Here is a 47357-nt window from a genome sequence, read left to right as displayed (position 1 = left end):
CATCGAGATGGGCTTCGGCGATGGCGAGCAGGCCTTCGGGCGTGCGCTGGAAGCTGTGGCGGGCAAGCTCGGTGGTCTCGGCTAGGCGGGCCTCGGAGGTTTCGAGCTTCACCGTCCAGCCGGCGAGGGCTTCGCGGGCCTGCGCGGCGGCGGCAAAGGCGCGGCGGGCGGCGGCATCGGCTTCGCGGATGGCGGCCTCCTTGACGGCTAGGGCATCGGCAGCGGCCTTGCGTTCGGTTTCCAGCTGGTCGAGTTCGGCGGAGAGGCCGTCGATTTCCTCAGTCAGTGCCTGCGGGCGTTCGCGCGCGGTCATCGCGGCGGCGGCAAGGTCGCCCCGGCGCTCTTCAAGGGCGGCGAGGCGGGCGGCGGACTGGCCGGCGCGCGCGGTCCAGCTGGTGATGTCTTCAGCGAGGGACGCGCGGCGGGCGGCGAGCTGTTCCTGCTGGCGGGTGAGGTCCGACAGGCGCCCGCGCGATTCGGTTTCGGCGAAGCGGGCGGCGGCGACGGTTTCGCGGGCCGCGGCGAGGGCAGCGTCGAGGGCGGCTTCCTCCTCGGCGGCGACAGGTTCGGCGAAGCTGAGGGTTTCGGTGATCGCGGCGAGTTCGGCTTCGGCGCGGGCGAGGGCGCCGCTGCCCGCCTCGCGGCGCAGGGCCGCGCGTTCGGAGGCCTGGGTCTCCTCGGCAGCTTTGGCGCGGGCATCGCTGAGGGTGCGCTGGGCCGGGCCTGTCAGCTGGCGCACATGGCGGAGGGATTCTTCTGCCGTAAGGCGCGCATTGCGGGCAGCTTCGAGGGCGTCGGAGGTAGCGGCGAGTTCCTCCTGCCGGGCGGCAAGGTCGCGGCGGGCGGCGTCGAGGCGGGCCTGCTGCTCCAGGCGGGCAGCGGCGCTGACAGGGGCTTCTGGCGTGCGGGTGAACCCGTCCCAGCGCCAGAGATGGCCGTCGCGCGAGACAAGCCGCTGACCGGGCTGGAGCGAGGCCATCAGGCGCGGGCCATCCTCAGGGCTGACGAGGCCGCAGAGGGCAAGGCGGGCGGCAAGTTCGCCGGGCGCTTCGGCATAGGCGGATAGGGGCTCGGTGCCTTCGGGCAGCGGGATGGGGGCGACATCGGCCCCGCCCCAGTAGAGCGCGGCCTGACGGTCGGTGGAGGCGGTGATGTCGTCGCCAAGGGCGGCGGCGACGGCTTTTTCATAGCCCTCGCTTGTGCGGATACGCTCGACGACCGGCGGGGCTGTGGTGGCGGTGTCGCTGCGGCGCAGGAGCCTTTCGAGGCCGGCGATTTCGGCTTCAAGGGCTTTGACGGCATGGCTGGCGGCGTCGAAGGGGATCTGGGCTTCGGCTTCGGCGGCACGCAGGCGGAGGATGTCGGCTTCGGCGAGTTCGACCGCGCGTTCGGCTTCCTGCAGGGCGGCTTCCGCTTCGGCCTCGGCATTGCGGGCCTGGCGCACGCGCAGCAGCTGGATGGCCGTGTCCTCAAGGCCGGTCATTTCGGCGCGCAGGCGCTCGATCTCGGCGGTGAGCTGGGACTGGCGGCGCTGCTGGCGGCTGGCGGCTTCTTCAGCGGCGCGGCGGCGGGCGCGCAGGTCTGCGAGACGGGACTGGGCTTCGTCGGCAGCGGATTCGGCGGCGGTGAGGCGGGTGCGCGCTTCGGCGAGGGCGGTTTCGGCTTCTGTGGTGGCGGAGGCAAGCGAGGTGTCGCCGCTGGCGGGCAGCTCGGCGAGGGCCGATTCGGCGCGGGCGAGGGCAGCGGCGGCTTCGGCCTCAAGGGCGCGCTCGCGCGCGAGGTCTTCCTCGATGCGGGCGGCTTCGGCGGAAAGGCGGGCTTCCTGATCGGACGCGATACGGCGCTCGGTATCGAGTTTGGCGAGCGTGATCCGGGCCTGGCCGAGACGGGCGGCGGCGGCCATTTCCGTTTCCCGCAGGGGGGCAAGGCCCTCGCCGGCCTCGATGCGGGCGCGCTCGGCCATGGCATCCTCGAGGCTGAGGCGTTCGACATCCTCGCGGCAGCGGGCGAGTTCGGCGCGGGCGGTTTCAGCAAGCTGCCGCGCTTCGGCCCAGCGCAGATGGGCGAGGAGTGCTTCGAGGCCGTGGATTTCTTCCGAGAGGCGGCGATAGCGGCGGGCGCGGGTGACCTGGCGCTTCAGGCTGGCCAGCTGGCGCTCGACCTCGGCGGAGACTTCGGCGAGGCGCTGGAGGTTGGCTTCGGCGCCGTCGAGTTTCAGTTCGGCCTCGTGGCGGCGGGTGTTGAGCCCGGCGATGCCGGCGGCTTCCTCCAGGATGCGGCGGCGGTTCTGGGGCTTCGAGCCGATGAGTTCCGAAATCTGCCCCTGCCGGACGAGGGCGGGGGAGTTCGCGCCGGTGGAGGCATCGGCGAAGAGGAGCTGGATGTCCTTGCCGCGCACGGTACGGCCATTGATGCGGTAGCTGGAGCCGGCGCCGCGGCGCAGCTTGCGCTCGATCTCCAGCACGTCGGCGCCGTTGAATTCGGGCGGGGCGGTGCGTTTTGAATTGTCGAGGACGAGGGTGACTTCGGCGGTTTCCCGCGAGGGGCGGGTGGATGAGCCGGAGAAGATGAGGTCGTCCATCTCGCCGCCGCGCATGGCCCGGGCGGAGTTGGCGCCCATCGCCCAGCGCAGCGCTTCAAGCAGGTTCGACTTGCCGCAGCCATTCGGGCCGACGATGCCGGTCAGGCCAGGCTCGACCGGAACGGTCTGCGGATCGACAAAGGATTTGAAGCCGGCGATGCGGAGTTCAGTGATCTGCATGCCGGCGCCTCATCGGTCAGTTCCCTGCTTCGAGCGTGGCGAGCAGGCCATCAAGATGGCGAGAGAAGCCTTCCGGGTTGGTGAAATCGCCCGAGAAGTTACGCTTGACGCCGTTGATGATGAAGGTGGGCGTGCCATCGACGCTGTATTGCTCGCCGCTGGCATAGGTGTCGGCGATGGCCTGGCGGATGTCTGCATCATTCATGCAGGCATCGAAGGCTTCCTGGTCGGGAATGCCATGGCGCTGGGCGACGGCGAGAAGGGCCGTGGTCACGACGCCGCTGGCGGCGGCTTGACGGATGCCCTCCTGATTGGCGAACAGGTCATCCAGCACGTCGAAGAAGCGCCCTTCACCGGCGCAGCGGGCAATTGCATAGGCCGCCACGTCGATACTGTTCAGCGGATAGTCCTTGAAAATGAACTGCACCTTGCCGGTGCTGATGAACCGCTCCTGCAGGACCGGCTTGATCGCATCATGGAAGAATTTGCAGGCCGGGCAGGTGGGGGAGGCATATTCGATGATTGTGATGGGGGCATCGGCGGAGCCGAGCGTGTGCCCGAGCGCGCTGCTGCTGGCGCCCGCGCCGGGTGTGGCCGCGCCATTGGCTGCGCCGCAGGCGGCGAGCGCGAGGGCCGAGACTGCGAAAAGGGCGATACGCCGGGAGATACTGACCATGTCCAAAAGCCTCTGCCTGAAGGGATGCGCCGGGCCGGTTGCCAAAGGGTTAACGAAACCGGCCGGAATCTTTACTCTGTTGCCGATAGCACAGCCTCGCCGAGCGCAACAATTGCGGCCCGCAGGCGCAGATCGGCGACGGGGGCGGCCTTTTCGGCGATGTGCGCTGTCTCGGCGGCGGTGAGGCTGCGCGCGCGTCGCTGGAATTCGCCGGGGCCGGTGCGCCGGACGGTGCCTTGCACGATGCGGATACGGGTGATGTCGCCGCCGGCTGCTACCGAGATGCGCTGGCGGATGGTTTCGGACTGGTGCTGGATCAGCGGGGCAGCCTGCGGAAGGACGGTCAGCGTCAGGACGCGGCCATCCTTGGAGGCGGTGATCTTTTCCGGCTGGGACCAGCGCCAGATCTGCTCCCCGGCAATCTGGCGCCAGTGGATCTGCAGGTATTTCAGCGGGGCGAGCCGGACGGAGCCGGCCTTGCGGGTGACGCGCTCGGCGCTGAGGGAGAGGCTGCGCGCGGGCATACGCACGGGCTTTGCGCGGGAATAGCGCAGTTTCACGCGGGCCTGCGCCTCGGCGATGGGGTCCATGTTTGACATCTTCACCATGCGCGCAAATGTGCCGGGCTTTGGCGCGGAAGGGAAGTGACAGAGATGAGAGGTGCTGCGCCGTTGAGCCGCCTGCCGGAGGACCTGCTGGCCTGGTTCGATGCCCATGCGCGTGAGTTGCCCTGGCGCGGGGCGCGGGGCGAGGCGCGCGATCCTTACCGGGTGTGGCTGTCGGAGATCATGCTGCAGCAGACGACTGTTCCCCATGCGGCGCCCTATTTCGAGGCCTTCGTGCGGCGCTGGCCGACGGTCGAGGCGCTGGCGGCGGCGCCGGATGAGGCAGTGATGTCTGCCTGGGCGGGGCTGGGCTATTATGCGCGGGCGCGGAACCTTCTGAAATGCGCGCGCGAAGTGGCGGCGCGCGGGGCGTGGCCGGACACGGAAGATGGCCTGCGGGCGCTGCCGGGGATTGGCCCTTATACGGCGGGCGCAATTGCGGCGATTGCGTTCGGGCGGCAGGCGGCGGCGGTGGACGGGAATGTCGACCGGGTGTTCGCGCGGCTGCTGGCGCTGACGGGGGACTGGGCGGAGGCGAAGAAGGTGATTGCGCGCGAGGTGCGCGCGCTGGTGCCCGAAAGCCGGCCCGGCGACTTTGCCGAGGCGCTGATGGACCTCGGCGCGACGGTGTGCACGCCGGTGAGCCTTGCCTGCGGGCGGTGTCCGCTGGCGCGGTATTGCGCGGCCCGGAAGGAAGGCACGCCGGAGCGGTATCCGATCAAGCCGCCGAAGACGGTCAAGCCGGTGCGCCATGGGCAGGCCTTTGTGATGATGCGGAACGGCAAGGTCTGGCTGGTGAGGCGGCCGCCGCAGGGGCTGCTCGGCGGGATGCTGGCGCTGCCGGGGACGGAGTGGCGCGAGGCGGGGGCGGGGGAGTTTGCACCTCCGGTGGAGGCGGACTGGGCCTCGCCCGGCGAGGTGCGCCATGTGTTCACGCATTTCAGCCTGCGCCTGACGGTGTGGCGGGCGGAGGTGCGCGCCGCGCCGCCGGGTGAGGGGCGATGGGCCGGGGCGGACGAGGCGAAGGGGCTGCCGACCGTGTTTGCGAAGGCGCTCAAGAGCGCGGTCAGCGGCTGGTAAGGACCGTGATCTGCACGAAGGCGGCCATGTTTACCGCGACGCTCATCCAGAACAGGGTGCGGAACGAGATCTTCTTGGTTTTGTGGCGGAAGATTTCCTGCGCGAGGATGGCGCCCGGCCAGCCGCCGACGACGCCGACGAGCAGGAGGATGGTTTCGGACACCCGCCAGTTGCGATGCTCGGCGGCGCGTTTGTCTAGGGCGTAGCCAATAAAACAGGCAAGGCTGGCGACGCCGTAGACGATCCACCAGTTGGGCGAGATGGCAATGCTTGGATAAGTCGCCAGCGCGATCACGAGCACCGCAAAGGCAGGGATCACGAGGAGGCGTGCGCCGCGCTCTGCAAATTTCAGCCAGGGGTTTGGCGGGGTGACTTCCGGGCGGACGGGGCGGATGTCCGAGGCGCGCAGGCGGCCAGCCTCGTCGCGCGTTTCGAGATAGGTGTAGGCGTGGCCTTCCTCGATCAGCCGGTCATCGCGTGCGAAGGCATTCACATGCGCGAAGGCATCCGGGCCGCCATCCTCAGGCTTGAGGAAGCCGAAGCCGCGCGCGCCGTTCCAGCCCGATAGCCGGCCAATGCGGCGCAGCCCGGCATCGCCGGGGGCGGGCGGGGATGGTTTCGGGCTCACGCATCCGTATCCTGGTTCACAGACGCGGCCAGCGCAGCGGCGAGGAAGCGGTCGATATCCCCGTTGAGCACGCCGTCCGTGTCTGAGGTTTCAACTTCAGTGCGAAGGTCTTTTACCATCTGATAGGGCTGAAGGACATAGGACCTGATCTGATGGCCGAAGCCGATCGCGCTTTTGTCAGCATACTGCGCGTCTGCGACAGCTTTGCGTTTCTGAAGCTCCAGTTCGTAAAGTTTCGAGCGCAGCATCCGCCAGGCCTCGTCCCGGTTCTGGTGCTGGGAGCGTCCGCTCTGGCACTGAACCACCGTGTTGGTCGGGATGTGGGTGAGGCGCACGGCCGAGTCGGTCCGGTTGACGTGCTGGCCGCCGGCGCCGGAGGCGCGGTAGGTGTCGGTGCGCACGTCCGAGGGGTTGATCTCGATCTCGATCTTGTCGTCGATCACGGGTGAGACCGCGACCGAGGAGAAGGAGGTGTGGCGGCGGGCGGAGGAGTCGAAGGGCGAGATGCGCACGAGGCGGTGCACGCCGGTTTCCGATTTCAGCCAGCCATAGGCATTCTCGCCCTTGATCTGCAGGGTGGCGGATTTGATGCCCGCTTCCTCGCCCTCGCGCTCGTCAAGCTCTTCGACCGAATAGCCGCGCTTCTCGGCCCAGCGCACATACATGCGGCGCAGGATGGAGGCCCAGTCCTGGCTTTCGGTGCCGCCTTCGCCGGCATTGATCTGCAGGTAGCAGTCATTGCCATCAGCCTCGCCGGACAGGAGCGCGGCAAGCTCAGCCTCGGCTGCGCGCTCGGCGGCCTTGCGGAGGCTGGCCTGCAGGTCGGCGAGCATTCCGGCATCGCCTTCAGCGAGCTCCATCAGTTCGGGCGCATCGGCAATGTCGCGTTCGAGCGATTCGACCAGCGCGATTCCGTCCGCGAGCTTCTGGCGCTCGCGCATCATCGCCTGGGCTTCCTGGGCATCGTCCCAGAAGTCCGGGCGCTCGGAAAGCGCGGTCAGTTCATCGAGACGTTTTGTGGCTGTATCCCAGTCAAAGACGCCTCCGTAGCAGGGCGGCGGAGGTCTTGATCTGGTCGATCAGCGAGCGGAGTTCTGCGGACATGGGACGTGTCTCCTGAAAAGGGAAAAGCCGGGTTTGCCCGGCCTATATCCGGCAGGGCGCGGCGGGTCAAAGCTGTGGCTGCTGAGGTCAGAAGATGTCGTCGAGGCTGACTTCATTGGCGGGATCGCCCGCCGTCTCACCGGAATCGCTTGCCGGGTCGCAGGAGCCGGAGATCGACAGGCAGTCATCCGCGCCGGTGAAGGCTGTCAGGCCGGGCTCTGTGCCGGGCCGGAAGGCTTCCTCGATGACGACCGCCGTGCCGGGCCCGGCGAGTGTGCCGGTTGCGGCATCGACGCGCACGATCCGCACCGAGGGCGGACGGCGGAACGGCGTGGCAGGCTCATTGGCGAGGGCCTTCTCCATGAACTCGGTGAAGATCGGCACGGCAAGCGAGCCGCCCGCTTCGCCCGTGCCGAGCGAGCGGTTGTCGTCAAAGCCGATGCGGATGCCGACGACGAGGTTCGGCGAGAAGCCGACGAAGATGGCGTCGCGGTATTCGTCGGTCGTGCCGGTCTTGCCGGCGAGGGGCTTGCCGACGCGCAGGGCCCGGCGGGCGGTACCGCGCTCGACCACGCCTTCGAGCATCCGGGTCACCTGATAGGCAACGATGGGGTCGAGCACCTGTTCGCGGGTGTCGGTCAGCATCGGAGGCGGCTGGCCGTCCCAGTCGTCGGCGTCGCAGCCTTCGCAGGCGCGGGTGTCGTGCCGGAAGAGGGTGCGGCCATAGCGGTCCTGGACCCGGTCGAGCAGGGTGGGCGTGACAAGGCGGCCGCCATTGACGAAGGCGGCATAGCCGCGCGTCAGGTCGATCAGCGTCGTATCACCGGCGCCGAGCGACATCGCCGCATAGGGCGGAAGGCGCTGGTAGACGCCGAGACGTTCGGAGAGTTCGGAGACGGCCGGCATCCCGATATCGGTGGCGATCCGGGCGGTGACCATGTTGAGCGACTTTTCGAGGGCGACGCGCATGGTGACGAGGCCGAAGGACTGGCCGGCGGTGTAGTTCTTCGGTGCCCAGTAACGCTGGGTCGACACGTCATAGGAGACGAAGGCCGCATCCAGCATCCGGCTGGACGGGGTGTATCCCCGCTCCAGCGCGGCGGCGTAGACGAAGGGCTTGAAGGACGAGCCCGGCTGGCGGCGGGCCTGGGTGACGCGGTTGAAGGCTGATTTGAAGAAGGAATAGCCGCCCTGCATCGCGAGGATGCGGCCATTATGCGGATCAATGGCGACGAGGGCGCCATCTACTTCCGGTACCTGGCGCAGGGTCGCGTTGCCGACAACCACCGTTTCGGGCGCGGCGGGCGCGTCTTCCTCTGCCTCATCGCCATCATCTTCGACGGCGGCGGCAGGCTGCGCGGGCGCCGTGCTCGGGCGCGGATCGCGGCGGAGTTCGGCGAGGATCACATGGCCCGCCTGCAGGCCGGTCTGGCCTTCCTCGGACGTAAAGGTGCGGGCCCAGCGGACTTCCTCTGCGGGCAGCCGGATCTTCTGGCGGTCGTGCAGCAGCAGCTCGGCGCCATTGGCATTGACGGACAGGACGAGCGCGGCTTCCCAGCTGCCATGTCCGCCCGGCAGGCCGAGCTTTGAAAGTTCAGGCGCGGAGTCTTCGCTGGCCGGCAGGGTGGTCAGCGGACCGCGCCAGCCATGGCGGCGGTCATAGGCGATCAGGCCGTTGCGCAGCGCGTCCTGGGCGGCGAGCTGCAGGCGGGTATCGATGGTCGAGCGGATCGACAGGCCGCCCTGTTCCAGCATGTCCTCGCCATAGGTGCGGATCAGTTCGCGGCGCAGTTCCTGAACGAAATAGGTGGTTGCGGCGAATTCCGGCCCGCGCAGGCGGCGCGTGGTGGTCAGCGGGGTGGCTTTTGCCTCCTCCATCTGCTCCTGCGTGATGTAGCCATCCTCCAGCATCCGGTCGAGGACGTAGTTGCGGCGGGAGATCAGGCGTTCGGGATTGGTGTAGGGGTTCACCCGGCCCGGGAATTTCGGCAACGAAGCCAGGACGGCGGCTTCGGACAGGTCCAGCTCGGTCAGCGATTTGTTGAAATAGTTCAGGGCCGCCGAGGCGACACCATAGGAACGCCCGCCGAGGAAGATTTCGTTGAGATAGAGCTCAAGAATCTGTTCCTTGGTGAATTCCTGCTCCATCCGCTGGGCGACAATGGCTTCGCGGGCCTTGCGCTCGATATTCTGGTCGCGCGTGAGCAGCATGTTCTTGGCGACCTGCTGGGTGATGGTCGAGCCGCCCTGCATCCCGCCGGAGCCGGTGATCTTGTTGCGCGCAGTGTTGATCGCGCCGCGGGCAACGCCGGTATAGTCGATGCCGTCATGGGTGAAGAAATTCTTGTCCTCGGCGGCAACGAAGGCCTGGATGACGTGCAGCGGGATCGACTCATAGGGCACGAAGACCCGGTGCTGGTCTGCGAATTCGGCGATCAGCGTGCCGTCGCCGGCATGGACGCGCGAAGTGATCGGCGGCTCATAGGCCTTCAGCCGTTCGATTGACGGCACATCGCGGCCGAGGGCAGCGAAATAGGCCCAGAGCGCGATGAGGCCGATCAGGCCGAGCACGACCCCGGCGATCAGCAGCCGGACGATCCATTTCAGCCAATCGAAGCCCTTGCCGGGCTCCTTGTAGGGATCCGGATTGGTCCGGCGCGAGGGCTGGAAGGTCGGCGGTGCGTCGTCAGTCATCAGGCTACCTTGCAGCGATTCGGCAATCCCGGGGCCTCCCGGACCATCCGGCCGGACCCTTCGGAACTTCGGTTCGCATCGATTTCCGGCCATAGTAAGGCGGGCGGTCCCCCGGCAAAAGGGGGGTGAGGCACCTTTGCTGAGCGTCCATGCCCGGAGTGCAGCGTTCAGATGCCGCGCCGCTCCGGTTGCAGGTCCTCCATCCGGATCTCCGGGATCGGGCGCCGCTCCGGCGCAGGAGTCTCAAGGCCGCCGGCGAGCTTGGCTTCGATCAGGCGGCGTTCGGCATGGGGCGGGTGGTTGTCGAGGGCGTGTTGCCAGGCCCTGCGGGCCTCATCCTCATCGCCGCTGTGCCAGAAGATGTCGCCCAGATGGTCCTCCACTTCCCAGTTGCGCTGGGGCAGGAGTTCGGCGCGGACGCTTTCGATGATGCGCCGCGCGCGTTCGATATCGCCGAGCCGGTAGAGGGCCCAGCCGACAGAGTCGGCGATGTAGGGGTTTGTCTCTGCCAGCATCAGCGCGCGGGCGAGGATGCGGTAGCCTTCCTCATAGCGATCCGTCCGGGTAATGAGGAAATAGCCCAGTGAATTCAGCGTATAGGGATCATCCGGGCGGGCGAGGCGTTCGGTTCGCAAGAGGCCGAGACCTTCGGTGACGAGCCCGGCGCGGCCAAGATAATTCGCGAGCGCCATCCGCCGGTCATGCGTGTCGTCCAGCTGGCGGGCCTCTCGGGCGTGTTCAACGGCGCGCTCGGCTTCCCCGAAATGGTCAAGGATCGAGGCGGCGAGCCCGTTGGCGGCGGCGCGCTCCGCCGGGTTGCCGGCCCGGGAGAGAACCTCGGGCAGAAGGCTCATCGCCTTGTCGCGGTCGTTGAGGAGCGCGCTGAGACGCAGGGCGCCGTAGACGGTCTGCAGCCTGTCCTCATCGCTCGCATCGGCAAGCGCGGTGGAAATCGCGGCGCGCGCGCCGGCCTCATCGCCGGACATCAGCAGGGCCTGGGCGGCGGCGAGCTGCAGGGTGGCGGTCTGCGCGGGAGCGGCTTGCGCGACATGGGCGGCGGCCTTGTAGAGCGCCTGTTCATGCAGCGCGCCGACGAGGCCGGAGCGTACCTGGCGCGCTTCGGGGTCGATCACGAGGATCATCAGGTCGAAGGCCGCGCGCTGCGAATCGAAGCCGGTATTGCTGAGGCCGAGGAGGGCGCGCGAGAGATAGCGTTGCTGCTGGAGGGCGACCGACACATCCGACAGGGATTGCGAGAAGCCGGAGATGAAGGTCAGCGGCTTGTTGTCGAGGTTGCGGCCCGTAGCGAGGCTCTCGATGGCGGCGGCATAGCTGGTCGCCTGTTCGGGCTGGGCGTCGGCGAGCTGCTGGTAGACGGCCTGGGCTTCCTCGATCCGGCCAAGGCGCTGCAGCAGCAGGGCATGGCGGACGATGACGGTGCTGACCTGGGCGAACATCAGGCCCTTGACGTCGAACTCATGCTCCGGCGCCTCGATCCGGGACGGGGTCAGGGCTTCATAGACTGCGAGGGCCTCGTCCGGGCGGCCGGAGGCTTCCAGCAGCGCGGCGAGGGAGAGGTCGGCTGTCAGGCCGGGCATACTGATCGCGACTTCCCGGTGGCGGGTCAGGGCCTCGTCCGGCTCGCCTTCGAGGGCGAAGAACCAGGCGTCGAGCCAGATATAGAAGCCCGGCAGGCCGGTATCGGTCGACTCATCGCCGGTGATGCCGAGCGCCTCTCGCGCAGCGGTAAAGTCACTGTCAGCGGCGCGGTCGAGGGCGAGGAAAGCCTGGTTGAATCCTTCGGCATCGCGCTGGGCTGGGGCGAGCCGGTGGAGCGTGCGGACAAGGCCGGCGGCGTCACCTGCACGCACGGCGTCTTCGCCGGTGGGATAGCGTTGCAGTTCGCCGTCGGCATTGCGCCGCGCGAGCGCCATCGCCGCGCCGGAAACCGGGCGTTCGGGCGTCGCGGCGGGGGCTGCAGCTGGCAGGTAGGCAGGATCAACCGGACTGATCAGGCCCGCGCAGCTGGCCGGCACGAGCAACAGGCCCGCGAGGGCAGCGCCCGCCAGTCGGTTCGGCAGGCGGGTCGGCAGGCGGCGCATATGCAAAGATCCATCCTTGAAAACTGCAGGAAGGATCAATCAATCAGGGCGCCGCCGCAAGGGCAAGCCAGCAGGCAGGTCGGAAGGGTTAACGCCGCAGGCCCTGCCACACACTCAGCGGCAGGTGCCTGCGGGCCGCGCAGCTTACATGTTCGGATAGGCCGGGCCGCCGCCACCTTCGGGAACCGTCCAGTTGATGTTCTGGTTGGGATCCTTGATGTCGCAGGTTTTGCAATGGATGCAGTTCTGCGCGTTGATCTGGAAGCGCACGCCATTGGCTTCCTTCACCCACTCATAAACACCGGCCGGGCAGTAGCGCGCGGACGGGCCTGCGAACACATCATGTTCGGAGGATTTCTGCAGCGCCATGTCGGCCACTTTCAGGTGAACCGGCTGGTCTTCCTCATGATAGGTGTTGGTGAACGCCACATTGGTCAGCTTGTCGAAGCTGAGGACGCCATCGGGCTTCGGATACTCGATCGGCTTGAAATTGCTGGCGGGTTTCAGCGATTTGGCGTCGCTCTTGCCGTGCTTCAGCGTACCGAACAAGGAAAAGCCGCCGATCAGCGTGTTGGTCCACATGTCGAGCCCGCCCATCGGGATGCCGAGCGCGGTGCCGAGTTTCGACCAGAGCGGCTTGACGTTCCGGACGGTCTTCAGCTCGCGGTAGACCGAGGAGTCCTCATAGGCCTCTTCATAGGCGGTCAGCACGTCGCCGGAGCGCCCGGCCCTGATTGCATCGAAGGCGGCCTCGGCGCCCATCATGCCAGTGAGGATGGCGTTATGGCTGCCCTTGATGCGCGGCACGTTGACGAAGCCGGCGCCGCAGCCGATCAGCGCGCCGCCGGGGAAGGCGAGCTTCGGCACGGACTGGAAGCCGCCTTCGGTGATGGCGCGGGCGCCATAGGCGACGCGCTTGCCGCCCTTCAGGAAGGGGGCGACGGCCGGGTGGTGCTTGAAGCGCTGGAACTCGTCATAGGGCGAGATGTAGGGGTTGGCATAGTTCAGGTGGACCACGAAGCCGATGGTGATGAAGGGCTCGCCATTGTCGCGGAAATGGTAGAGGAAGCTGCCGCCGCCGGTCTTGTTGTCGAGCGGCCAGCCCATCGTGTGCTGGACATAGCCTTCCTGGAAATTCTCTTCGGGGACCGACCAGAGCTCCTTCAGGCCAATGCCGAATTTCTGCGGGTCGCGGCCTTCATCGAGGTTGAACTTCGCGATCAGCTGCTTGGTGAGCGAGCCGCGCGCGCCTTCGGCGAAGAGGACGTATTTGCCGGTCAGCTCCATGCCGGGCTGATAGTCGGGCTTGTGCGCGCCATCCGCGCCGATGCCCATGACGCCGGCGACGATGCCTTTGACCGCGCCGGTCTCGTCATAGACGAGTTCGGAGGCGGCAAAGCCGGGGAAGACTTCCACGCCGAGCTTTTCGGCCTCTGCGCCGAGCCAGCGGGTGACATTGGCGAGGGAGCCGGTGAAGTTGCCATGGTTCTTCATGAAGTCCGGCATCGGCAGCCAGGAGATGTCGGCTGCGCCGCCCGGGCCGAGGAAGATGAACTTGTCGGCAGTGACTTCGGTTTTCAGCGGGCGGTCATCGCGGGTGCGCCAGTCCGGGATCAGCGTGTCGAGGCCGACGGGGTCCATCACGACGCCGGAGAGGATATGGGCGCCGATCTCGCCGCCCTTCTCGATGACGACGACCGAAAGGTCTTCGCCCGCCTCGTTCGCAAGCTGCTTGAAACGGATGGCCGCGGACAGGCCAGATGGCCCGCCACCGACGATCACCAGGTCAAATTCCATCGACTCGCGCTCGGGCGTCTCTGCCATGGCCTGCTCCTTGTTTGCGCTTTGCGCCTCAACCTCGTATCCGGGTAAGCACTTACAGCCTGTTTCCTGAAGGTCCAGCCCGTCCGCAATGTCAGCCCCTGCGTCAAGAGAGCCGATTTCTGCACTCACCGACTGGTGGACGGCGATGGGCGTGGATGTCGATGAGGCCCTTGTTGAGGCGCTGCTGGCGGCCGCACCGGAGGAGGAGGCCCCTGCAAGGCAGGCTGTGAAGGCGGCGGCGCCTGCACCGAGGCGTCGGGGCGTGCGCTCGGCAGACGACTGGACGCGCGAGGCCGCGCGGCTGTCCGCTGAGGCGGCGACGCTGGAGGCGCTGGCCGCGGCGATCCGGGCCTTTGAAGGCAGTCCGCTGCGCGCCGGGTGCGAGCAGGCGGTGGTGTATGATGGCACGCCGGGGGCGGGCCTGATGGTGATTGGCGAAGGGCCGGGCGCCGAGGAGGACCGGCAGGGCAAGCCCTTCGTCGGCAAGGCAGGACAGCTGCTCGACCGGATGCTGGCGGCCATCCACCGCTCGCGGTCGGAAAATGCGTTCATCACCAACGTCAATTACTGGCGCCCGCCGGGCAACCGGAACCCGGAGGCCGAGGAGCTGGCGGTGTGCCGGCCCTTCGTGGACCGGATGATCGAGTTGACGCAGCCGAAGCTGATCGTGGCAGCGGGCGGCGTGCCTGCGGTGTCGCTGCTGGCCAGTAAGGACGGGATCATGAAGCTGCGCGGGAATGAATACAGCTATCGCACGGCGGGCGGGTTCACCGCGCCGCTGATCCCGATGCTGCACCCGGCCTACCTGCTGCGCCGCCCGCAGGACAAGAGCCGGGCCTGGCGCGACCTCTTGCTGATCGAGGCAAGGCTGGCGGATCTGGAGGGCTGAAATGCCTGCGCCTGTGTCGATTGTCATTCCGGCCCTGGATGCTGCGGGCGACCTGCCGCTCTGTCTTGAGAGCCTGATGCCGGGCTTGGAGGCGGGGCTGATCCGGGAGGTGATTCTTGTGGATGGCGGCTCGGGCGATGCGACGGTGCGCATCGCCGAAGCGGCGGGGGCAGAGGTGATCGCGTCGCTTCCAGGGCGGGCGGCGCAGTTGCGCGCCGGGGCGGCGGCGGCGCGGGGGGAGTGGCTGTTGTTCCTGCATGCGGACACGGCCCTGTCGCGCGACTGGCCGGAGCGGGCGGCGGCGCATATGGCGGCGCGGCCCGGCAAGGCGGCGGCGTTCACGCTGAAATTCCGCTCCGATGCGCGAGCGGCCCGCTGGCTGGAAGCGCGGGCGAACCGGCGGGCGCGGTGGATGGGCCTGCCATATGGGGATCAGGGGTTGCTGATTTCCCGCGCGCTCTATGAGGAGGTGGACGGGTATCCGGAGGCGCCGCTGATGGAGGATGTCATGATCGTGCGCGCGCTGGGCAAGGCGCGGATCGTGATCCTGGACGCGGAGGCGCGGACCTCTGCGGCGAAGTATGAGCGGGATGGCTGGCGGCGGCGGGCCTGGAGCAATGCGGTTTTGCTGATGCGCTTTCTGATGGGGGCGAAGCCGGAGGCGCTGGCAAAGCGGTATCGCTAGAGCGGCGTTCCGAAAAGTGGGAACCGGTTTTGGGAAAAACGCCGCGACAAATCAAAAAACTGGAGCACCGCGCTGATTCAGGGAAACAGCGCGGTGCTTCAGTTTGAGCCTTCCCACCAGTCCGGGTCAGCGAAATCGGCGCCGTGGCGTTCGATGAGATAGGCCGACAGGGTCTCGAGATCCGGCGTGGCGCAGATATACTGGTCGACCTGTTCGATACCGTACCTCGCGCGCATGTCCTCGCCGGCCTCGTAGCAGTCCGGTGTCATGATGCGGATGTTCAGGGTGCCGTCCGCCGCGAAACTCTCAGGGCGGGCGACGAGGATCATGAAGGCGCGCTCGTCACTGTCTTCTTCGCGGATTTCGGCCTCGCCGAGCCAGACCGGCTGGCCGCCGGCCTCGGTGAGGGGCACGAACCGCATGGGCGTGCCGCTATCGCCGGAGGCGGCAAGGTAGGTATCACCCTCCAGCGGCGCGGGCAGGCAGGGATCATCCGGGCCGAGACAGAAGGCGACCGGCCCGTCATGCAGGCGCACGCCCTGGCCGATCAAGGCATCTTCCGACACGAAACACGCGGTCAGCAGGCCGAGGCTGGCCGCAAGCGGCAGATAACGCAGGAAAGCGAGCATGGATCGGGGTGTCCTTTTCCCTTTTCAGCCAGCGCATTAGAAGCGCAGGGTTGAGGCAAATCAAAGGCGGCCATGCGTCCCGGACTTGTTCTTTTGTATGCCAAGCCGCCACGTATCGGCCTTGCCAAGACGCGTCTGGCGGCGGGGCTGGGGCGGGCAGAGGCGCGGCGGATTGCGGCCTTCACCCTCGCGCGCACGCTGCAGGCTGTGCGGGCGAGCGGGATTCCGGCGCGCATCTATACGGCGCCCGACCGGATGGCGGTGAGCCGCGCCGGGCGAGCGGCGTTCGGGACGGACGCGCTGTGGCGGCAGGGGCCGGGCGGGCTGACGGAACGTCTGGCGCGGGGACTGGCAGAGGCGCCGGCCGGGCCGGTGCTGTTCATCGGGGCGGACGCGCCGGACCTGACGGCGGCGCACCTGCGCGCGGCAATGCGGGCGCTGCAGCGGGCGGATGCCGTGTTCGGGCCGGCAGAGGATGGCGGGTTCTGGCTGTTCGGGATGCACAAGCGGCCGGGGGCGCGCGCGCACTTCGAGGGCGTGCGCTGGTCCGGCCCTCATGCGATGGCGGATGTGGCGGACCGGCTTCCTGCGGGGGCGAGGGTTGCGCGGCTTGAAACGCTGGCGGACATTGATGAGGCGGCGGACTGGAAGGGCTGGCGCGCGGCGCAAAACTCACAGAAAGCTCTCTATTAGTTCTTGATTTGTTCTATTTGGCATGGCTTTCTCCGCCCATGCGAACGGGCCAGAAACTGAAATCCACCGGGCGGGTGACCCTGATCGAGGCGCGCGAAGCGGCTGAGCGGTTCGAGCATCGCGGGCGCGGCGCGGTGTCGAACCAGACCGGGGGCTATGAGAAAGAAACGCGCGAAGCCTTCGACGATGGCTGGGACACGGTCGAGGCGGCGGCCGGCCGGCTGGACACGCTGCTGATGGACGAGACGGCGCGCACGATCATCACCTTCAACCAGTCGCCGGATATTTCGTTTGACCGGACGGTCAATCCCTATCGCGGCTGTGAGCATGGTTGCATCTATTGCTTTGCCCGCCCGACCCATGCCTGGTCGGGGCTGTCGGCTGGGCTCGATTTCGAAAGCCGGCTGTTCCGCAAGGTGAATGCGCCGGAGCTGCTGCGGCGGGAGCTGGCGCGGCCGGGCTATGTCGTGCGGCCCATCGCGCTGGGGATGAATACCGATGCCTACCAGCCGGTGGAGCGGGAACAGGGCCTGACGCGGGAACTGCTGTCGATCCTGGCGGCGCATGACCATCCCGTCAGCCTGCTGACGAAATCGGCGCTGATCCAGCGCGATATCGACATTATCGCGCCGATGGCCGCCAAGGGGCTCGCGCGGGTGGGCGTGTCGATCACGACGCTCGACCGGTCATTGGCGCGGATCATGGAGCCGCGCGCCGCCACGCCCCAGAGGCGGCTGGAGACGGTGCGGGCGCTGACGGAGGCGGGGATTCCCGTCTCGGTGATGACCGCGCCGATCATCCCGGGGCTGAACGATGCGGAGATCGAGGACCTTGTGGCGGCGGCGGCGGCGCATGGGGCGCGGGGCGTCGGCTATGTGCTGCTGCGGCTGCCATTCGAGCTGAAGGATTTGTTCCATGAATGGCTGGCGCAGCATTTTCCGGACCGGGCCGCGCGGATCATCAATACGCTGCGCGAGATCCGCGGCGGGGCGGATTATGATGCCAAGTGGTATGAGCGCGGTACCGGGCGCGGGCCGGTGGCGGACCTGATCCGGCAGCGGATCGTGCGGGCGGCGGCACGCCATGGGCTGAATGGCGGACGCGAGGCGCTGCGCACGGACCTGTTCCGGCCGGGGCCGGCGGCGAACGGCCAGCTCAGGCTGGATCTGTGATGCGGGCCGGGGCGGCATCCTCAGCGGTTTCTTCCGCGTCCTGCGGCGGGCCGGGATCGATCCGGTCCCGGGCAAGCGGTGCCCAGCGCGCGAGGCGGCGCTGCGCTTTCAGCGCGGCTTCAGACAGGCGGCGCAGGCGCCGCGCATGCAGGAGGGCCGCTTCCATCGGCTCCACGCCGATCTTCCCGGCGGCGGCGGCGGAAAGGAGGGCGCGCTTGATGGCTTCATAGGCATCGTCGGCCTCCTGCATCTCGGCCTCGAATTCCGTACGGAAGGCTTCGGCGCCGGTCGCTTCGCAATCGAGGGCGGCGAGGACGCCGGCGCGGAGGCGGTCCCAGGCGGGGCCGGTGGTGTGGGCGGCAGGAAGGGCAGTTTCGGACTGGATGGCGGCGCTTTCGGTGATCGCCTCCTCGATATGGTGGACCGAGCGGATGAGGTCCGGCAGGGCGTCAACCACTTCAGAAGGGAGTTGCTGGCGGTTGAGGGTAGAGATGAAATCCCGGATCGCCTGACCGAGGGCGAGGAGGCCGGCATCACCGGCGCCGTTCAGCGCGGCTGGCGTGCCGCGATCAAGGCGGCGGGCGGCGCGGGTGAAGCTCATGTCCATCATCCGGCGGATTTCAAGGACGAGGCCGCGCAGGGCGACGGAGGGGACGGCGGCCAGTGTCGGGTCGAGATGGGCCGGGCGGGCCAGGGTTTCCTCATCGCTGACATAAAGGCCCTGCAGCCAGCGCACGAGGCGGCTGGCGAACGGCCAGATGACCAGCACGCCGAGAAGGTTCAGGAGCGTGTTGAAGATCGCGAGGGTCAGCGGTTCGTCCTTGCTGTCGGCCAGCAGGGCGTCGGCGAGTTCATGGCTCGCCCAGACAAGCGGGACGAGGAGAAGGAAGGCAACGAGACCGGAATAGAGGTTGAAGACGATATGCGCGGTGGCGACGCGCCGGGCGGCCGGGGTGGCGCCGGCGGCGGCAAACAGCGCGGTGGAGGTGGTGCCGATATTGGCGCCGATGATGCCGGCGGCGGCGAGGGTCAGCGGCAGGCCGCCGGTGGCGGTGGCGGTCAGGATGAGGGCGACGGCGGCGCTGGAGGACTGGGCCGCAGCGGACAGGAGGATTCCGGCGAGGAGGAAGGCGAAGGGCGCGAAGATGCCGGCCGCGGCAAGGTCGATCGTCTCGACCCAGGGCAGGAGGGTCTCGAACCCGTCCTTCAGGATGCCGATGCCGAGGAAGAAAAGACCGAAGCCTGTGAGCGCCTGTCCGGCGCCGTGCAGGCGGGGGCGGCGGCTGGAAAAGATGTGGATCATGGCGCCCAGGCCGATGATCGGCAGGGCGAGCGCGCCAATGTCGAGCTTCAGGCCGATGAGCGCGACAAGCCAGGCGGTCATCGTGGTGCCGACATTCGAGCCGAAAATGACCCAGACGGCGTGCGAGAGGGTCAGGAGGCCCGCATTGACGAAGCCGATGGTGGCGACCGTCACGGCGCTGGAGGACTGGACGAGGCCGGTCAGCAGCGCGCCGGAAGCGAGGCCGCGCGCGGGCGTGCTGGTCCAGCCGCGCAGGATGGCGCGCAGGCCGTCGCCGGCCGAGAGCTTCAGCCCCTCGGTCAGCATCGCCATGCCGAGGAGGAAAAGGCCCACTCCGCCCAGCAAGGTCAGCGCCAGTATCATGGTCGGTCCCGGTCCTGCCGCCCGGTGCGGGCGCCTGTCATCAGATTGTCATGTTACCGCCTTGGCGGGCGCGCTGCCAAGGGCGGCGGGCAGGTGGCCGGGCAGGCGGGTGGTAACCTTTCGTCAGGATTTCCTTCACCGGACGGTAACCGGCGCGATTCAGGGTCGTCTGCAACAGACACAGTAGAGTTGCGGGGCCCCGGCATATGACAATCCAGCGTAACACCATCGTTCTCGGCGACTGTATCGAGATGCTCTCGCGCCTGCCGGACCGGTCGGTCGATCTCGTCTTTGCAGACCCGCCCTATAACCTACAGCTCGGCGGCGGGCTGACGCGGCCGGACCAGTCGGTGGTCGACGGGGTAGATGATGAATGGGACCGGTTTGGCAGCTTTGACGAATATGATCTGTTCACGCATCAGTGGCTGGAAGAATGCCGCCGTGTGCTGAAGGATGATGGCGCGATCTGGGTGATCGGATCGTATCACAATATCTTCCGGGTCGGGACGATCCTGCAGGATCAGGGCTTCTGGATCCAGAATGACGTGATCTGGCTGAAATCCAATCCGATGCCCAATTTCAAGGGCACGCGGTTCCAGAACGCGCATGAGACGCTGATCTGGGCTGGCAAGTCCAAGGACAGCCGTGTGACGTTCAATTATGATGCGCTGAAGACGTTCAATGAGGACAAGCAGATGCGGTCCGACTGGACAATCCCGCTGTGCACGGGCGGGGAACGGCTGAAGGATGAGGCGGGCCGCAAGGCGCATCCGACGCAGAAGCCGGAGGCACTACTGGCGCGCATTCTGCTCGCGACGACGCGGCCGGGCGACCTGGTGGTCGATCCGTTCTCGGGCACAGGGACGACGGCGGCCGTCGCGAAACGTCTGGGCAGGGACTATATCGGCTTCGAGCGGGATGAGACCTATCTGCGCCTGTCGCGCGCGCGGCTGAAAGCCGTGATGCCGGTCGAGGGTGAGATGCTGGAGACCGAGCGGAGCAAGAAATCGCTAGCGCGCGTGCCGTTCGGGGCGCTGATAGAAACCGGCTGGCTGAAGCCGGGCGACCGGCTTTATTCGCCGCAGCGGCGCCATCAGGCGCGCATCCGCGTCGACGGATCGCTGACAACGGGGTCTGTGACGGGCTCGATCCACCGGCTCGGCGCGCATGTGCAGCAGGCGCCGGCCTGCAATGGCTGGACCTACTGGCATTATGAAACGGACAAGCGCGACCTTGCGCCGATTGACCTCTTGCGGCGGCGTTACCGGGAAGAGATGGGCCTGGAGTAATACGTCCGCCTACGAATAGCTTGTCAGGATCGCGTCGATGGCGCGTTCGAGGTCGCGCAATGTGGCGACGTGGCTCATCTGCTTGCAGTAAGGCGCATAGCGCGGGATGACGCTGTCGCCGGTGCCCCAGAGGCTCGGGCCCTCCGGGTTCAGCCAGATCACCTGTTTGGCGCGCGCGGCAAAGCCGGTGAACAGGTCGAGGCGCGGGTCGCCATAATTCGAGCGTCCATCGCCAAGAATGAGGATTGTGGAGCGCCGGTCGATGACGGTTTCATGGTTCATCGCGAAATCTGACCAGGCCTGGCCATAGCTGGTCGAGCCGAGGCCATGCTCGCGCAGGATCCGCTTCATCGCGCCGTCGAACTCGTTCGTATCGAGAATATCGCTGACTTCGCCGAGCCGGTAGGAGAAGGCATAGGCCTTCAGGTCCGGGATCACCTCGCGCATGGAATAGAGCAGGAGCATCAGGAAGCGGACATAGGCGGCGACCGAGCCGGATACATCGCAGATGGCGATGATCTTGGGACGGTCCTTTTTCTTCTGCCGCCAGACGATGTTGAAGGGCACGCCATCATAGCCGGCATTCGCGCGCATCGTGCGGCGCACGTCGAGGATGCCGCGGCTGGTTTTCTTGCGGCGGCGGGAATGCTTGACGGCGAGGCGTTTGGCGATCTTGGCGATCAGCAGTTTCATCCGCGCCATGTCGTGGGCTTCCAGCGCGCTGAGGCGGCGGGTGGCGGCGACATCGTCGCGGAATTTTTCGGTTTCGCCGGCGCCGAAGACTTCAAAGGCGCGCTCGGCGCGGGCGCGGGCGGCCATTGTCAGGGTACGGCGGGCATCGATCAGGCGCTGGGCCTCGGCTTCGCGGTCATCGCCCCTAGCCTGAAGAGCCTCGAGCAGGCGTACCTGCAGTGCTTCGCCGCCCATCGCCTTGACCATCTGCTGGGCGTAATAGGCAACCTGGGTGGAGAAGCGGATATCGTTGAGGCCGGCAGCTTCGGCCGCACGCTCGACCGCGCTGGCGAGGGCTTCTTCCTGCCCCTCTTCGGTGAGGGAGACCATCTTGTCGACGGCGTCTTCGCTTGCTTCGTCGCCGGAGGATTGGTCCTTTTCCGGATTGCTTTCGGCGGATAATTTCGGGGCGGCGGCGAAGTAGAGGTCGAACAGGCGGTCGTGGACATGCTTTTCGGTTTCGGACTTGGCGAGGACGCAGCCGAGCGAATCTTTCAGGAGCGCGCGGTTGCCATAGCCGATCATCGCGACGGTGCGGGCCGCGTCCAGCGCCTCGCCGGTGGAGACCTTGACATCGGAAGACCTCAGCGCCCTGATGAAATTCGAAATCTGGCGCTCCATATTGGCGCCTCAGCCGAGATCCGGATAGCCGGACGCCATGCGCCCGCCGGAGTCGGCGCCCGCTGCCTCGCGCACGAGGCGGGGCACAAGTGGGGCGATGGCGGCGATGTCGGTCTCATGCTTCAGAAGCACGTTCAGCGTGTCGCGCACGAAAGCCTCGTCAAGCTCGCTGGCGTGCAGCAGGAGCAGCGTGCGCGCCCAGTCGACTGTCTCGGCAATCGAAGGGCGTTTCTTGATGTCCGCCTCGCGCACGGACTGGACGAAACGCACCAGCTGGCCGAGCAGCGTGTCGGAAATGCCGTCAACGCGGGCGCGGACGATCCTCTGTTCACGGACATGATCGGGGAAGCCGATATGCAGGTGCAGGCAGCGGCGCTTCAGCGCGTCGCCCAACTCGCGGACATTGTTGGAGGTGAGGATGACAACCGGCGGAACCTTCGCGCGGATGGTGCCGATCTCGGGCACGGAGACCTGGTAATCGGACAGGACTTCGAGGAGGAAGGCCTCGAACGCCTCATCGGACTTGTCGATCTCGTCGATGAGGAGGACGGAGCCCTGGTCCTGCTGCATCGCGGTGAGCAGGGGGCGGGCTTCGAGGAATTGCGGGGAGAAGAAAAGGTCCTCGAAATCGGCGAGCTTGCCGAGCGACTGGCCGAGCGTGTCGGCCGCGCCGATCAGCTCGTTGAGCTTCTCTTTCAGGATCTGGGTGTAGAGGAGCTGCTTGCCATATTTCCATTCATAGAGCGCCTTTCCTTCATCCAGGCCCTCATAACATTGCAGGCGGATGAGCGGCACGTCGAGCCATCGGGCGAGGGAGGCGGCAAGGTCGGTCTTTCCGACGCCGGCGGGGCCTTCGATCAGGATCGGCTTGCGCAGGCCATGAGCGAGGAAGACCGCCGTGGATATCTGGTCAGTCGAGATGTAACCGACGCCAGCGAGCCCGGAGGTGATCGCCGCGATGGAGGTCATCGGCTCATAGCCGGTCGAAGTCGTTTTGCTAGCCATGCCGAAGGCGTAGGGGTGGGGCCGAGGAGTGGCAAGCCTGACGGAAGGGCAGGGGCGGGTGCGTCCGCTGAAAGCCGGCGGATGACGCAGGCGGGCGGAGCGGTTAAGCGAAGGCCATGCCTGTCGCCCGGATCCTGTTTACCCTGCCGCTGCCGGAGCCGTTTGATTATACGGTACCGGAGGGGATGGCGCTGGCGCCGGGGGCGTATGTGGCCGCGCCGGTCGGCCCGTATGACCGGCTGGGCATGGTGGTCGAGGTGCTGGGCGATCAGGCCGGCGCCGGGCGGAAACTTAAGCCGGTCAGCGCGGTTTATGATGTGCCGCCCATGGGCGCGCCGATGCGCGAGTTCCTGGGTTGGGCGGCGAAGTATACCGTGACGCATCCGGGGATGATCCTGTCGATGGCGCTGCGGGCGCGGGACGGATTGCTGCCCTCGCCGGTGGAGACGCGCTACCGGGCGACCGGGGCGGCGCCGCCGCGCCTGACGCCGCCGCGCCAGAAAGCGCTGGCGGCGGCGGAAGGCGGCGGGCTGATGAGCGCAGCGGAGCTCGCCGAGGCGGCTGGGGTGTCCACCGCTGTGGTCCGGGGGCTGGCGGAGACCGGCGCGCTGGAGGCGGTGGATGTGGAGACAGACCCGCCCTATCCGGCGCCGGATGTCTCGCGGGCGGGCGCCTTGCTGACGGCGGAGCAGGCCGGGGCGGCAAATGAGCTGGCGGCGGCGATCCGCGCGGGCGGATACACCGCCTTCCTGCTGGATGGGGTGACGGGGTCTGGCAAGACGGAGGTGTATTTCGAGGCCATTGCGGAGACGCTAAAAGCTGATCCGGAGGCGCAGGTGCTCGTTCTGCTGCCGGAGATTGCGCTGACGCAGGCGATCCTCACCCGGTTCGAGGCAAGGTTCGGGGCGGCGCCCGCGCCCTGGCATTCGGGCATGAACCCGAAGGAACGGCGCAGATCGTGGCGCGAGGCGGTCCATGGCCGCGCGCGCATCGTGATCGGGGCGCGCTCGGCGCTGTTCCTGCCTTACCGGAACCTCAAGCTCATCATCGTCGATGAGGAGCATGATACGAGCTTCAAGCAGGAAGACGGCGTCAGCTATCATGCGCGCGACCTCGCCGTTATGCGGGCGAAGCTGGAGGAGGCGCGGATCATCCTCGCCTCGGCGACGCCGGCGCTGGAGACAGCGGTGAATGCCGAGGCCGGGCGGTATACGCGGCTGAAACTGTCCGCGCGGCCGGGGGCAGCGCGGCTGCCGGACATTGACCTTGTGGACCTCAGGCGGGCGCCGCCGGAGCGGGGGCGCTGGCTGTCGCCCGTGCTGGTGCGCGGGATGGTGGAGACGCTGGGGGCGGGGGAGCAGTCGCTCCTGTTCCTCAACCGCCGGGGCTACGCGCCGTTGGTGATCTGCAAGGCCTGCGGCGAGCGGCTGAAAAGCCCCGGCACCGAGAACTGGCTGACCGAGCACCGCTACACCGGCCGCCTGGTGTGCCATGTGACCGGCTATTCAATCCCCAAGCCGGCGAACTGCCCGCATTGCGGGGCCGCTGATTCGCTGATGGGGGTCGGCCCCGGCGTCGAACGGGTGGCAGAAGAAGTGCGCGCGCTGCTGCCGGAGGCGCGGATCGAGATCTTTTCCTCCGACACGGCAGCCGGGGGCGAGGCGACGCGCAGCCTGGTGGAGCGGATGCAGCAGGGTGAGATCGACGTGCTGATCGGCACGCAGATTGTCGCCAAGGGGCATAATTTCCCGAATCTGACGCTGGTGGGCGTGGTGGACGCGGACAGCGGCCTGAAGGGCGGCGACCTGCGCGCAGGTGAGCGGACCTATCAGCTGCTGAGCCAGGTGGCGGGCCGGGCGGGGCGGGCGGAGCGGCCGGGCCGGGCGCTGGTGCAGACCTGGGCGCCGGACAATCCGGCGATGCAGGCCCTCGCCGCCAATGACCGGGATGGCTATTTGCGAATCGAGCGGGAAGTGCGCGCCGAACTCGGCCTGCCGCCATTCGGGCGCCTTGCGGGGTTGATCCTGTCGGCGCCAGCGCCGGATCTGGTCGACCGGGTCGCGCTGGAAATCGCTGCAGCGGCGCCGAATGGCGAGGGGGTGGAGATTTACGGGCCAGCACCGGCGCCCCTGTCGGTGATTCGGGGGCGCCATCGCCGGCGCTTCCTGATCAAGAGCCCGCGAACGGTTGACCTGTCGGCCTACATGACAGCCTGGACCGCGCGGCTGAAACTGCCGGGACCAGTGCGCCTGTCGGTGGATATCGACCCTTATTCTTTCCTGTAGGCTGCTGGTAGCCCGGCAGTAGCTTGTTCCCTGAGGGGAAGGGCCCGGCGCGCGGCCATTTCGCCGCATCAGGGGCGCACTGCGGGGCTGTTGTCAGCACAGTTTTCCGGTGATATGCGCCGCACAGCCTTGAGGGGGTGCTCGCCCAGCGCGCGCTCCTTGTACCTATGCCAAGCGGCCCTCCGGCCCCCGAAAAGAGACGGATTTCAGGACCTTGCCTGCCTCGAACGCGATTCAGACGAGCGAAACGGCCCAGCGATATGCGCGGGCGTTGTTCGATCTTGCCCAGGAGCAGGGTCAGCTCGCCGCAATCCACAAGGATTTCAGTGCCTTCGCGGCGGCTGTCAAAGCCTCCGGCGAGCTGCGCAAGCTGCTCGAGTCTCCCGCCTTCTCGCGGGACGTGAAAGTCTCGGCGCTGGGCGCGATTGCCTCGAAAGCCGGCTACTCGCCGCTGTTCTCGAAATTCCTCGGCACGATGGCCGCCAATGGCCGCGCCCGCGACATCCCCGGCGCCGAAGTGGCGTTCGACCGGCTGTATGCAAAGCAGCGCGGCGTCCAGCGCGCCGTTGTGCGCACCGCAAAGGAAATGACCGGCGCCGAGAAGGCCCGGATCGAATCGCTGCTGGCGAAGCTCGTCGGCGGGGATGTTGAACTTACCAGCGAGGTTGATGCCTCGCTGATCGGCGGCATCCAGCTGCGTCTGGGCTCGAAGCTCGTGGACGCCAGTGTCGCCCGTAAACTTGATCGCATGAACACCGCCATGAAGGGAGCATGAGAAGCTCGATGGATATTTCACCTGCAGAAATTTCGGGCATCCTGAAGTCGCAGATCGAGAATTTCGGCGTTGAAGCCGAAGTCTCCGATGTCGGCCAGGTTCTCTCGGTCGGTGACGGGATTGCCCGCGTCTATGGCCTCGACAGCGTCCAGGCCGGCGAACTCGTCGAGTTTGAAGGCGGCATTAAGGGCATGGCGCTGAACCTCGAAGCTGACAATGTCGGCGTCGTGATCTTCGGCGATGACCGCGCGATCAAGGAAGGCGCGACCGTCAAGCGCGCCGCCGAGATCGTCTCGGCCCCTGTCGGCAAGGCCCTGCTTGGCCGCGTCGTCAACGCGCTGGGCGAGCCGATCGACGGCAAGGGCCCGCTGAAAGACGTTGCCGAGCGCGCCCGCGTGGACGTGAAGGCTCCGGGCATCATCCCGCGGAAATCCGTGCACGAGCCGATGATGACCGGCATCAAGGCCATCGACGGCATGATCCCGGTTGGCCGCGGCCAGCGCGAGCTGATCATCGGCGACCGCCAGACCGGCAAGACCGCGATCTGCATCGACACGATCCTGAACCAGAAGCCGACCAATGACGCCGCCAAGAGCGACAGCGAGAAGCTGTTCTGCGTCTATGTCGCCATCGGCCAGAAGCGTTCCACCGTGGCGCAGGTCGTCAAGGCTCTCGAGGAGCGCGGCGCGATGGATTACACCATCGTCGTCTCGGCCACCGCATCGGAAGCCGCCCCGCTGCAATACCTTGCCCCGTTCACCGGCTGCGCCATGGGCGAGTGGTTCCGTGACAACGGCATGCATGCGCTGATTATCTATGATGACCTGTCCAAGCAGGCCGTTGCCTACCGCCAGATGTCCCTGCTGCTGCGCCGCCCGCCGGGCCGCGAGGCCTATCCGGGCGACGTGTTCTACCTCCACTCGCGCCTGCTCGAGCGCGCAGCGAAGCTGAACGACGACAATGGCAATGGCTCGCTGACGGCGCTGCCGGTCATCGAAACGCAGGCCAACGACGTGTCGGCCTATATCCCGACCAACGTGATCTCGATCACCGACGGCCAGATCTTCCTCGAAACCGACCTCTTCAACTCGGGTATCCGCCCGGCCGTGAACGTTGGTCTCTCAGTCTCGCGCGTCGGCTCGGCCGCCCAGACCAAGGCGATGAAGAAGGTGGCCGGCTCGATGAAGGGTGAACTCGCCCAGTACCGCGAGATGGCCGCCTTTGCGAAGTTCGGCTCCGACCTCGACGCCGCCACCCAGCGCCTCCTGAACCGCGGCGCGCGCCTGACCGAACTCCTGAAGCAGCCGCAATACTCGCCGCTGCTGATGGAAGAGCAGGTTGTGATCATCTATGCTGGCACGCGCGGCTATCTCGACAAGGTCGCCCTGAAAGAGGTCACCCGCTATGAGCGCGAGCTGCTCGTGCACCTGCGCGGGGCGAAGAAGGACCTCCTGAAGAAGCTGCGCGACAAGCGCGAGCTGACCGAGGAAATCGAAAGCGAGATCAAGAAGACGCTCGACGATTTCACGGCGAAGTTCGCCTGATTTCTGCCCCCTGAGTACGAAGGACGCTAAAGGCCCGATATGCCCAGCCTGAAGGACCTTAAGAACCGGATCGGAAGCGTGAAATCCACGCAGAAGATCACCAAGGCGATGCAGCTGGTGGCTGCCGCGAAGCTGAAGCGCGCGCAGGACGCCGCGACGGCGGCCCGGCCCTATGCAGAGCGCATGGCCGCCGTGCTGGCGAACCTTGCCGTCAGCACCGGGCAGGGCGGGCCGAAGCTGCTCTCCGGCACGGGCCGGGACGAGGTCCACATGGTTGTCGTGATGACGGCTGAGCGCGGCCTTGCCGGCGGCTTCAATGCCTATGTCGCCAAGCTCGCGCGCCAGACGATCCAGAAGCTGCAATCCGAAGGCAAGACCGTGAAGGTCATGACCATCGGCAAGAAGGGCCGGGAAGTCCTCGCGCGGGACTTCAGCAGCCTGTTCACCTCGCATGTGTCGCTGACCGATGTGAAGGGCAACGATTTCTCCGAAGCCGCGATGACGGTTGGCCAGATGCTCACGCAAGGCTTCGAGGCCGGCGAGTTCGATGTGGCAACACTGGTCTATTCGCAGTTCAAGAACGTGCTCTCGCAGATCCCCACCGCTCAGCAGCTGATCCCGGCGAAAGCGCCGGAAGGCGCACCGGTGATCGATCTTGGCGGCGCACAATACATCTATGAGCCGTCGGAAGAGGCGATCCTCGAGACGCTGCTGCCGCGCTATATCAATACGCAGATCCTGTCGGCCATGCTGGAAAGCTCCGCCGGCGAGCAGGCGAGCCGCATGACCGCGATGGACAATGCGACCCGCAACGCCAAGGACCTGATCAAGGCCCTGAACCTGAAATACAACCGGGCTCGCCAGGCCCAGATCACCAAGGAGCTGATCGAGATCATCTCCGGTGCCGAAGCCCTTTAAGTCGACCCAGAACACACTTTCATCTCCCGAGGAGACGATCAGATGAGCACCCCCGCCAACGCAAAAGGCCGCGTTTCCCAGGTCATCGGCGCCGTTGTCGACGTCGAGTTCGAAGGCGAGCTGCCGCCGATCCTCAACGCGCTTGAGACCGACAATAACGGCAACCGCCTTGTCCTCGAGGTCGCCCAGCACCTCGGCGAGAACACCGTCCGCACCATCGCGATGGACTCCACCGAGGGCCTCGTGCGCGGCCAGGCCGTCGCCGACACCGGCAAGCCGATCATCGTGCCGGTTGGCCCGGCAACCCTTGGCCGCATCATGAACGTCATCGGCGAGCCGATCGACGAGCGCGGCCCGGTGAACGCTGACACCTTCATGCCGATCCATGCTTCGGCGCCGGAATTTGTCGATCAGGCAACCGAGTCCGAAATCCTCGTCACCGGCATCAAGGTCATCGACCTGCTCTGCCCCTATGCCAAGGGCGGCAAGATCGGCCTGTTCGGCGGCGCGGGCGTCGGCAAGACGGTTCTGATCATGGAACTCGTGAACAACATCGCCAAACTGTTCGGCGGCTATTCCGTGTTCGCGGGCGTCGGCGAGCGGACCCGTGAGGGCAACGACCTCTATCACGAGATGATCGAATCCAACGTGATCAACCTCGAAGGCGAGAGCCGCATGTCGCTGGTCTATGGCCAGATGAACGAGCCGCCGGGCGCGCGTGCCCGCGTCGCGCTGACCGGCCTGACGCAGGCGGAATACTTCCGCGATGTGGAAGGCAAGGACGTTCTGTTCTTCGTCGACAACATCTTCCGCTTCACGCAGGCCGGCTCGGAAGTGTCCGCGCTGCTCGGCCGTATCCCATCGGCCGTGGGCTATCAGCCGACGCTGGCGACCGATATGGGCGCCCTGCAGGAGCGCATCACCTCGACCAACAAGGGCTCGATCACCTCGGTGCAGGCCGTCTACGTGCCTGCAGACGACCTGACCGACCCGGCCCCCGCCACTTCGTTTGCCCACCTTGATGCCACGACCGTTCTTTCGCGTGCGATCTCCGAGAAGGGCATCTACCCGGCTGTGGACCCGCTCGACTCCACCTCGCGGATCCTCGACCCGATGGTCGTCGGCGAGGAGCATTACGAAGTCGCCCGCGGCGTTCAGGCGATCCTGCAGAAATACAAGGAACTGCAGGACATCATCGCCATCCTCGGCATGGATGAGCTGTCGGAAGAGGACAAGCTGACGGTGGCCCGCGCTCGTAAGGTCGAGCGCTTCCTGTCGCAGCCCTTCGACGTGGCGCAGGTCTTCACCGGCTCGCCGGGCGTGCAGGTGAAGCTCGAAGACACGATCAAGGGCTTCAAGGGCCTCATCAGCGGCGAGTTCGACCACCTGCCGGAGCCGGCCTTCTACATGGTCGGCAGCATCGAGGAAGCCAAAGCCAAGGCCGCGAAGCTGCTGGCGGAAGCTGCCTGAGGATAGGGTCTGATGGCTGACAAGCTGCACTTCTCACTGGTCTCGCCCGCCCGGGAACTTTTCTCCGGGGCCGTTGATCATGTCATCGCTCCGGGCACGGAAGGCGAGTTCGGCGTGCTGGTGAACCATGCGCCGTTCATGACGACGCTGAAGAATGGCGTGGTGCGGGTGCTGGAAGGCGACACCGTCAAGATGCGCATCTATGTGCGCGGCGGGTTTGCTGATGTGACCCCGGCAGGCCTCACCATCCTGGCCGAGGAAGCCCGGAATCTGGAGAACGTGACCGCAGCGGATGTCGATGGCGAGATCGAGGCCGTGCGCATGAAGCTACTGGCCCTCGATGCCGGGGATACCAAGCGCGTCGCGCTTGAGCTGCAGATCACCTATCTTGAGGGTCTGCGCGCTGCACTGGCGAGCTGAGGCTTCGTCTGCCTGAGAATGTTCAAACCCCGGCCTCTGGCCGGGGTTTTTCTTTGCGGCGCGATTGAAGCGCGCGGGCGAGGAGTGCTAGCTGGTCGCATCATCCCTGCGACGCCAGAAGGGTACCATGCAGACCGCCGAGCCGACCGTCACGCCCGATCACTGGATCCGCGAGCGCCCCTGGATAGACCAGCCCTATGCAGACATCGACCGATATGTTGACGGGCTTCCGGAGCAGCCTGGCTATGACCTCAAAGGGAAGCTGCGCGAATGGCGCGATAATGGCGTCGTCATCTTCGAGAACGCGATACCGCTGAGCCTGATCGACGCCTATCTCGCGGACATCGAGGTTCTGAAACGGGATTTCAAATCCTATGAGATCCCGATCGAGATAAAGGGCGAGCAGATGACGAGCCGCGCGCTCGACGCCTTTCCGGAAGACCTGACGGGCGTGAAGCTCAACTACATGCACGGATTCTCCCTTCCGGCGGCGCGGCTGAGCCTTGCGCCGCATGTCGCAGACTTCCTGCGCCATGTGTTCGGAGCGCCGGCCTCGGTGTGCCAGTCCCTGACCTTCTGGCGGGGCAGCGAACAGCCAATCCACATCGACTACCCCTATGTCCGCCAGCAGCATCCGTTGAGCTTCCTCGCGGCCTCCTGGATCCCGCTGGAAGATGTCCACCCGGATGCCGGGCCGCTGGCTTACTATCCAGGCGGGCACAAGACAGACAAATCGGGCTTCTTTGACTGGGGCGGCGGGTCAATTGTCTATGACGACCAGTCTACGCGCTCGCCCCTGGACTTTGCGCACTACCTGCAGGCCCAGATGGCGTCCAAGGGAATCCAGCCGAAGATATTCTGCCCGAAGCGCGGCGATGTGCTGCTCTGGCATGGCAACCTGCCGCATGAAGGCACGGCGGTGAACAATCGCTCCCTGACCCGGAAAAGCTATGTGACCCACTATACGGTCGACTGGGCGCTGCCAGGATGGATGCGGAATTTTGATGCACACCAGCAGAGGGTTGGTGTGTTCGAAAATGGCGGCGAGTGCTTCCGCCCGCCCTGGATCCCGGGCAAGAGCGCCCTGCCAAGCTGGGCAGCGTATTCGGCCGGCGCCTCGGACCCAGCCGGATCAGGCTGGCGGGGCCTGATCGGGCGGCTTAAAGGCAAGGCAGGCAGTTCCGGCGGCCGTGCCTGATCCGGCTGCAGCCGCGCCACCTGCCAGTTAACACGATATTAGCCTTACCGGTGCTCGTTTGACCTCTGGATCAGCCAGAGGGAGAGCTCAGGATGGGCGCACTCGCACAGGGCCGGGCCATCCGGCAGGACCGGCGTATCGCCGGTGTCCTTATTGGCGCGTTTCTCGGATATTTCCTGCTTCCGCTGCTGGCGGCGGCCGCGCCGCCCGGAAACTTCGACCGCGCCAAGATATTGCTGCGCGAACAGGTCTATCACGACCAGAACACCGGAGGGGCGCTCGGGACGCTGTATTGCGGATGTGATTGGGAGTGGGCAGGGCGCTCCGGCGGGATCATCGACCACGCCAGCTGCGGCTATGAAGTGCGCGCCCAGCAGAACCGGGCTGCACGGATCGAATGGGAGCACATCGTCCCGGCCTATTGGATCGGCAATCAGCGGCAGTGCTGGCAGGAGGGCGGCCGGCAGAACTGCGTCTCGAATGATCCGGAGTTCCGGGTCATCGAGGCCGACATGCATAATTTGTCGCCCTCGGTGGGCGAAGTGAATGCAGACCGCAGCAACCACCGCTTCGGCATGTTGCCCACCACCGAATTCCGCCACGGGGCCTGCAATTTCAAGGTGGATTTCCGGGCCGGGGTGGCAGAGCCGCGCGATGAGGTCAAAGGCCTCGTCGCCCGGGTCTATTTCTACATGTACGACCGCTACGACCTGCGGCTCAGCTCGCAGCAGGAACGGCTGCTAATGGCCTGGGACCGGATGTATCCGGTGACCGACTGGGAGCGGGAGCGCGACCGCCGCATCGCAGCCATCATGGGCCATTCCAATCCGTTCGTGACCGGGGAGCGCCGCTGGGAGCGTGGGCACCGCAATTCGGCCGAAGGCCTGATGAGCCGTGCGCCGCAGTCGGGCCAGATTGTCGCCTCGCTGGAAGGCAGCGCCTTGCCCGTGATCGGCAACCGGAACAGCGGCATCTATCACTTGCCGGTGGGATGTGCAGGGTACTCGCAGGTTGCCGAGGGTAACCGTGTCTATTTCGACAGTGAACAGGATGCGCGTTCCGCCGGATTCCGCCGGGCCGGAAACTGCCGGGACCAGCCGGTGGCACGTCAGGATGTTTCCGCCGAGATCCCCACGCGGTCGGTGAACGCGGCGCTGATCCGGGTTGCCGAAACGAATGCGATGTTCCGCAACGGCCTTGCCCTGCCAATGGTGCTGGCCATGCGCGAGCCGGGCATCCGGAGCGGGTTGAACCGGCTGGAAAGCCGGGTTTCAATCGCTGCCGCCGCACAAATTCAGCCAACCGATACCTGATCTGCGGGCACTGCGCGGCGCCGCTCAGACGAACAGGGCGATGGTCTGGCGGCCGATCATGACCGGTTCGCGCTTGCTATTCCACAGCATCATGGCCTGGCTGGAATAGCCGTCCATCGCGGTCTGCGCAGTATGGCGGGCGAGGAACCAGCGGTCTTCGGTCCGGATGTCATCGGTCAGGAACTCGGCCATCCAGGTCATGGAACTGATCCGGCCGGGCGCTGTGAACATCGACATGGCGGCCGGCGGCGGGGCATCGGCGAGGGCGAGGAGCGCAACAGCATCGGTGGCGGCGGCCTCATCCTTGTGGCGCATCCAGATCGAGACATCGGCTTCGCTGGCGCCGGACATGGGCGGCGCGCCGCCGGCGATCAGCATGTCGAAATTCTGCGCGAAGGCCGGGCCCTGATGGTTGCGGAAATAGGGCGGCACATCACCAGGATCGGCCACATCCGGGGCAGGCAGGTGCGCAAAGGAGAGGCTGGAGGCACGAGATGCGCCGAAGGTGAGGATGGCTTCGGCCAGGATACCGTCCTCGCCGGTCATGCGGGCGGAGGCGAAAACGGTGTTCTTGCCCCGGCGCAGCACTTCGGCGCGGCAGCTGACCGTGCCATTCACCGGCCCGACAAAGGCGACCTGGACGGCGCGCACCGGAAGGTCCGGCGCAAGGGAGCGCGCCGCATCGAGGCAGAGCGCGGCGGTCAGCCCGCCATAGGCCGTGCGGCCCTGCATCCAGGTTTCCGGGATAGCGGTCTGACGGATGCCGCCGGTTTCTGTCGAGGCAGCGAGGAGCTGGGAGAAATCCATGGATCGCATATCCGGCAATGAGCACAGTGGAGGAGCTAGCACCCCTCCGGATCACAGTTCTGAAAAAGAACCAATGGCTGTCGCAAGGTCACGCGGTGCCAGCCCGCGAAGACGTGGGCCGGCAGCCGGCGTTGCCTGAATTCAGCTCAGTGCTGGCTTTCCGGCGTCGAGACGCGCAGGCCGTCAAGCGCGTCGGAGACCTTGATCTGGCAGGAGAGGCGCGAGTTCGCTTTCACATTCTCGGCAAAGTCGAGCATCGACTTTTCCATCTCTTCCTGGGTGCCGACCTTGTCCATGAAGGCTTCGTCCACATAGACGTGGCAGGTGGCGCAGGCGCAGGCGCCGCCGCAGTCTGCGTCGATGCCGGGAATGCCGTTCTTGATCGCGGCTTCCATGACGGATTCGCCATTCTTCGCCTCGACTGTGCGCTCGGTGCCGTCATGGTTGATGTAGGTGATCTTTGCCATTGGTTTTCAGGTCTCCTGTCAGGCTGCCGCCAGGGCGGCGATGTCTTTCATCGGGGTCGAAGTGTCGGCGAGTAGATGGGCAGGGACGCGCGCCCCGGCCATGATGAGTTTCTTTGAGGCGAGGAATTCCGGCGGGCTGTTGACCGCGTCCACCGCGATCAGGACACCGTTCTTCAGGTAGAAGGCCGCAAACTTCCGGGCGGCGGGATCCCCGCGCACGACCACTTCATCATGATCCGTGCTGAGCCCGGCGATCTGCAGTTTCAGGTCATACTGGTCGGACCAGAACCACGGGCAGTCCTCCGCCGGGCGGGGCTGGCCGAGAATGGCGGCGGCAGCGAGCTTGCCCTGTTCGATGGCGTTGTGGACGCTTTCGAGCCGGCCGGTGCGGCCATAATGGACCAGCGGGCGGGCCGCGCAGTCCCCGGCAGCGAAGATGCGCGGGTCGGATGTGCGGGCATCCCGGTCGGTCAGGATACCGTTGGAACAGGCGATGCCGGCCTCTTTCGCCAGCTCTTCATTCGGCAGGATGCCAATGCCGGCGAGGATGATGTCGGCTTCGAGGCGGGTACCATCGGCGAGGATCGCGGCGGTGGCGGCGCCGTTCCCGGTCTCAAGATGCGACACGGCCGTCCCGGTCAGGATTTTCACCCCCTGCGCGGTATGCTCGCGCGTGTAGAAGTCACTGATGACTTCGCTGGTCACGCGGGCGAGGACGCGCGGGGCCATTTCCAGCACAGTAACATCGAGGCCCATCTGGCGAGCGACGGCGGCGGCTTCCAGCCCGATATAACCTGCGCCGATAATGACGATCCGGCGGCCGGAGACCATCTGCGGGCGCAGGCGTTCGACATCGGCCAGCGTGCGCAGGTCATGGACGTTCGCCGCATCAGCCCCGCTGCAGGCGAGTTTGCGCGGGCGGGAGCCGGTTGCGAGGATCAGCGCGTCATAGGGAAGTTCGCCGCCGTGTTCGAGGTGGAGGATTTGCGCGGCGCGGTCGATTCGCGTGGCCCGGGTGCCGAGGAGGATTTCGACCTTGTTGTCTTCATACCAGGCGGAGGGGCGGAAATAGAGGCGCTCTTCCTCGAATTCGCCCTTCATGTACGCCTTGGAGAGCGGCGGGCGTTGATACGGCAGCGCGGGTTCGTCGCCGATGATGGTCAGCGCGCCGGCATAACCGCCCTGGCGCAGCGACTGCACAGCCTGCGCTGCAGCCTGGCCTGCGCCGGCAATGACGATCCGCTCTGCAGCCGAAAGGTCCATGACTCCCCTTGCATTCTTAATTCGTGACGCAAGCGTCACTTTTCCCGCGCTTCTAGATTGTTCTAGCTTGCCCTGCAAGCGCCGCAAGACGGGTCACAGGGTCACATCCGCATCTGAAGCTGGCTTGCGCAGCGGCAAGGCAAGGCTAGGAAGGGCCATGGACACGATCATTGACCTGCCGTCGGAAACCGAAACGCTTGCCCTCGGAGCCCGGCTGGCCGGGCTCCTGCGCGCGGGCGATGTGGTTGCGCTGCATGGCGACCTCGGCGCGGGCAAGACGACACTTGTGAGGGGGCTGGTGGGCGCCCTCCTCGGCGAGGGGACTGAGGTGCCTAGCCCGACCTATACGCTGGTGCAGGTCTATGACGGGCCGGACTTTCCGCTCTGGCATTTCGATCTCTACCGGCTTGAAACGCCGGAGGGCGTTGTCGAACTGGGATGGGACGAGACGCAGGAGGGCGCCGCGTTGGTCGAATGGCCGGAGCGGGCGGGCCGGCACCTTCCAGCGAGCCGCCTGGAGGTGTTTCTCGAATTCGCTGGGGAAGGGCGCCGGGCGAGACTGGTGCCGCGCGGCGAAGGCTGGCAGGAACGGCTGGATGGACACCCTGACTGACTCGCGCACTCCCGGTATCGACGCCTTCCTCGCCCGGGCCGGTGACGGGTGGGAGACGGCGCAGCGCGCCCCGCTCGGCCAGGACGCCTCGACCCGGCGCTACATCCGCCTGCACCGGGAGGATGGCGCAACCCGCCTGCTGATGGATGCGCCGCCTGTGGAGGATGATCCTTGCCCGCCGGACGCCGACGCCGAGACGCGCCGCCGGATGGGCTGGAATGCGATGACGCGGCTGGCCGCCTCGCGCGTTGAGGCGTTTGCGCTGATCTCCGTGCATCTTCGGTCTCTCGGCCTAAACGCGCCTGAGGTGTTTGCGTTTGATGCGGATGGGGGCTTTGCCCTGATCGAGGATTTCGGCGCCGGGCGGGAATTTGCCCGCGTGATAGAGCGCAGCGAGGCGGGCGAGACGGAGCTTTACACCGCCGCCGCGCGCACGCTGGCCACGTTGCACGCTGCGCCGGTGCCCGGCGTGCTCGAAGGGCAGGGCCAGCGCTGGCCGATCCTCGACTTTGACGCGGTGGCGCTCGCAGCCAATGCGGACCTCTATGCGGACTGGCTTCCCGTGGAAGCTGGAGGTGCGGCCCTGACCGGCGCAGCCCGGGCGGCCTGGGAGGCGGAGCGCGACGCGCTGATCGGGCAGGCCATGGCGTTCCCCCGCGTGTTCACGCTGCGCGATTATCATGCCGAGAACCTGCTCTGGCTGCCGGGCGACCGTGTGGGCCTGCTCGATTTCCAGGACGCCGTGCGCGGCTGGGACGCCTGGGACATGGCGATGCTGACACAGGATGCACGCCGGGCCGTTTCGCCGGACGCGGCAGAAGCGGCGATCCGCACACTGCTTGAGCTGACGGGCAGCAGCCGGGAGGCATTCGATGAGCGCCTTGCCGTCATCGGCGCGCTGAATGCGCTGCGTATTGCTGGTGTGTTCTCCCGTCTGCAGTACCGTGACGGGAAGGCGCGCTATGGCCAGTTCCAGCCGCGCCAGCTCTCTCTCCTCGCGCGCAATCTGGAGCATCCGGCGCTGGCGGGGATGCGCCGCTTTGTGCAGCAGACCACGCCGTTCGTGTTCGGAGGGCAGTCATGAGCGCGGCGATGCCACACACTGCGATGGTGCTGGCCGCTGGGCTCGGCACACGGATGCGTCCGCTCACGGATGATCGCCCGAAGCCCCTCGTTGAGGTTGGCGGCAAGAAGCTGATCGAACGGGTCCTCGCGCCCTTCGCCGAGGCAGGCGTGCGCCGGCTGGTCGTCAATGTCCATTACCTCGCCGAACAGGTAGAATCCTATTTCTCCGGGGGCGGACCATTTGAAGTGGTCTTCTCCGATGAGCGCGCAGAGCTGCTAGAAACGGGCGGCGGGCTGGTGAAGGCCCGGCCGTTGCTGGGCGATGATCCGGTCTTTGTCTTCAATACCGACGCGTTCTGGTCGCCGGGATCGCCGGAGCCGCTGAAGGCGCTGGCGGCAGCTTTCGATCCGCAGGCGGAGGATGAGCGCCTTCTGGTCGCCGATATGGGCCGCACGCTCGGCTTTGACGGGGCGGGCGATTTCTTCATGGACGAGGATGGACGCCTGACCCGGCGCGGCGAGGCGCCGTCTGCGCCCTGGGCCTATGCCGGGGTGCGTATCCTGAAGCCTCAGGTCTATGATGGCCGCGCGCCGGTACGTTTCTCAGCCCTGAAGGTCTGGGAAGAGCAGATTGCGGCAGGACGTCTCAAGGGTCTCGCGCTGGACGCGTTCTGGCTGCATGTGGGCGATCCCGGCGCATTGCGGGACGCAGAGATGTGGCTGGGCTGCCATGGCGGCTGAGGCGCTGTTCGGAGACGGGGCGCCGCGCGTGCGGTCCATCCCGCCGGGGGCGGCCTTCCTGAAGGAACTTGCGCGCGCGCTCGCCTCTGAATTCCGGCTTGCAGAGCGCCCCGATGCGCTGGCGGACGCCATTGTCTATGTGCCGAACAAACGCTCCGCGCGCGGACTCCTGCTGGCGTTGTTCGATGCATCTGGAGGTGCGGCGTTGCTGCCACCGGATATCCGCGCCATGGGCGACCTCGACACCGGAGATCCGCCGCCGGTTGCGGAACAGGCCCTCGCCGGCGCCGGGCCGCGCCTCTCCGGCGCACGCCGCCTCGGTGTGCTGGCGGCGCTCGCCCGCAAATACTACCTCACCGAAATGGGGATGGAGCTGACGCCCGCCGCCGCGCTTTCGGCTGCGCGCGAGCTTTCAGAATTGCTGCGTCAGGCCGCGATCAGCGAGGGGGCGGATTGGGAAAAGCTCCGTGATCTGGAGATCGCCGACGTTGCGGGCCATTGGGAACGCGCGGGACGTTTCCTCAGGATACTGACAGAGTTCTGGCCAGACTGGCTGAATGAGCAGGGGGTCGCGGACCCTTACAGCGAGCCCGTTCGCACGGCTGAGTTCCTGCTGGCGCATTGGGAGCAGCACCCGCCCGCAGCGCCGGTGATCATTGCCGGCTCGACCGGCGCGACGCCGGATGGCCGCCTGCTGATGCGGGCGGCGCTGCGCGCGCCGCGCGGGCTGATCGTCCTGCCGGGGCTGGATATGTGGCTTGAGCCTTCCCGCCGGGACGGGATTGTTGCCGCGCCGGGGCATCCGCAGAATGCCCTGCTCAGAACCCTGCAAGACCTTGGATTGCAGCCGGAAGATGTCGCCGGATGGCCCGGCACGGAGCCCGTTCCCCGGGCACGGGCGCGGATACGTCTGATCCAGGAAGCCCTCGCGCCGGCCGATGCCACCGCCGACTGGCGGGAGACGCTTGATCTTCTCTCTGAGGCTGAGGGCCAGTCGATCGAGGGGTTTGTTTCAGACGGGCTCAGCGGCCTCAGTGTGGTCGAGCTGCCGGACGAGGCGTCGGAAGCACGCGCGGCCGCGCTCCTGATGCGGAAGGTTCTGGACGACCCCGGAGAGACCGCCGCGCTGGTGACGCCGGATGCCGGACTTGCCCGGCGGGTCTCAGCCTTGCTTGGCCGCTGGGGCATCAGCGTGCCGCCCTCTGCGCCGGTGCCGCTGGGCAGAACATCGGCAGGCAGCCTTATCGGGCTGTGTGCACGCTGGGCCGCTGATCCCGGAGACCCTGGCGCGCTGGCGGCCGTCCTGAAACATCCGTTCGTGTCGCAGCACCTCGATACGCGAAGGCTGGACCTGTACTTCCTGCGCGGCCCGAGGCGCTGGACCAGCCTTGAAGCGCTCGCGCGCCGGATAGAGACGCTGAAGCGCAATGACCGGCGTGATCCGTTTACGGAGGAAGACCAGACGCATTGCGCCGCACAGGTCCGCCGGCTTGACGGACTCGTGCGCGAAGCGGACGCTGACTTTTCCGCAATCGAAACAATGGATGGCGCGGCTGCCGCCGAACAGGTCGCACGCCTAGCCGGTCTCGTCAGCGCCACGCCCATGCCGTGGACGGGGGAGGATGGGGCGGGGGCCTCGCGTCTGCTGCAGCAGATCGCCGAACTGGCCCCGTTCCTCGGGCCGATGACCCCGCAGGCCTTTGCCGACCTGATTGATACCGAGGCGGCGAACCAGTCGGTCCCGGCGCAGGGGCAGGAACATCCGCGTCTGCGCATTCTGGGGCCGCTGGAGGCGCGTCTTCAGTCTGCGGACAGGATCATTCTTACCGGTCTGAACGAGGATGTCTGGCCGCAGCGGCCGTCGCCGGACAGTTTCCTGCCCCGGCAATTCCGCAAGTCAATTGGACTTCTCGATCCCGAGGAACGTATGGGACTCTCTGCGCATGACTTTGCGCAGCTCGCATCCGCGCCGCAGGTTGTCATGCTTCATGCTGCGCGCCGGGATGACAGCCCGGCGGTCGCCTCGCGCTGGGTCTGGCGCCTGCGGACGCTTGCAACCGCCGCTTTTGCGGAGCGAACGAGCGAGGTGATGCAGGGCGAGGCGCGCGACCTGGCAGGCTGGGTCGCCGCCATTGAGAACCTTGGCAACGGCACGCTTCCGCCGGACTATTCCGCTGAGCCAAAACCGTCGCGCCGGACACCGACGCATTGGCCGGCCCGCCTTTCGGTCACGCGCGTCGATCTTTTGCAGCGCGATCCTTACGCTCTGTGGGCAGAGGATGTGCTTGGGCTGAAAGTCATCGATCCCATCAACAAGCCGCTCGCTGCCAACCTCCGGGGCACAGCGATCCATGCGGCGCTGGAGGCTTTCGAGAAATCAGAGCCCCATCATCAGACAGCGGACCACCTGCTCAATCTGATCCGCGCCGAGCTTGCCGCAGAGGGCGAGCCGGAGGAATCCTGGCTCGGCCGCGAGGCAATCTGGCAGGATGTGGCCGCGTGGTACCTGCGCTGGCGCAGCGATCGCGAACAGCCTGCCGGGATGGAGCTTGAGGCGGGCGGAAATATCGAGCTGGAGATTGCCGGGGCGCCCTTCCGCCTCTCCGCCATGGCCGACCGGGTGGAGTGGAGCGCGGACGGTCGGATCACCGTGGTCGATTACAAGACCGGCACGCCGCCGAGCGACGCAGCCATTGCCGCCGGGTTTGACCAGCAGATGCCCTTGCAGGCCCTGATCGCCCGCAGTGGCGGGTTCAAGGGCGTAGCGGCCGGGCCGGTCGCGGGCCTGGAATATGTGTCCGTGCGCGGCAAGCCTTCGAGCCGCCGGGTCGGGGAGGGCGCGCGCAGCCCGAAATCGCTCGATGAGCTGGTTGCAGAAGCGGACGCAGGCCTTGTCAGGCTGATCTCGCAATACCGGGCGCCCGAGGCAGAGTTTGCCTCGGCGCCGCGGGTTCAGTTCGTGAAGTATGATTATGGCTTCAATCTGCTGGCGCGGCGGGCCGAATGGAACCGCGATACCTCCGGCGGGGAGGGCGGCGATGAGTGAGGCGGCGGAGTTCGATGCCGCGTTCAGGGCGGCGATCGGGGCACAGGCGGCGGCGGCCGATCCCGTCCGCTCCGCCTTCGCGCGGGCCAATGCCGGCAGCGGCAAGACCAAGGTCCTGATCGACCGGGTCGCCCGGCTGCTGCTGCGCCGTCCGGATGGCCGCCCGGGCGCGGCGCCTGAATCCATCCTCTGCATCACCTATACGCGGGCCGCGGCGAACGAAATGCTCACCCGCCTGTTCCGTACGCTGGGCGGCTGGGCCGTGATGGACAATGACCGGCTGCGCGAGACGCTTGGCAAGCTCGAAGGGCGGACGCCGGAGGATTACAGTCTTGATGAGCTCCGCCTCGCGCGGGCGCTGTTCGCACGCGCGCTTGAAACGCCGGGCGGGCTGCGGATCGAGACAATCCATGCCTTTTGTGCACGGATCTTGCGGCGCTTTCCGCTCGAGGCCGGGATCATGCCGGGCTTTGCGGAACTGGAAGAAGCAGACGCCGCGCAGCTTTGGGACGAGGCAAAGGCCCACGCGATCCGAACGGCGGCTAACGAAGCGCCGGGCGCGCTGGCGCTGATCGCGCGGGAAGCCATGAATGAAGGCGCGGCGTCGGCGCTGGATACCCTGCGGCCCGCCATGCGGCCTGTCCTGCGCTTTGCTGGGCAGCATGGCTTTGACCGGGAGGCGATGGATGCGGCCCTGCGTGTTGCCCTCGGCGCGCCGGAGGAGAGCCCCGAGGCACTCATCGCGCGCGCGATGGGGCCAGAGCTACCGCGCGGGGTTCTGCAAGGCGCGATGGAGGCGCTGCTGGCGGGATCAAAGACCGACCGGGAACGGGGCGAAGACCTCGCCGCTGTTCTGGAGGCCGCAGATGCCTCAGCCGCATGGGCGGCCTATACGCGCTTCTTCCTGACACAGAAGGGGGAGTTCCGGGCCAGCAATCCGTATACGGTCAAGACAGCACAGCTCAATCCGGACCTTGAGGAATACTTTCAGGTCAAGGGGGGTGAAGGCCGCGAGACGGCCCGGATTCGCGAATTGATCGGGCTTCTGAAAAGCGCGAAGGCCTTTACGCGGACCTCTGCCTTGCTGCGCACCGGCCTGCCGGCGCTTGAGCATTACCGCGATGCGAAGGCCCGGCGCGGCGCGCTGGACTTCGACGATCTGATCACCCGCACCCGTGAGCTGTTCGAGGCCGATGGCCTGTCCAGCTGGGCGCTCTACAAGCTCGAAGGCCGCCTCTCGCATGTGCTGATTGATGAAGCGCAGGATACGAGCCCCGAACAGTGGGAACTGATCCGTGCGCTGACACATGAATTCACGTCCGGCGAAGGGCGCGACTATGCGCAGGATCCCCGGACGATGTTCATCGTCGGCGATGAGAAACAGTCGATCTATTCCTTCCAGGGTGCAGACCCGGGCCAGCTGATCCGGGAGACGCGCCAGCTATCAGGTTCCGCCGCCGGGGCCACCGGGGTAGAGATGCTGATGTCGTTCCGTTCCTCGCCGGAAATCCTCGGCTTTGTCGACCGGGTCTGGAACTCGGCCCCGCCGATTGATATGCCATTTGCCGCAACTGATCCGTCTACGGCGCATGATATCCGCCATACGGCAAGCCGCTGGCAGGAGCCCGGCTGTGTCGAGCTGTGGCCGATCCCGGCAAGGGCAGACGAAGAGGATCCTGACGCCTGGGAACGCCCCGTGAATATCGTGCGCTCCACATCGCCCAAGGCGGAGCTTGCTGGCCGCATCGCCCGGCAGATCGGGAAAATGATCGCGGCGGGCGAACAGGTCTGGGAGGACGGCGTACGCCGGGCGATGCGGCCGGAGGATGTGCTGATCCTCGTCGGCAAGCGGCAGGGCGGCCTGTTTGAATCCATCATATCGGCGCTGAAGGGTGAGGGGCTTCCCGTGGCCGGGGCCGACCGGCTGATCCTGTCGGACTTCATCGGCGTGCAGGATTGCCTGAACCTCCTGCGCTTCGCCGCGCTCGATATGCGCGACCTGACGCTGGCCGAGATCCTTCGCGGGCCATTCTGCGGGCTGGTGGACGATGATCGCTACCTGTTCCCGCTCGCCTCTGCGCGCGCACGGGGCGAGACGCTCTGGTCCCGGGTCCAGACCAGCGACGATCCGGATGTCCAGGCAGCGGCGGCCTTCCTGCGCGGGCTGAAGGCGCGCGCGCACCTGCCGCCTTATGAGTTCCTGAGTGAAGTCCTCGACCGGCCTGTCGCAGGGGGGCAGACGGGCTGGGAGAGGCTCAACGCCCGGCTCGGCACGCCTGCGCGCGATCCGGTCGAAGCGCTGCTGGCGCGCGCGCTGGCACATGACACATCTGCCCCAGCCTCGCTGCAGGCATTTGTCGATGCGATGGAGGCCGAGCAGATCGAGATCAAGCGCGACCTCGCGGATGCCGGGCGCGAGATCAGGGTGATGACGGTGCACGGGGCCAAGGGCCTGCAGGCGCCGGTCGTGATTCTTCCAGACACCACTTCCAAGCCCAAGACCAGTGCGCCGCCGATCCTTGAAACCGAAGGCGCCCTCGTCTGGGTACCCCGCAAGGATACGGACATTCCGGCAAGTGAGGCCGAGCGCCTCATCGCCGAGGCCCGCGCCCGCGAGGAACATCGCCGCCTGCTCTATGTGGCGCTGACGCGCGCGCAGGACCGGCTGATCATTGCCGGCCACTGGTATGGCCCGGCGGGCGAGGACAAGCCCGGCTATCATGAGGAGTCCTGGTATGCGCTCTGCGCCGGGGCCATGGACGAGCTGCCCCATGAGGAACTTGACGACGGGGTCCGCCGCTTTGGCCGGATCTGGACCGGCGCGGCAGAGGGGCAGGGCGCGGCCAGCAGGGCCAGGGACCTGCCGGTTTGGGCGCTTCAGCCGCCGGCGCAAGAGCCGCTGGCCCGGCGGGTGTCCGCCCCGACAAGCCTGCTGGGCCCCGGAATGCGCGTCGTTGCGCCCTTCGATGCCGGGCGGGAAGCGCGGCTGAGGCGCGGGCGGATCATCCACGCCCTGCTGCAATACCTGCCGGAGTTGCCGGAGGATCGGCGGGAGGCAGCTGCAGCAGCCTATCTTCAGAAAGAGCTGGCGCTTTCAGACGCAGAACGGGCGGAGATGCTGGCCTCTGCCTTCGGTATCCTCAATGATCCCGCCCTTGGCGGGCTGTTCCAGCCGGGCGGGCGCGCGGAAGCAGCCATCCTCGGCGCGGCGCCGGACCTGCCGGCGGGCCTCGTCATCAATGGCCGGGTGGACCGGCTGGTGGTGACGCCGGAGGAGGTGATGATCATCGATTACAAGACCGACCAGCCCGCTCCGGACCGGCCGGAACAGGTGGGCGAGGGCTATATCGCCCAGATGGCTGCCTACTGGGCCGTGCTGCGCCAGGCCTATCCAGGCCGGCGCGTGACGGCAGCGCTCTGCTGGACGGATGGGCCGAAACTGATGCCCTTGCCGGAGGCGCTGCTATCAGCTGCGCTCACAAGTGCGCGCAGCGAGGTTTGACTTAGCCCAAGAGTCCCTATGTACCGGACTTGAAAACGACAGACGGCAGAAGGAGCCGCAGACATGGCAGCCATCAATGTGAGCGAAGACGAGTTCGACGGTGTCGTCACGGGCTCGGATATTCCGGTAGTTGTGGATTTCTGGGCCGAATGGTGCGGCCCTTGTAAGCAGATGACGCCGCATCTGGAGGCCGTTGCCACCGAGATGGAAGGCAAGGTCAAGATCGTGAAGGTGAATGTCGACGACCATCCGCTGGTCGGCGCACGCTATGGCGTGCGCGGCCTGCCGACGCTGCTGATGTTCAAGGGCGGCAAGGTGGCGGCAACCCGCAACGGCGCCATGAACCGCCAGGCGCTGACCGACTGGATCAAGCAGAGCCTCTGATCTGGCTGGGAGCGGGGGCCTTCAGGCCGTCTCGCTCGTCAGCGACACGAACACGTCTTCAAGGTCGGGGGACTCTGTCGAGAGGTCCCCGATTGCGATTCCGGATGTGCGCACCCGCTCCAGCAGCCGGCCAATGCCCGTTTCTGCCGTCTTGAAGGTGATGGCGAGCGATCCGTCCGGGCGGATCACGGCGTCGAGTCCGGCAAGATCAGCGGGCAGGGCGCTGAGCGGCTCTTTCGGCTGGATCACCAGCGTCTTGTAGTCGAGGCGCGAGAGCAGCCGGGCCGTCGGCTCGCAGGCGACGATTTCGCCGTGATTGACGATGGCGATGGTGTCGCAGAGCTCCTCGGCTTCTTCGAGGTAGTGCGTGGTGAGAATGATCGTCGTGCCGCGGTCGTGCAACTCGCGCACATAATCCCACAGCAGGCGGCGCAGCTCGACATCCACCCCGGCGGTCGGCTCGTCGAGAATCAGCACCGGCGGCGCATGGACAAGCGCCTTGGCCACCATCAGCCGCCGCTTCATGCCGCCCGATAGCTGGCGGACATAAGCGTCCTTCTTGTCCTCAAGGCCCAGCGCCGCGAGAATCTCGACGCTCCGGCGCTCGGCCTTCGGCACACCGTAGAAGCCCGCCATCAGTTCCAGCATCTCGAACGGGGTGAAGAAGGGGTCAGCGACCACTTCCTGATTCACGACGCCAATGGCCGCCCGGCTCTGGCGCGGATGCTGGTCGATATCGAGGTCCCAGATTCGCACGCTGCCGGATGTTTTCCGGACGAGCCCGGCAAGGATGTTGATGAAGGTCGACTTGCCCGCGCCATTCGGCCCCAGCAGGCCGAAGATGGAGCCTGTCGGAATAGCCAGGCTGATCCCGTTCAGGGCTTGTTTTTCCGGCATTTTTCCGGATGCAGCATAGGTTTTCCGCAGATCGCGGACTTCGATGGCGCAATGCGGTGAGGACATGGGGTCTCGCTGGCAGCAGACAGGGCGCCTTGCGCGCGCCTGACCATGCTTCTAGTTAGGAGCATGCGCGCGCCGCCGCAAGCAATGGCCGGCGAGCGCCCTTGAGGAGTGCCTTTCCCATGCCCGCCAAACGCGATGTGTTCACGCCGCCTGAAATCTCGATGGTGTCCAGCCACAAGGTCTCCTGCAATGGCGGCGGCGGCGCGCTCGGCCACCCGAAGGTCTGGTACGAGATGGGCGATGATGATTTCGTCGAGTGCAAGTATTGCGACCGCCGGTTCATCCTCATCGGCGGCAAGCACGATCCGGCCCGGCAGGGCTGACGGGTTGACCAGAGCGAGGCTCAGTCCATGCGCATCCTGATTGCCGGTGGCGGGGTCGGCGGGCTGACGGCCGCGCTGGCGCTGCTGCGCACGGGGCATGAGGTCAGGGTTTTCGAGCAGGCCGCCCGGTTTGAGGATATCGGCGCCGGCGTCCAGATCAGCCCGAACGGGATGAAGGTGCTCGACCGGCTCGGCGTGTCCGCCCGGGTGGGCCGGGATGCCTTCCGGCCCCGCGCCCAGGAATTCCGCCTTGGCCGCAGCGGCCAGCGCATCTTCGAAATCCCGCTCCGGTCAGAAGCGATCAACCGCTGGGGCGGGGATTACCTGCACATCCACCGCGCCGACCTGTTGTCCGCCCTCTTGGAAGCCGTCCGGGACCTGTCGCCGGAGTCGCTCATAAACGGGCATCAGGTGACCGAGTACCTGCAGGGGGAAAATGGCATCCGCCTGAAATTCGCCTCCGGGGAAAGTGCCAGCGGCGATCTTCTGATCGGCGCTGACGGCATCCATTCTGCCGTCCGGGCGCAGATGCTGGGACCCGAAAAGCCTCGCTTTACCGGCCATGTCGCCTGGCGCACGGTTGTGCCCATCGCCCGGCTTGGAGATTACCCGCCGCCGGAGACGGCCTGCGTCTGGGCCGGCAGCGGCCGCCATGCAGTGACCTACCGCCTGCGGCGGGGCAGCCTTGCGAATTTCGTCGGCGTCGTCGAACGCGATGAACCCGGCGAAGAATCCTGGGGCGCCCCCGGCGCGCGGGAGGATGCAAAGGCGGATTTCCCTGGCTGGCACCCGGTGATTCGCCGGATCATTGATGAAGCGCCGGTTCTGCTGCGCTGGCCGTTGTATGACCGGGCGCCGCTGCCGAAATGGTCGGAGGGCCGGGTCGTGCTGGTCGGCGATGCCTGCCACCCCATGCTGCCCTTCCTGGCGCAGGGCGCCGTCATGGCTATCGAAGACGCCTATGTGCTGGCCGCCGAGATTACGCGGTCTGCCAGCCTGCCCGCTGCCCTCGATGCCTATGAACGTGCCCGTAAGCCTCGGGCGACCCGGGTGCAGGAAACGGCCCGGCAGAATGCCCGGATCTTCCACCGCTCCAATCCGTTCATGAAGCTCGGAACCTATGGGCCGATGATGGCCGCCGGGCGTCTCCTGCCGGGCATCATCCATGGGCGCCATGACTGGCTTTATGGCCAAGACGTGACCGCGGCGGCCTGATCGCAGGCTTTCGCTGACAGGAGGTTCCTGCAAAGAGAGGAACCATCCAGATTGAGGAGCCAACCCGAACCATGCTGTCCGTCCTCGACATTTTCCGCGTTGGCATCGGCCCGTCGAGCTCGCATACGGTCGGGCCGATCCGGATTGCGGGCCGCTTCATGTCAGGCCTTGAGACCGGCGGGCATCTCGG

38 protein-coding genes and 1 pseudogene (1 of these 39 cut by a window edge) are annotated in these 47357 nt (G+C 66.6%); 23 read left to right on the top strand and 16 right to left on the bottom strand.

The window, feature by feature from the left end:
- The 3 genes from ACK4SV_RS06990 to ACK4SV_RS06980 form a co-directional block, all read right to left on the bottom strand.
- A partial coding sequence (locus ACK4SV_RS06990) for an AAA family ATPase (protein WP_409917096.1) occupies positions 1-2761 on the bottom strand: 2761 nt, incomplete at its 3' end.
- Positions 2762-2777: 16 nt separating this feature from the next.
- Complete coding sequence (locus tag ACK4SV_RS06985) at positions 2778-3437, bottom strand: DsbA family protein (RefSeq protein ID WP_409917095.1); 660 nt, start codon at positions 3435-3437, stop codon at positions 2778-2780.
- Between the two features lie 71 nt (positions 3438-3508).
- Positions 3509-4027: a DUF721 domain-containing protein gene (locus tag ACK4SV_RS06980; protein WP_409917094.1), complete on the bottom strand. Its 519-nt coding sequence runs from the start codon at positions 4025-4027 to the stop codon at positions 3509-3511.
- Positions 4028-4090: 63 nt separating this feature from the next.
- On the opposite strand from ACK4SV_RS06980, the gene mutY reads away from it, so the two are divergent.
- Positions 4091-5122 carry an A/G-specific adenine glycosylase gene (mutY, locus tag ACK4SV_RS06975; RefSeq protein ID WP_409917093.1) on the top strand — a complete coding sequence of 344 codons (1032 nt, stop codon included), beginning with the start codon at positions 4091-4093 and terminating at the stop codon, positions 5120-5122.
- On the opposite strand, the gene ACK4SV_RS06970 is transcribed toward mutY, so the two are convergent.
- The 5 genes from ACK4SV_RS06970 to ACK4SV_RS06950 form a co-directional block, all read right to left on the bottom strand.
- Positions 5109-5750 carry a DUF1294 domain-containing protein gene (locus tag ACK4SV_RS06970; RefSeq protein WP_409917092.1) on the bottom strand — a complete coding sequence of 214 codons (642 nt, stop codon included), beginning with the start codon at positions 5748-5750 and terminating at the stop codon, positions 5109-5111. The genes mutY and ACK4SV_RS06970 overlap by 14 nt on opposite strands.
- A protein-coding gene (prfB, locus tag ACK4SV_RS06965; protein ID WP_409917091.1) for a peptide chain release factor 2 occupies positions 5747-6854 on the bottom strand; the annotation gives its coding sequence in 2 pieces (ribosomal slippage) (positions 5747-6784 and positions 6786-6854; 1107 coding nt in all). Before prfB ends, ACK4SV_RS06970 begins: the two co-directional genes overlap by 4 nt.
- Before the next feature lie 87 nt (positions 6855-6941).
- Positions 6942-9548 (bottom strand): penicillin-binding protein 1A, encoded by a 2607-nt coding sequence (locus ACK4SV_RS06960; protein WP_409917090.1) that lies wholly within the window; start codon positions 9546-9548, stop codon positions 6942-6944.
- A 167-nt stretch (positions 9549-9715) separates the two neighbouring features.
- Entirely contained in the window at positions 9716-11650 is a 1935-nt protein-coding gene (locus tag ACK4SV_RS06955) for a tetratricopeptide repeat protein (protein WP_409917089.1), read from the bottom strand.
- Positions 11651-11794: 144 nt separating this feature from the next.
- Positions 11795-13474, bottom strand: coding sequence for an electron transfer flavoprotein-ubiquinone oxidoreductase (locus ACK4SV_RS06950; RefSeq protein WP_409917088.1), 1680 nt, complete (start codon positions 13472-13474; stop codon positions 11795-11797).
- An 88-nt stretch (positions 13475-13562) separates the two neighbouring features.
- On the opposite strand from ACK4SV_RS06950, the gene ACK4SV_RS06945 reads away from it, so the two are divergent.
- Complete coding sequence (locus ACK4SV_RS06945; RefSeq protein ID WP_409917087.1) at positions 13563-14363, top strand: uracil-DNA glycosylase; 801 nt, start codon at positions 13563-13565, stop codon at positions 14361-14363.
- A gap of 1 nt (position 14364) precedes the next feature.
- Positions 14365-15048, top strand: a complete 684-nt coding sequence (locus ACK4SV_RS06940; protein WP_409917086.1) for a TIGR04283 family arsenosugar biosynthesis glycosyltransferase — start codon at positions 14365-14367, stop codon at positions 15046-15048.
- A 98-nt stretch (positions 15049-15146) separates the two neighbouring features.
- On the opposite strand, the gene ACK4SV_RS06935 is transcribed toward ACK4SV_RS06940, so the two are convergent.
- Positions 15147-15677: a hypothetical protein gene (locus ACK4SV_RS06935; protein ID WP_409917085.1), complete on the bottom strand. Its 531-nt coding sequence runs from the start codon at positions 15675-15677 to the stop codon at positions 15147-15149.
- A gap of 72 nt (positions 15678-15749) precedes the next feature.
- On the opposite strand from ACK4SV_RS06935, the gene ACK4SV_RS06930 reads away from it, so the two are divergent.
- Both ACK4SV_RS06930 and ACK4SV_RS06925 read left to right on the top strand, forming a co-directional pair.
- On the top strand, positions 15750-16370 hold the full coding sequence (locus ACK4SV_RS06930) for a DUF2064 domain-containing protein (RefSeq protein ID WP_409917084.1): 621 nt from the start codon (positions 15750-15752) through the stop codon (positions 16368-16370).
- A gap of 38 nt (positions 16371-16408) precedes the next feature.
- The gene (locus tag ACK4SV_RS06925) at positions 16409-17542 is read left to right on the top strand and encodes a PA0069 family radical SAM protein (protein ID WP_409917083.1); all 1134 of its coding nucleotides are present in this window, start codon (positions 16409-16411) and stop codon (positions 17540-17542) included.
- On the opposite strand, the gene ACK4SV_RS06920 is transcribed toward ACK4SV_RS06925, so the two are convergent.
- Entirely contained in the window at positions 17526-19208 is a 1683-nt protein-coding gene (locus tag ACK4SV_RS06920; RefSeq protein ID WP_409917082.1) for a Na/Pi cotransporter family protein, read from the bottom strand. The genes ACK4SV_RS06925 and ACK4SV_RS06920 overlap by 17 nt on opposite strands.
- Before the next feature lie 206 nt (positions 19209-19414).
- Here ACK4SV_RS06920 and ACK4SV_RS06915 point away from each other — a divergent pair, with 206 nt between their 5' ends.
- Positions 19415-20497, top strand: coding sequence for a site-specific DNA-methyltransferase (locus ACK4SV_RS06915; RefSeq protein ID WP_409917081.1), 1083 nt, complete (start codon positions 19415-19417; stop codon positions 20495-20497).
- Positions 20498-20506: 9 nt separating this feature from the next.
- Here the strand turns inward: ACK4SV_RS06915 and ACK4SV_RS06910 are convergent, their stop codons facing one another.
- Positions 20507-21850 carry a vWA domain-containing protein gene (locus ACK4SV_RS06910; RefSeq protein WP_409917080.1) on the bottom strand — a complete coding sequence of 448 codons (1344 nt, stop codon included), beginning with the start codon at positions 21848-21850 and terminating at the stop codon, positions 20507-20509.
- A gap of 9 nt (positions 21851-21859) precedes the next feature.
- Complete coding sequence (locus ACK4SV_RS06905; RefSeq protein WP_409917079.1) at positions 21860-22855, bottom strand: AAA family ATPase; 996 nt, start codon at positions 22853-22855, stop codon at positions 21860-21862.
- Positions 22856-22971: 116 nt separating this feature from the next.
- Here ACK4SV_RS06905 and ACK4SV_RS06900 point away from each other — a divergent pair, with 116 nt between their 5' ends.
- The 8 genes and pseudogenes from ACK4SV_RS06900 to ACK4SV_RS06865 all read left to right on the top strand — a co-directional run.
- Positions 22972-25140 (top strand): primosomal protein N', encoded by a 2169-nt coding sequence (locus ACK4SV_RS06900; RefSeq protein ID WP_409917078.1) that lies wholly within the window; start codon positions 22972-22974, stop codon positions 25138-25140.
- Between the two features lie 214 nt (positions 25141-25354).
- The gene (gene atpH, locus ACK4SV_RS06895; protein WP_409917077.1) at positions 25355-25915 is read left to right on the top strand and encodes an ATP synthase F1 subunit delta; all 561 of its coding nucleotides are present in this window, start codon (positions 25355-25357) and stop codon (positions 25913-25915) included.
- Between the two features lie 8 nt (positions 25916-25923).
- Positions 25924-27459, top strand: coding sequence for a F0F1 ATP synthase subunit alpha (atpA, locus tag ACK4SV_RS06890; protein ID WP_409917076.1), 1536 nt, complete (start codon positions 25924-25926; stop codon positions 27457-27459).
- 39 nt (positions 27460-27498) lie between these two features.
- Complete coding sequence (locus tag ACK4SV_RS06885; RefSeq protein ID WP_409917075.1) at positions 27499-28377, top strand: F0F1 ATP synthase subunit gamma; 879 nt, start codon at positions 27499-27501, stop codon at positions 28375-28377.
- 42 nt (positions 28378-28419) lie between these two features.
- A complete protein-coding gene (gene atpD, locus ACK4SV_RS06880) occupies positions 28420-29847 on the top strand; it encodes a F0F1 ATP synthase subunit beta (RefSeq protein ID WP_409917074.1) in 1428 nt (475 codons plus the stop codon).
- Between the two features lie 12 nt (positions 29848-29859).
- On the top strand, positions 29860-30267 hold the full coding sequence (locus ACK4SV_RS06875) for a F0F1 ATP synthase subunit epsilon (protein ID WP_409917073.1): 408 nt from the start codon (positions 29860-29862) through the stop codon (positions 30265-30267).
- Positions 30268-30394: 127 nt separating this feature from the next.
- A complete protein-coding gene (locus tag ACK4SV_RS06870; RefSeq protein ID WP_409917072.1) occupies positions 30395-31465 on the top strand; it encodes a phytanoyl-CoA dioxygenase family protein in 1071 nt (356 codons plus the stop codon).
- Between the two features lie 92 nt (positions 31466-31557).
- Positions 31558-32556 (top strand): annotated as a pseudogene (locus tag ACK4SV_RS06865) (endonuclease); the annotation flags it as partial.
- A gap of 246 nt (positions 32557-32802) precedes the next feature.
- Here the strand turns inward: ACK4SV_RS06865 and ACK4SV_RS06860 are convergent.
- The 3 genes from ACK4SV_RS06860 to ACK4SV_RS06850 all read right to left on the bottom strand — a co-directional run bounded on the left by ACK4SV_RS06860 (position 32803) and on the right by ACK4SV_RS06850 (position 35315).
- The gene (locus ACK4SV_RS06860; protein ID WP_409917071.1) at positions 32803-33585 is read right to left on the bottom strand and encodes an acyl-CoA thioesterase; all 783 of its coding nucleotides are present in this window, start codon (positions 33583-33585) and stop codon (positions 32803-32805) included.
- 146 nt (positions 33586-33731) lie between these two features.
- Positions 33732-34052 carry a 2Fe-2S iron-sulfur cluster-binding protein gene (locus tag ACK4SV_RS06855; protein WP_409917070.1) on the bottom strand — a complete coding sequence of 107 codons (321 nt, stop codon included), beginning with the start codon at positions 34050-34052 and terminating at the stop codon, positions 33732-33734.
- A gap of 18 nt (positions 34053-34070) precedes the next feature.
- Positions 34071-35315, bottom strand: coding sequence for an NAD(P)/FAD-dependent oxidoreductase (locus tag ACK4SV_RS06850; protein WP_409917069.1), 1245 nt, complete (start codon positions 35313-35315; stop codon positions 34071-34073).
- 157 nt (positions 35316-35472) lie between these two features.
- Here ACK4SV_RS06850 and tsaE point away from each other — a divergent pair, with 157 nt between their 5' ends.
- The 6 genes from tsaE to trxA all read left to right on the top strand — a co-directional run bounded on the left by tsaE (position 35473) and on the right by trxA (position 44666).
- The gene (gene tsaE, locus ACK4SV_RS06845) at positions 35473-35928 is read left to right on the top strand and encodes a tRNA (adenosine(37)-N6)-threonylcarbamoyltransferase complex ATPase subunit type 1 TsaE (protein ID WP_409917068.1); all 456 of its coding nucleotides are present in this window, start codon (positions 35473-35475) and stop codon (positions 35926-35928) included.
- Entirely contained in the window at positions 35912-37012 is a 1101-nt protein-coding gene (locus tag ACK4SV_RS06840) for an aminoglycoside phosphotransferase family protein (RefSeq protein ID WP_409917067.1), read from the top strand. Before tsaE ends, ACK4SV_RS06840 begins: the two co-directional genes overlap by 17 nt.
- On the top strand, positions 37009-37734 hold the full coding sequence (locus tag ACK4SV_RS06835; RefSeq protein WP_409917066.1) for a nucleotidyltransferase family protein: 726 nt from the start codon (positions 37009-37011) through the stop codon (positions 37732-37734). The genes ACK4SV_RS06840 and ACK4SV_RS06835 overlap by 4 nt, the downstream gene beginning before the upstream one ends.
- The gene (gene addB / locus ACK4SV_RS06830; RefSeq protein WP_409917065.1) at positions 37724-40780 is read left to right on the top strand and encodes a double-strand break repair protein AddB; all 3057 of its coding nucleotides are present in this window, start codon (positions 37724-37726) and stop codon (positions 40778-40780) included. Before ACK4SV_RS06835 ends, addB begins: the two co-directional genes overlap by 11 nt.
- The gene (gene addA, locus ACK4SV_RS06825) at positions 40773-44282 is read left to right on the top strand and encodes a double-strand break repair helicase AddA (RefSeq protein WP_409917064.1); all 3510 of its coding nucleotides are present in this window, start codon (positions 40773-40775) and stop codon (positions 44280-44282) included. Before addB ends, addA begins: the two co-directional genes overlap by 8 nt.
- Before the next feature lie 63 nt (positions 44283-44345).
- Complete coding sequence (gene trxA, locus ACK4SV_RS06820) at positions 44346-44666, top strand: thioredoxin (RefSeq protein WP_409917063.1); 321 nt, start codon at positions 44346-44348, stop codon at positions 44664-44666.
- Positions 44667-44687: 21 nt separating this feature from the next.
- Here trxA and ACK4SV_RS06815 read toward each other — a convergent pair whose 3' ends face one another.
- The gene (locus tag ACK4SV_RS06815; RefSeq protein WP_409917062.1) at positions 44688-45629 is read right to left on the bottom strand and encodes an ABC transporter ATP-binding protein; all 942 of its coding nucleotides are present in this window, start codon (positions 45627-45629) and stop codon (positions 44688-44690) included.
- A gap of 119 nt (positions 45630-45748) precedes the next feature.
- On the opposite strand from ACK4SV_RS06815, the gene ACK4SV_RS06810 reads away from it, so the two are divergent.
- From ACK4SV_RS06810 to ACK4SV_RS06800, 3 genes are all read left to right on the top strand, one after another.
- The gene (locus ACK4SV_RS06810; RefSeq protein ID WP_409917061.1) at positions 45749-45952 is read left to right on the top strand and encodes a zinc-finger domain-containing protein; all 204 of its coding nucleotides are present in this window, start codon (positions 45749-45751) and stop codon (positions 45950-45952) included.
- Positions 45953-45979: 27 nt separating this feature from the next.
- On the top strand, positions 45980-47167 hold the full coding sequence (locus ACK4SV_RS06805) for an FAD-dependent monooxygenase (protein ID WP_409917060.1): 1188 nt from the start codon (positions 45980-45982) through the stop codon (positions 47165-47167).
- 71 nt (positions 47168-47238) lie between these two features.
- A protein-coding gene (locus tag ACK4SV_RS06800) for an L-serine ammonia-lyase (protein ID WP_409917059.1) crosses the window boundary here: on the top strand, positions 47239-47357 show its beginning. 1258 nt of this gene lie beyond the right edge of the window; the window shows 119 of its 1377 coding nt (coding positions 1-119); its start codon is at positions 47239-47241; its stop codon lies off the right edge, out of view.

Origin of the sequence: Hyphomonas sp., assembly GCF_046313735.1 — a bacterium.
Lineage (GTDB): Bacteria > Pseudomonadota > Alphaproteobacteria > Caulobacterales > Hyphomonadaceae > Hyphomonas.
Note: the sequence above shows the minus strand (reverse complement) of the source record. Positions and strands in the feature narration are given on the sequence as shown.

Excerpts from the sequence above, each read along its gene's own strand:
- ACK4SV_RS06875 (WP_409917073.1), top strand. The coding sequence starts at position 29,860 with ATGGCTGACAAGCTGCACTTCTCACTGGTCTCGCCCGCCCGGGAACTT.
- ACK4SV_RS06900 (WP_409917078.1), top strand. The coding sequence starts at position 22,972 with ATGCCTGTCGCCCGGATCCTGTTTACCCTGCCGCTGCCGGAGCCGTTT.
- addB (WP_409917065.1), top strand. The coding sequence starts at position 37,724 with ATGGCGGCTGAGGCGCTGTTCGGAGACGGGGCGCCGCGCGTGCGGTCC.
- ACK4SV_RS06905 (WP_409917079.1), bottom strand. The coding sequence starts at position 22,855 with ATGGCTAGCAAAACGACTTCGACCGGCTATGAGCCGATGACCTCCATC.
- trxA (WP_409917063.1), top strand. The coding sequence starts at position 44,346 with ATGGCAGCCATCAATGTGAGCGAAGACGAGTTCGACGGTGTCGTCACG.
- ACK4SV_RS06805 (WP_409917060.1), top strand. The coding sequence starts at position 45,980 with ATGCGCATCCTGATTGCCGGTGGCGGGGTCGGCGGGCTGACGGCCGCG.
- mutY (WP_409917093.1), top strand. The coding sequence starts at position 4,091 with ATGAGAGGTGCTGCGCCGTTGAGCCGCCTGCCGGAGGACCTGCTGGCC.
- ACK4SV_RS06840 (WP_409917067.1), top strand. The coding sequence starts at position 35,912 with ATGGACACCCTGACTGACTCGCGCACTCCCGGTATCGACGCCTTCCTC.
- ACK4SV_RS06860 (WP_409917071.1), bottom strand. The coding sequence starts at position 33,585 with ATGGATTTCTCCCAGCTCCTCGCTGCCTCGACAGAAACCGGCGGCATC.
- ACK4SV_RS06930 (WP_409917084.1), top strand. The coding sequence starts at position 15,750 with ATGCGTCCCGGACTTGTTCTTTTGTATGCCAAGCCGCCACGTATCGGC.
- ACK4SV_RS06835 (WP_409917066.1), top strand. The coding sequence starts at position 37,009 with ATGAGCGCGGCGATGCCACACACTGCGATGGTGCTGGCCGCTGGGCTC.
- ACK4SV_RS06885 (WP_409917075.1), top strand. The coding sequence starts at position 27,499 with ATGCCCAGCCTGAAGGACCTTAAGAACCGGATCGGAAGCGTGAAATCC.
- ACK4SV_RS06935 (WP_409917085.1), bottom strand. The coding sequence starts at position 15,677 with ATGCTCGCTTTCCTGCGTTATCTGCCGCTTGCGGCCAGCCTCGGCCTG.
- atpD (WP_409917074.1), top strand. The coding sequence starts at position 28,420 with ATGAGCACCCCCGCCAACGCAAAAGGCCGCGTTTCCCAGGTCATCGGC.
- ACK4SV_RS06920 (WP_409917082.1), bottom strand. The coding sequence starts at position 19,208 with ATGATACTGGCGCTGACCTTGCTGGGCGGAGTGGGCCTTTTCCTCCTC.
- ACK4SV_RS06980 (WP_409917094.1), bottom strand. The coding sequence starts at position 4,027 with ATGGACCCCATCGCCGAGGCGCAGGCCCGCGTGAAACTGCGCTATTCC.
- ACK4SV_RS06855 (WP_409917070.1), bottom strand. The coding sequence starts at position 34,052 with ATGGCAAAGATCACCTACATCAACCATGACGGCACCGAGCGCACAGTC.
- ACK4SV_RS06925 (WP_409917083.1), top strand. The coding sequence starts at position 16,409 with ATGCGAACGGGCCAGAAACTGAAATCCACCGGGCGGGTGACCCTGATC.
- addA (WP_409917064.1), top strand. The coding sequence starts at position 40,773 with ATGAGTGAGGCGGCGGAGTTCGATGCCGCGTTCAGGGCGGCGATCGGG.
- ACK4SV_RS06950 (WP_409917088.1), bottom strand. The coding sequence starts at position 13,474 with ATGGCAGAGACGCCCGAGCGCGAGTCGATGGAATTTGACCTGGTGATC.
- ACK4SV_RS06945 (WP_409917087.1), top strand. The coding sequence starts at position 13,563 with ATGTCAGCCCCTGCGTCAAGAGAGCCGATTTCTGCACTCACCGACTGG.
- atpA (WP_409917076.1), top strand. The coding sequence starts at position 25,924 with ATGGATATTTCACCTGCAGAAATTTCGGGCATCCTGAAGTCGCAGATC.
- ACK4SV_RS06850 (WP_409917069.1), bottom strand. The coding sequence starts at position 35,315 with ATGGACCTTTCGGCTGCAGAGCGGATCGTCATTGCCGGCGCAGGCCAG.
- ACK4SV_RS06815 (WP_409917062.1), bottom strand. The coding sequence starts at position 45,629 with ATGTCCTCACCGCATTGCGCCATCGAAGTCCGCGATCTGCGGAAAACC.
- ACK4SV_RS06955 (WP_409917089.1), bottom strand. The coding sequence starts at position 11,650 with ATGCGCCGCCTGCCGACCCGCCTGCCGAACCGACTGGCGGGCGCTGCC.
- ACK4SV_RS06960 (WP_409917090.1), bottom strand. The coding sequence starts at position 9,548 with ATGACTGACGACGCACCGCCGACCTTCCAGCCCTCGCGCCGGACCAAT.
- ACK4SV_RS06810 (WP_409917061.1), top strand. The coding sequence starts at position 45,749 with ATGCCCGCCAAACGCGATGTGTTCACGCCGCCTGAAATCTCGATGGTG.
- ACK4SV_RS06870 (WP_409917072.1), top strand. The coding sequence starts at position 30,395 with ATGCAGACCGCCGAGCCGACCGTCACGCCCGATCACTGGATCCGCGAG.
- ACK4SV_RS06985 (WP_409917095.1), bottom strand. The coding sequence starts at position 3,437 with ATGGTCAGTATCTCCCGGCGTATCGCCCTTTTCGCAGTCTCGGCCCTC.
- ACK4SV_RS06940 (WP_409917086.1), top strand. The coding sequence starts at position 14,365 with ATGCCTGCGCCTGTGTCGATTGTCATTCCGGCCCTGGATGCTGCGGGC.
- tsaE (WP_409917068.1), top strand. The coding sequence starts at position 35,473 with ATGGACACGATCATTGACCTGCCGTCGGAAACCGAAACGCTTGCCCTC.
- ACK4SV_RS06910 (WP_409917080.1), bottom strand. The coding sequence starts at position 21,850 with ATGGAGCGCCAGATTTCGAATTTCATCAGGGCGCTGAGGTCTTCCGAT.
- ACK4SV_RS06915 (WP_409917081.1), top strand. The coding sequence starts at position 19,415 with ATGACAATCCAGCGTAACACCATCGTTCTCGGCGACTGTATCGAGATG.